This is a genomic window from Pseudoalteromonas sp. TB41 (assembly GCF_000497975.1).
GTDB classification, from domain to species: domain Bacteria; phylum Pseudomonadota; class Gammaproteobacteria; order Enterobacterales; family Alteromonadaceae; genus Pseudoalteromonas; species Pseudoalteromonas tetraodonis.
The window spans coordinates 1-57,167 of record NZ_AUTH01000105.1; the positions used below are offsets into that span (position 1 = coordinate 1).

Sequence of the window (57,167 nt, forward strand, 5' to 3'; positions counted from 1 at the left end):
GTAAGCGTGCCGTTGTTGTTAAAGCAGCTTAACTGATTAAACGCGTTGTATTCGCGGCGGGTTTTTATGCCTTTGCCGGTTTCGCGGATTTGGTTACCAAACTCATCATAATGAAAGTCGCTATCGCCAAAGTGGGTTAAACGGTCTGCGTCTGTAGAGCCTTTAATAACTCCATCGTCTTCGCTTAGCTCACTGGCTGCGGTTGCTGTACTTGAATCACTGTACTCACTATGAATTACATTACGTGTGCTTTCTGACTGGTTGCTTTCAATCTTATTGCTGGCGTCACTAGCATCGCTATTATCATTGTGCTGAGTCGTTTGCTGCTCGGCTAATTCGTTATTTTGAATTTTTGATTGGCTAACTGGGTTACCAAAACTATCCCACTGGTATTGCGTGGTTTTTGTATTCTCAGAACTTACTAGATTTTGCTGAATTAACTGGCCAAGGCTGTTGTACTCAAAATTAATGTTATGGCTACTAACCCCTTCCTCTTTACGCGCAATCAGCTGGTTTACGCTGTCGTAATTGTACGTACAGATATCAAATAGTGCTTGCGCAGGATGGGTTAACTGTTGCTGCGTTAAGCGGTTGAATACATCAAACTGTTGAGTAAGGGTTATGTCATTTCCAAACTTTTGCGTTTGGATATTACCTTGACTGTCATAGCTAAGCGCTGCAAGTTCAACAGCCGTGCTGTTGGCTTGGTGTAAATGAATCGCACTTAGCTGACCAAACTTATTGTAGCTGTAGTTAAGCGTGCTTGAGTCTGGCAGCGTCAGTGTTTGGCGTCTGCCGTAGTCGTCGTAGCTGTATTGTAAGGTATGCGCTTGTTGCTGGTTATGTACTTGCTCGGCGTGCAGTAGTCGCCCGCCTTTATCAAAGCGTTGTTTAAGTGTTGATTGTGCGTTATGTGCACGCGCTATTTTACCTTGCTTTGTGTAGCTGTAATAATTGGCGTTATTAACGATATGTGAGTCGCTTGCCAAGCTTGCATGTTGTGCAGTTACGCGGCCTAGGCTGTCGCGCTCTATTTTTACGTGGCGTTTATCGCTTTGTGTAACAGAGGTTAACCTGTTACAGGCATCGTATTTATATTGCTGTAGCGTACCGTCAAACCCAGTTACTTGCGTTGGGTTTTCGTTAGCGTCATAGCTTATGCGGTATACATGGCCGTCGCTACGTTCGATAGCGGTTAGGTTACGCTCTTTATCGTAAGTTAAATGCAGTGCACTGCCATCGGGCTGAATAACACAATGTGGCTGGCTTAGCCCTTCAAAGTGCTGCTCGGTGGTATCACCCTTACTGTTTTGCGAGCTAATTAACCGCCCTGCATCATCGTAACTAAAATGTTGATGCTGTTTGTTCTCAGGAGCTTTTTCGTCAAAAGCAATAGTTTGCGCAAGCTGGCCGTGCTCATTGTATTTATATTGAGTCAACAAACCTGCGTTATTAATGGTGGCATTTACACTGCCTAGACTGTCGTAACTGTAACGAATAAGCTCATCGTTATGGTGCTTGGCTAAAAGCTCGCCTTGCTCGTTCCATACAAATTTAGTGACTTGACCGTCTTTATTTATGTGTTGGGTTAGCTGGCCAAATTTGTCATAGCTGTAAAGTACGGTGCGACCGTCGCCAAAGGTTTCACTTTGCAGCAAACCCGCCACGCTGTATTTACGGGTAATGGTTTGGCCATCAGGCAAGGTGGTTAATACACGCTGACCCAATTGGTTGTAAGCAAATTTAGTGACACTACCATCTGGCTGGGTTATTGATTCTAACTGACCATAAGGGGTATAGCTGTATTTTATTTCACTGCTATCTGGCTTTATTTCAGTAACTTTTTGACCTTGTGCGTTATAGCCGTATTGCCACACATTACCATTTGGGTCGGTGTGCTTAACTAACTTACCTTGCGCGTTATGTACAAAGTGTTCTTTATGCCCACGCGAGTCTATACAGGTTGTTTCACCAGCGTCTAAATTATATTCAAACTGATATGTATAGGTGTTGTTATCACCCCATTGTTTTATACATTTAGCACTCGATGAGTAACTGTCCCATTCAAAATGATGGCTAAAACCACTGGCACGAGTACGCTTAGTTAATAAGTTAGCGGCGTTATAGCCATAATGCTCTGTTTCACCTTGCTGATTGGTGGCGCGAACGAGGTTTTTGTTTTCATCATAATCATATTGTGCAAGTAACGGCGTAAGTAATACAGGCTTATTGTTATCGCCAGTACGGTAAGCTGAAATATTTGCCAGCAACCCTTGCGGGTTATATTTTAAAATACAGCCACGCGCTTTATTTACCTCAACGCGATGCAAGCGCTCTTTCGCATCGTAATAAAAACCAATACTTTGGCCTTTTTCGTTAATGACCTTTTCGAGCAACCATGAGTTTTCGCCCGCTTTAAACGTAAGATGCTGATCATCTGGGGTTACCAATACTTGCTTACCATTAGTTTGGTAATGCAACGCCAAATTACTGCTTAATTGATAGCTCGATTGCCCCGGTTTTACTTTTTCAAAACGGTGTTTAGCGCCATGCTCATCTTGGTATTCTAACCAGTAGGTGCCTTTTTGTTTTGGACCTACTTTAGGTGGCGGTAAATAGTGCTCAGTTAGCTGCACCATAAAGTCATGTCGCCAACCATTACCCATTACACTACATACATCCGCATGCGATGAACGGTATAGGCGTCGCCAAATTAATTGTTTGCTGCCTGCTAAGGTGAAATCAATAAGCGGCAGTATTTCTTCACCCGAAAGCATAGAAACTGGATCAGAGCGACACTCTTGTTGGGTGATAGGTTCTTCACTGGGAGTATTATTACTTGCACCGCCACTGTTTTTAGCCGGCGCTTGAGAGGCACTTTTACCTGAGGCTGTTGAAATGCTCTTATTACTTGGCTTTTTACCTGCTGCGCCGCTATTGGTGTTATCGCTTACTTGAATAGCCGACTTAGCTTTTTGGTGATAACAACTAATTTTATCTGCAACCAAAGCTTGGGTTAATACACTCGCGGTTTCACGGGCTGACGCACCGCGCGAACAGCTTACTCCTGCAAGGTTAAGCAAGTTAATAACGTCTAAACGTTTAGCTGCGTCGCTAGTAAGCGCACTGCCGACTTGCGCAATTTGATTTTTGGCACTTTCCGGCGTGTTAGCTGCTACAGCAACAAAGCCCGACGGCGCAGAACCTTTACCTGCGACGAGGCAAATTGGGTAACTTATTCCCTGTAAAACAACGGTATTACTTTGCATTAGCTGTGTACTTCCTCACTTATCCATAAGTATGATGCTGCACCTTGATGCTTAGCTTGCTCCTGTGAAAGCATTAATGCATGACTAAAATGCTCAACAATTGCAGGGCTTGTGGTTAATTGGTACAAATTAACCAACCCTTCTAGTGCGCCTATTTTCCCTAATTTATAATTGGGTAGTTCGTAATATGTGTGCTCATCAATTAAGCTAGTAAGTAGCTGTAAATTGTTTAGCCAACTATCATCATCTACCCCATTTCCTGGTGCAAAAATTAGATCTATCTTATTCTCTGTTTTTTCAGCTAATCGCGTAAGCATACCTGCTAGCTGATTATGTTTGCTAAAATCAATAGATGCTGCAATTTCATGGCTTACCTGCGACCACCCGCAAGGCACCATTTCAACTACAGCCAACGCACCACCTACACCTTGATATAGAAACTGCTGCTGTTTATTTGCTTTAAAAGTTGCATCTAAAGCAATTACATTAAATTTTTGCCATTTTTTTTCACCGGCCAAAGCTATAGCAGAGTGTGCACCTGTTGATCCATGAAAAATTAGCTCGTTGCTATGATCGGGGTATAACTGTTGTAAGCTCTGAGTTAATAACTGTTTTAGCTCATCTTTAAATGATAACGCTGGTAGTAACCAGATCATCGGCAATGTGCTGTCTGTGACTTCTGCCATTAATTCTTTAGATTTAATTATGCAATCGTAAACACAGGCATCCCAAGACTGCCATTGCAGTTCATTAAAAACAGCACTGTTATCGTCAAATAATAATGCATCTACGCTGCTAATATTTGGGGCAGAAAAGCATACCATCTCTATTGAAAATGCACTCATGATGCCACCTCGTCCTGAGCTTTATTGGCAGCGAGGTGTTGATAATAGCGATATAAGTTAAACACCCCTTGGCTATAGCTATCCATGGCTGATAAATAAATGGCATTAGGCACTTCATCAAGGGGGTGTCCTGCAATCAATCGTAAACTCGACATGGCGGTTTCATATTTAGGCCAGTTATGTTTTAACTGCTGCTGAAAATTTATTAACGCGCTTTCATCGCCTTGCCAAGCGAGTCGCTGGATATCGTACTCCACTAGCTGATCGAGTTTATCACCTAACATGCGCCTTATTAGCGCAATAATTAACGCGGGTTGCTCTACCTGTGGTAGCAAAGAATTAGCTAAAACAATCAGTTTTACAAAACCGCTTTGTAATAAAATATGCAATGTTTGATCAACCGATAAGGTATTACTGGCATGATTGCTTAAGCTGTTTACTTGCTCAAAATTTAATGACAACAAAAATAACGACATTAAGGGTGATAGATGGGCTTGCTCACTTAATGCATCAAAAATAGCCGTTAATATCTGTGGCCCGTGGTGCTGCGCAAGGCTGGTAATTTGATTTATAGTGACCAGTGTTTGCGGCGGAATTTCATCATCAGCACTGTAAGCAAAAAACAAGGTGTTTAAATTTAATAGCCGAATTAAGTTAAAGCTATGCTGTTGAATAACCACTTTATTTATAATGATTTTAAAAAAAGCACTAAGCACTGGCTGATTAAGCAGTTCATTTATAAATATAATATTTTTATTTTGTGGCAAGTTTGCCATGACTTCAATACATGCTTGGGCAACTAATTCATCGTTTTTAGTGTTAGTTATTATTTCGACTAGTTGCTCAGTGGTGGGCAATTCAAAATTATTTTTTTGATTATTGTTTTTTGCGTTTACCCAGCAGCTTTCTAATAGGGTTTTTCTTAAATAACGAACATGACCTACACACGTAAACGGGCACAATTGAGCGTTACTAATTTGTAGTAATTGTGCTTGATGATCACTTAAATAGGTCGCTAGCAAAGTTAGCCACCAATTAAAACAGTTGGGTTGCCCACAACGATTTTTCCGCCGTGGCCACTATCATCGCCCATTCTGGCGGCAGGTTTACCATTAATTTGAACACTACCCGAGCCTGTTTTTACGCAGTCTGGTGGGCCAATACACACTATCATGTCGCCTTTGCGGGCAGCGGGCATGCCGCCTATTAATACATTGCCAGAGCCAGCAACTATAGGTCCGCCCACATGTGGAACTTTAGCGGTCACTTTAGGGCATACATGCATATGACCAATTGTAGCAGCGGGTTTACCCATTTTGACTCCTTGTCGTGTCTTTGTTGGTTTATGAAATGCTATTCATAAAGCGGGATAACTAATAGCTTGTTACTGGTTACCAGTAGCGAAATTTCATTAATTAACTCATCTTTACTGTGATCAGAAAGTGCCACAGCGCTTTGAGTTGCATATTGATATAAGTTTGAAATTACATTTTCACTATTAAGTGCATCACTTAAATGAATAAAAAACTGCTGTGCATAATAGCCATTCATGGCTTTTAAATGACTTAAAGCCGGGCTTAGTAATGGATCGTCTGGCCTGTTTATCGGTAAACACACTAAATGCGGTAAACCATAACGGCAGTAAACAACGTGCCCGTTATTTGCAATGCCGTTTCTAAATCCTGATTGAAAGTTATTAACTATTTCCATCATTAATTTAACTTAATTACACCAGCAGATAAGGTAATGGCACTGCCATCTACTTTTACATTACTGCCTTTAATATCAATGTTTGTACCTTCAATAGTAATATTGCCACTACTGCTCATTTTAATTTGCGCCGAGCCTGTTTTAATCACTATTTCGTCACCGGCTTCAATATTAAGTGTTTTACCGACTTTTAAGGTGTCATTTTCACCCATTTCAGCAACACGGTTAGCTGTGACTTTGAGATTATCGTTATTAAGAATTTCAACATTACGGTCGTTATCTATTTTTTCGTTTTGATCGTTTTTAACGTAAAGCTGTTTATCTTTTTCGGCTTGCATATACACAAGCTCGCTGCCTTTTTTATCCTCAAAGCGCAGCTCATTAAAGTTATCTGCTCCACCTTCTTTAGTTGAGCGAGTCTTAATACCACTTTGCGTTTTTTCACCAGGTAATGCGTACGGAGGCATTAGGTCTGCATTATAAACAGCACCGCTTATTATAGGTTGATCTGGGTCGCCATTAATAAAATCAACCAGAACTTCTTGACCTACGCGGGGAAAGAAAAAGGCGCCCCACTTTTTGCCAGCCCAATTTTGTGCAACTCGGATCCAACATGAACTTTTAGAGTCTTTTTTACCTTCACGATCCCAATCAAATTGCACCTTAACGCGGCCATATTGATCAATCATAATTTCATCGGCGCTATCACCCGTTACTATGGCTGTTTGTACGCCGTTGATAACCGGTTTCTTTTTGCTCACTTGCGCTCTGTATGGAATGTCTTTTGGCACACATTCAAAGTGGTTAGAATACACTTCTTCACTCGATGCTTGTGCAGCGCCTGATTGGTTTGGTACCACAATCGACGTCATCATCGAGGTGATAGCAAAGGTTTTACCTTCAAGGCGTGGGTCTTCATGTTTTTTGAAACTAAACAGTTTACCAACAGAGAATGAGCGGCAGTCACTGCGCCCGCTAGAGAGCTTCATGTCTCTTTGCAGTGACTCTAGTTGAACTGATGCCAAATTAGCCGCGCGGGGATGACACTCTGCTTCAGCTGTATATTCAAAAATTTCTGATACCGATTGGGTCGGTAATTCTGCGTTTGCTTGCTCTGCATCAGGGTAACGTGATGGCTGTTTAAAATCGTAGCCCAAACGTTTGAAACTACCTGGCGCTAAGCTTAATCCGCCCTGCCAACGCGAAACATGAGACTCACTTAAATGGCCAGTTGAATGAACAACTTTAGCCTCACCACACATTTCATATGCGGTAATATCATCTGCTAAAACTAATGTATGGTTACTTTTTGTATGCTCAAAGAAGTAAAAAATCCCCTCGCTTTGTAATAAGCGTTGGATAAAGTCAAAATCTGACTCTTGGTATTGCACACAGTATTCGTATTTGGGGTAGGTTTTACTGGTTTTATCTGAAAAAGCCACATTGTGTTGGCCAAACAAATCAGCAAATATATCTTTAATTGTTTTCTTTTGGAAAATGCGACTGTTTTTACGATTACGCATAGAAGCGGCAAAAGGCACAATGGTAGCTTGATAATCAATGTAATTTTTTTGCTCATCAACGTCCGCCGTACGGCTTCCGTTAGAAACAAGCTGACTCACGATACCGTGATAATAACGCTCTCCGCCACCCTCGGCATTTTTTACCTTGATAGAAACAGGCTTGCCAACCAGATCTTCATGTGCAATTTGTTGGCCTATGGTGTACATATTGACCGACATAACAAACAAATCTGACATGGCTTCTTGCGCAACGAAGCGTGTTAAATAAAGGGCATCTTTACCAACAGGAGTACTAATTTGAATTACGTTTTTATCTTGTGTTGCTTTTTGCATTCCTTGCTTTTCCCATCCTGAAGATCAAAAAAAGCCCTGGGCAAAGCCCAGAGCTACAATCGGGTAACAAATATTACATTTGTTGACCTTTAACACCGCTGTAACCATATACAAGTGGTGCAGTGATGTTGTTTTGGTCGTCAGTAGGTGTAACAGTCATCATCATTTCAGTGTAGCTGATAGTGATTGTTTCAATTGGACGGTCGTTTTGAACTGATACTGAGTAGCTAGAGATCATGGCATCTGTAAGTTCGATTTTCATGATTTCTTCAACTTTATCACCTTGTTTAGTGATATGGAAAACAGCAGGTAGACCTTTACCAATAGTTGCTTCTTTGAAAAGATCCGGAGATGCTTTATCTTGAAGTTTAGTAATAGTCACATCGCCTAAACGAGTAGAGCTAGATTCACGATCCATCGCCGTACCAGTCGCTGCGCTAATTTCACGGCTAACGTTCCAATCTAAAGATAAAACTGTAATTAAATCTTTGAAAGACTCAGCAGTAGTTTCGCCTTTGATTGAACCGTATTTTAAATATGTATTTGCTTGCATTTGATAATGCTCCTTTTTATTAAACAATATTATCCATTATGTGGATTCGTTTACTTTGGTTACCCAAAATTCCTTGAAATCATTATCTTTAAAACAGCAATGAAAAGGTCTTCAGAATTCCTTTCCCTAGATGAAGACAATGTCTCAAAAATTCCTTGTTTCTATATAAGACACACGAATTATAATGCCCTAAAACTAAAGAAACAACCTTAAAAACAAGTTATTTTGAATTAACTTTAGTTAATTCAACATCGAACTCATTATCTTTAATTAACAATGAGATAGATGTTACTTTTTCACCTTCAACCATGCTTGAAAGCAAGATCTCAGACAATAGAGGTAGTACTTTATTCTGTAATATCGTGTGAATATTTCGTGCACCCGATCCGGCATTTTGACAATTTGCAATAATGTGCTCAATCACATCATCGTTATACGTTAATTGCGCATCATAGTGCTTTTTAACACGCTTAATTATTTTACTAATTTGCAACGCAGCAATCTGGGTAAGAATTTCATCACTTAACGGAATATATGGAATAACGTTAATTCGTCCTAAAAATGCAGGCTTAAATGCCCCTAATAAATCATCTTGTAGTGCTTTTAATAAGCCTTTAATACTTGGCTTACTTTCTTCATCTTCAAATAAGCTCATTGTGGTATCAGTACCCACATTTGAGGTCATAATAATGATGGTATTTTTAAAGTCGATGTCTCGGCCTTCACCGTCTTTTATGGTGCCTTTATCGAATACTTGATAGAAAATATCTTGCACGCCTGGATGGGCTTTTTCCATTTCATCTAGCAGCACCACACTATATGGTTTTCTTCTTACTGCTTCGGTTAAAATACCGCCTTCGCCATAACCAACATAACCTGGAGGTGAGCCAAGTAGTAATGACACTTTATGCTCTTCTTTAAACTCAGACATATTAATAACTGTTACGTTATCTTCACTGCCATATACTTCTTGTGCTAGTGAAAGCGCGGTCTCTGTTTTACCCACTCCGCTTGGGCCTGCCAGCATAAATATACCATTAGGGCGACTTTCATCTGCAAGCTGAGCACGAGAGGTTTGTACTACTTTAGCCATGAGTTCAAGCGCATGATCTTGGCCAACTACGCGTTGTTTCATTTGCGCAGCTAAATTTAAAATGCCATGAATTTCATCTTCATGCATTTTACCAACAGGAATACCAGTCCAATCAGAAATAACCTGTGCAATCAGCTCTTCATCAACTTGCCAATGCACCATGTTATGTTCGTACGAGGCTAGCTTAAGCTTACTTTCTTTTAACTGCTCAAGTACTTCAGCAGAAGAGTCTGCATCGTTGGTGTTAATCGATTCAAGCGCTTGGTTTAATTCTGCAACGATGCCTTTTTCAACGTTGAACTGCTCATTTAATGGTTCAAGTTGCTGTTCAATCTCAACTAGTTCAGATTTAAGTGCTGATAATTGTTCGCTGTGATCTAAACCGGTTTTTTGCTCACGATTTAACATTAAAACTTGCGCTTCAATTTCACTAAGTCTATTCATTAACTGCTCAATCGCATTAGGTGTCGATGCTTGGCTCATAGCAACACGAGCACAGGCCGTATCTAACAATGCAACTGCTTTATCGGGAAGTTGCCTGGCAGTAATGTACCTGTGCGATAGATGCACCGCACTTTCAAGTGCTTGCTCTGAAATAAACACTTTATGATGCTTTTCCATAACAGGAACTAAACCACGTAGCATAGCAACCGCTTTTTCTGGCGTTGGCTCTTCAACCTTTACCACTTGGAAACGACGTGTTAGTGCAGCATCCTTTTCAAAAAACTTTTTATATTCAGCCCACGTTGTTGCTGCAATTGTACGTAATTCCCCTCTTGCTAAAGCAGGTTTTAGTAAGTTAGCCGCATCGTTTTGACCCGCTTGTCCGCCACTACCAATCATAGTGTGAGCTTCATCGATAAAAAGAATCACAGGGTCAACAGCGTTTTTAACTTCGTTAATTAACGACTTTAAGCGATTTTCAAACTCACCTTTCATGCCCGCACCTGCTTGAAGCAAAGCCAAATCTAGGCTGTGCAACTTAACGTTTTGTAATACTGCAGGTACGTCTTTTTGGGCAATTCTTAGGGCAAGTCCTTCAACCACAGCGGTTTTACCTACACCCGCTTCACCCGTTAAGATTGGATTGTTTTGACGACGTCTAGTTAAAATATCAACCATTTGACGTATTTCAAAATCACGACCTAGAATAGGGTCTATTTTCCCCGCTTTTGCTTGAGCGGTTAAATCAACTGTAAATTGATCTAAGCTTGGTGTTTTAGATGAACCATTTGCAGGTGTTGTAGCACTTGCAGTGCTGGTATTACGTTCTTGCGATTGGGCAACAATTTCAGGCCATGCGTGTAACAGTTGTCCAGGTTCTATATTATTGAAAAGCTTACTACAACGCGTTACTAAACTAGACAAGGTATCGTCTTTTGTGAGCGTGTAAATAACGTAAGCACTACGAATTTGCTCATCGGTGAACTCAATACTGGTACTTAACCATGACTGCCTTAATAATGTAGTAACATGCACTGATAGGCTAGGCGATGAATCACTGCCCGTTTTAAATGACTCTAGTGATTGGTTTAAATCTTGCTTTACCTGATCAATATCAATATCGAACGAACCGAATATGAGCCTAACATCGTCTAGTTGCTGCTCAATCATAGCTAACATCCAATGCTCTAATTCAACCGTAAAATGGCTGCGGCTATTACATATTGCAACAGCTGCCTCTAAGCTTTTTCTACAATCTGGACTTAGTTTTTCAACTAATTTATTTAATGTCATCGTTGACATACACTGTTCCTTTTAATTTTTAATTATCCTTTAAACGATAACTTAATAGGGTTAAATTTAGGGGTGTTTTTACTCGCCATTAAAAAGCTATTAGCGCCAAGTTGGCATTCACGTTTAGACAACTGCACCGCATCAAGTTGTTGAAAATCTGATTCGATGATAAGTCGAAATGAAATCGCATTGCCCGCATAATCTTTTACAATCTTTGTAGCTAACTCAAATAACTTGCCTTTCGGTAACAAGGATTTTGCTTTATCAATATCAGTAGTGCTGATATGAATCTCAATATTAGAAGAAATATCCCATATCTTTTTACCTATTACGGTATCAACGCCTAAGCGAGCATGTTGTCCCTCATATAGGCGCTCACTTGCTAAACAAGTTTGTTCTTGTGGTTTCAGATCATGCCACTTTCCTACCATTTGTTTGATGACAACATCACAACCAAGGTAAGAGCTCAATACACTTTTTAAATCAAAAGCGTTACGAATTTTTCGGCTATAAAGGCCTGAAAAGTGCAACTGATGATCATTGTAGCCGCCACTTAAAAGTCCCAATATTTGTGTATATGGGTCTTTGTTTTTATCTTTGTTCACATGATTTAAAGACGGCTTATATTTTTTCCACGCTCGATAATATAAAGACACCAAACGATGATTAAACATATCGTAAAAGTCACGCATGGTGGTATCTTTATAGCGAAGACGCTGCATCACCAGCTCGCTGTAAAATTGAGGTAAAGCGCCCGAGCAACCCGTTAATCCCATAAAAGAGATCTGCATGTTGACTTTATGCAACCCATCATCAAAGCTAGCTTGCTCTAATTTTGTGATAGCGTTACCTGGGTAACCAAATTTTTGTGTTGCGGTAAATTTAATTAACTCTTGCTTTGGGCTACTGTCATACCCTACATAGCGATATTCTAAGCCATGCTTTTTAAGCTGGTTTTCAATAATGAAAACAGCTTTATAAAAATCAACTTGTGACGCTTGAGAAATAATATGCTGGATCATATTAACGGGCTTTCCCCAACTCGAGCAGGCCATTGATAATACACTTGCTCTTGTTCTTTGAGCCTTAAACTAACACGCGTGAAACTATTGATTGCCGCAAATTGTGCAAAGAAATGATCAAGAATAGAGGCAAAGAAAAACATGCCACTTCCCGAAAAATCATCATTGGCAAAGGTAATTTCTATTTCGCTTCCCGTTGCGAAGCTTACTCGTCCTTTTTGTACGACACGCGCCGTTGCTGGTTCTACAATCACGCGGTAAATATTATCAATAAGGCCTTTTGTTTGCGGTGAAGCTCTAAAGTCATACAGCCGTAACACTTCTTTAAGCTTGTTACATGCATCTTCTCCACTAAACGCATCAAGGGTTAAATGATTAACTAATTGCCAACGAGTTGCATCGGCTAATATCGGTCTAACTGCATGAGTAAATGGGATTAAACAACGTATTTTTTTTATTACATCACCACGTTCAGGCATTAAAAGTCCGAGTTCATCATCTCCAAAGGGCATGCTTGCAGGAAGGTTTCGATTACTGCAATTAGCACGTACTGTTAATACCGTGTTCCCTTCAGCATAATCCATAGCGCTATTTTCAAATCGTGCATCTACCAATGATAGAAACGATTCCGTACCTGACTCAACATAGCCACCGGCCCATGAGGCGGTTTCTCTGCGGATGTGCCAAAATAAATCATCATGGCCTTGGTATCGTGGATGAGTCTGCCCATAAAAAGGACACACTATTTGTTTGTTCCCTTTGTGATCAAACGCAATAACTTCTGAGATACCAATCACCTCTGAGATTTCAGAGTCCATATAGCGTGGTGTTAATTGGTATTCGTATTCACTCAGCTCAGGGCGAATCGGTTCTAGTTCTTGCTCAAACATATTGATAATGGGTGTACATCCCATTAAAAACATATTTTTGTCTACTTGCTTTTCAAGCTCGGTTGACTCTGAATCAAGATAAATATACACACTGCATTTGTTAGACTTTTTAGGCAGTGATGAACGAATATTTTCAAGCTCAACAAAGCGAAACTTTTCCGGAAAGGTAAAGTTTTCCACCAGTAACCGATAACCAGCACTTGAGCGCTGCGAATAGGGCACCACCGCTTCATTTGCATCAAAGCCTACGGCTTTTAACTGGTTTTTAGAAAGGTACTTTATACCCTCTTCACCATTATCAAAAGCAATACCAATAGCGTGTTTAAATAATAGTTCATACACTTTAAGCGTATGATGCCATTGGCCATTTATAAATAATCGTAATTTTTCCAGCCCGGTTTCAGCTAATGATACACCCGGATATTCACCGGTTAGCTCAAGTTTAAAAATTGACTTAGCTTTTTCATGCCAACGAGGCTTAGGGGCAACAAACGGACTATTATCAAATTGGGCACTTGTGATCTCAACAGGCCATAAATAAGTTTCGTAACAGGTTTGAAACTTACATTGCTTCATCGACTCAACATTGGTTTCTACTTCACTGCCTCTTGGAATGACCACACCCGTGGTGGACAGATTTTCAGCTTCTAATTTTACCACCGACATAGAAGGGATAGGCGCTTGGTAGTCTGGCAGCATCTGTCCCAATAGAGCATCAGTTAGCTCAGGAAAGCTGTCATCGAGTTTTTGTCTAATATTAGCAGTTAAAAATGCGAACGATTCGATTAGCCTAGATACATGAGGGTCTTCAATATGGTCATCGCTTAACTTTAATCGCCCAGCAACTTTAGGGTACTTTTCAGAAAAGTCTTTACCCATGTGGCGAACAAACGCTAGTTCGCGGTTGTAGTACTTTAATAACTCATCGTTCATAAAGAGGCCTCAATAATCTTCATACCTAAATTAACCGGCTCAACTTCAGAATCAAAGCTGATAAATTCAGGTTCTGGATCGGCATACAACAAGGCGTTAATCCTTAGGTTTAATACTCTGTTCACGGGTACTTCATCATCGGTAAACACTTCTACCTCAATAAACCGCGGTTCAAATTTTAAAATTGTATTTCTTACGGTTTCGCATAAAAGTGCACGCCCTTCGTGTGAGCTTACAGACATACTCGAAAAGTCAGGCAAACCATATGATAAACACGAAGTCGACAACTCAGCATATTGTGATGGCCAGGTATGCCACTGAATTCGAGCATTTAGCAGCGCTTCTATGTCTCTACGCACATTTTTTCTCAGCTCACTAATGCTGATCCCCTCAGTACGAGAAGGTGCATCTTGAAAGTCAGGCTCATCGTCAATGAGCCTATCTAAAATAGATGCTTGGAGTTGCTGCTTATGTTCAATCATAATCGTTTATTGCACTTACTCTGCTGTTTCAACGGCGTTGATTTTTAGACTGGGAATAGTGATTGCTTCATCGTTGACAAATAACATTTTCATTCCTTTACCTACAATAAACTCATCTTGTAGCTCATCCCAATCAGAAACCTGACCTAACTTTTCCAGCTCAGTATTTGAGTTTGCATAAACCAGCGGTAAATGTGCCGTGCCTGACGGACCGTCTTTGATAGTGATCTCAACACGTAACCAGATGCTCTCTAATAAAGACGCTACAGGTTCTACTTTTAATGTTTCAATTTCATTAAAGTTTGCAAGGTAAAACTCGCCATTCGTGCCTAGCACTTCCAAATATGGGCTTAAGCTATCATCTAAATCTCTAATTGCTGAATGCTCATCATCAACGCTTTCAAGACGAAGCGCTTCCATTTGTTTTGCAAGCGTTGCCGCTTCAGATGTTTCGCCTTCAAGTAGGGCTACGTGCATTTTTAAGAACAAGGTGTCTAGCTCATTAGCTTCATGAAAGAGTTTAGGAATACCCTTACCTTGATAAAAATCTACACGCGATTGTTGTGCGCGAATTAAATGCCTAAGGTTAACCGCACCTACAGCAAATTCAGGGTTCTTTTGCACCATAAAATCTAGCTGTTTATCTGCTTTTTCAAGTTCACCGTTAATGCAAAGTAATTCAGAATAAAGACTTCTAATATCAAAATTTAAAGGCTCATCTTGCAACTCTGTAGCGCAACATAATAAAGCATCAGCAAGTTTTCCCTCGCGAATTAAACTGTGTATTTTCTTCATGACTATTCCTTTATTTTATGATGAGGACTGAGCTCTGTTATTAACTTAATACTCGAGACCATTTGGTCTAACTGAAAATGGGGCTGTAACTGCAAAACCGAAAAGTAATGACCCGGATTAGCCTTGTTTTCACTTACTTTTATTTTTGCATTACTGAGTGGGTATTTACTTCTAATGTGCTCAGACGCAGAGTCTGACGCGGTTGTGTAGTTATTGATCCACGCTTGTAAATCTCTTTCACACGCTTGAGCCGTGCTGTAAGAGCCTACACGGTCTCGGGCCAATAATTTTAAATAGTGCGCAAAGCGCGATACACATAAAATGTATTGCAACATAGACGATAAACGCGCATTGATATTAGCAGCGCTTGAGTCGTAATTTTTTGTCTTTTGAACCGACGCATTACTGTAAAAAACAATATGTTCGGTATTTGTGACCGAAGATGCAGGGATAAAACCGAGTTCAGAAAATTGCTTTTCAAACTTACTGGTTACTAACAAATCCAGTGGCGGCTTAGCTTCTTTTTGATAAGTATCATTAGCAAAACTATCGCGAGCTAGCCCTGTGACTAAGCCTTTTGACACTTTCCCTGGCTCTATACCACGTATATGCCCAAACCAGCCGCTATCGCAGTAAGCTCTGATTATTGTCGATACAAATTGATAGGCTGCATTTCCCCACAGCATATCTGTTTCTGGATTAATAATTTGTTCTTTGAAATAGAATTCTTGATGGCGCTTACCGTCATTAGCATAAGGCGGCCTAACTAGCACATGAGGGAGTGTAAAACCCATGAATCTAGCTTCTTCCATTTTTCTAAAGCTTTGCCATTTTATATATTCAGGCTGCTCAAAATGATTAAATAAATCAGAGTAATAACCTAAATCTGAAAAGCTATCTGCGCCAAATAAGTTAGCCGATGCCGAACATATAAAAGGAGAAAATGCGGCGGCAGCCGTTCTTGACACTTCTTTAATCGTATCTATATCGTTATAAATAGTACCCGCTGAGCAACCATTACTAATTTCATAATCACCAATCATAATACCAAAGGGCTCGCCGCCAGCACTGTCAAATTCGTTTTGATAGAGTAATTGAAAAAACGTACTTTGATCGAAATCTATCGCTTTATTTACGTCTTTTGAGAGCGTTGGCCAGTCACAATTAAGCAATTTAACTTTTACTTTTTTTTCTTTGTCTTGTTGCTCTGTTTGTAATAATAGCCACCATAGATTTCGCCAACTAGCTTCTAAATTTTGAAAGCTTTTTGCATGAATTATATGATTGAGTTGTGCAGAAATCAGTTGATCGAGTTCAATGATCACACGCTGTAAATAAGGACTCAATGACTCCTTATTCCAAGAAAGTGGAGAATCAGAAGAGCCTTCAAGCCATAATAATAACGCTTTATCTAGGTTTTTTTCGTTCAAAAACCTATCGAGTAAAGCGTCATTATCACTTATTCGAGACTGCGACTTTTGTTGAAAAGTGAAGTCTTGATTGATAAATGAAAACTCTTCGTGATTCATTCTATTGCATCATCCTTAATGCAGAGAGCGGTATTATTAACCGATCTCTGGGATTTTAGCTACAAGGCGTAAAGAAGAAGTAAGCTCTTCCATTTGTAACCAAGGTTTAAGCCAAGCAACAGCGTTATAAGCACCAGGTTGTCCTGGGATCTCTTTTACAGATACTTTCGCATCAGCAAGAGGGTAACGTGCTCGAATATCTTGACCACCGCCCTCTGTCGCATTTACATAAGACAGGATCCAACGGTTTAACCATGATTCAACGTCTTCGGCTTCCATAAAGCTACCAATTTTATCGCGCGCCATTACTTTAAGGTAATGAGCAAAACGAGAAGTCGCCATTAAGTAAGGTAAGCGTGCTGAAATGGCAGCATTAGCGGTTGCATCAGGTGTTGAGTAGATTTTTGGTTTTTGACAGCTTTGGCCACCAAAGAAAACAGCATAATCAGTGTTTTTATAGTGACATAAAGGCAAGAAACCTAACTGGCTTAGCTCGGCCTCACGACGGTCTGTAATGCCAATTTCTGTTGGACATTTAAGATCTGGATCGCCATCATCACTCGTAAATATGTGCGTTGGTAAGCCTTCTACTTTACCACCACCCTCTGCGCCACGAATAGCAGTACAGAAACCATATTGAGAGAAAGCAGCGGTCATGTTTGTTGCCATAGCGTATGCGGCATTACTCCAACAATAATCACTATTATCAGTACTAACTGAACGGCCATCTTTCGCTTCAACTTCAAACTCTTCGTAGTTAAATTCTTCAACTGGTTTTGACGCTGCACCATAAGGTAAACGCGAAAGGAAACGCGGCATAGTAAGTGATACAAAGCGTGAATCATCGCTGTCTCTAAATGAACGCCATTTAGTGTATTCTAGTGATTCAAACACTTTTTCTAAATCACGTGGCTTAGTTAATTCTTCCCAATTATCAAAACCAAATAACGACGGTGATGATGCGGCAATAAATGGACAGAAACCAGCAGCTGCAACATTAGACATTAAGCTTAATGTTTCAACATCTTCTGGGTGATTAGTAAATTCAAAGTCACCTACAATCGTGCCATACGGTTCACCACCTGGGGTACCAAATTCTGACTCATATATTTTCTTAAAGGTTTGGCTTTGATCAAACTCAACAGCTTTACTTAAGTCTTTATGCAGCTCTTTCTTTTTCATGTTTAAAACACGAATTTTTAATGTTGAGCTAGTTTCAGAATTCATCACTAAGTGATGTAATCCGCGCCATGAGCCTTCAAGTTTTTGAAACTCATCCGTGTGCATTACGACACTTAACTGCTTTGAGATTTTTTGATCGATTAATTGAATTGCTTCATTAAACGTCACAGTCATGTTTTTGTTCCATTGAACTGTGCCTTTTAATGCTTCTTCAGTTAACGTTTTCAGTAACTCTTCAGCACGGCTTGACTCTGTTTGTTTAGTCGCACCGATTGCTTGCTCTAAAAGTGAAGAACTAACTTCTGCTACTGATTCTGATTCTGTTGCTAATTGTTCAGTGCTCATTTATCAGTCTCCTCTAAGTTAAGTTCTTTCGCCATCGAGTCTAAGCTTGCTGTGTTGCTTAATACTTCTTCTAGTACGTTTTCAAGTTCTTCTGAGCGGTCAATCTTCGTCATCAAGTCACGAAGCTTGTTACGCGTTTCCATCAATTTGCGTAACGGCTCTACTTGATTTACAACGGCTGCAGGCTCGAAATCGTCAATCGATTTGAAGTTCAAGTTAACTTCAAACTGAGAACCATCATCCGTTAATGTGTTGTCTACTTTTAAACGTAGAGATGGGCTCATACGCTTTAAAACATCATTAAAGTTATCACGATCAATTTGAATAAAACGTCTATCTTTTAGTGGCTTAAGCGCTTCTGTATTATCACCAGAAAAATCGCCCATTACACCCACTACAAAGGGTAATTCTTTTTTTACTGCCGCGCCCTCAGTTTCCACATCATAAGTGATATGTACTCTAGGTTTACGAACTCGTTTTAACTTATCATGGATACTCATTGAGAACTCCTTTTACTATGTTTCAGTTTCGCTGATCTTAATGCCAGACAACTTAAAGTATCCAGTCCTAGCATCACTATCTGTAATTAACTCATTTAATAACTCAGGTAGCGATAATTCGCTCCATCGAATAACTTGTTCTATCGTGTAAGACATCGGTGAATGAGGTTCAGTCTTTCTGAAAAAAGTCGCAATTTCTTGAAGTTTTTTAATTGCGTTTTCTCTTGAATTAATCTCATCACTGCTAAGCTTTTTAGGTTGCTCTGAGTCAGCTTGAATCGCATCCTCAACGAGTTCCTCTTCAGGCTCAGCGTTAGCTTTATCTAGTGCAGTTTGCGCTGCTTCAAGCTTATCTGCTGCTACGTGTTTTACCGCCGCTAAGCTCACTTCTAATGCTTGTTTGATGTTAGACGTCGGTTGTGGCTCACCTGTCACCTCATCCATAACTTCGCTCAAGGCAGCAAACTGCTCTATCGCATCTTCAATATCGTTTTTTAAAGACACAAAAAATTCGGTACTGGTCTCAGCGGCACTTTTTTCTAATTGCTCAAAATCAACTGCGCCTTGGGCTATTTTCTTTTCACGCTTTTCATCATTTAAACGCGAAATATCATACCCTTGCTGATACTCCCAAAAAGAAAAAGGATCCATACTGACACTGTCTGTCATATAAATGCTTTTTATTGGGATGATCAACGTGCCTTCACCGGCTGTACCATTTAAGCCAACTAAGGCTGACACTTTGTCTGAAATTTCATCACCGTCATCAAGTGTTGGATAAAGGGATTCAAAATGGTGTTCAAGCAAATACTTGGCAACGCGAAAACCAAACGCTATTCCTTTAAACCCGTGAACGCGGCATAAACCTTCAATTAGCCATGCAAGGTATTCAATATCCTTGCTTTCGCTTTTAACTGCCTCACTGCATTGTTCAAGTAATGGCAGCCAATCTCGCGAAAGTGAAGCAATTCCCTCTTCATCGACTAAGGCATTTCTTTCAGCCGCACGAAGTTGGTTTCTTAAATCTTTTAAGGCATAGTAAGTAGACGTTGGAGAGACGTCTGAGCGCGGATCAATACCTGCAAACTCAGCATCTGAAATAGGGGAAATATACTCTTCAAATAAAAACATTCCATTGTCCTAAATATTATCCATGTGCTCTAAGAAGCAAAGCGGAAATTATATTACATTCTTTAAATTAAATTACAAGCCTTGACGCTATTATGCCGATAAGCTGGCTAATGTTATTTTATAAATAATTGAAATAACAGTTTTTTTGTTCCTGATTTATTTACAACTTTTTTTCTTGATTATACTAAAACAGGCTTAATCAGCTACTTAGTGAACAATGGAATCGTTGCCTCATCTTGCAAATTGCAAGATTGTATCGATTGATTGGCATCCACATCATCATATTTCACTAAAATACAGGTCACGTTATCTTTGGCTCCTCTGACTAACGAAGAATGCATTAACGCCATTCCTGAATCAATAATACTAGAGGGTTCTAATGACAAACATATTTCTTCATCTGATAACTCGCCAGTAAGACCATCTGAGCACAGTAAAAATATATCGCCTGTGTTTATATCCCCTTCAACAACATCAACTTTTACTTCATCCATTACCCCTACGGCACGGGTAATTACATTAGACAGTGGATGATTTTTAGCTTCTTCAACAGAAATCATTCCTTCATCTATTAAGTCGTTAACTTGACTATGATCTCTAGAAACTTGAGTCAACTTACTGTTGCGTAACAAATAAGCTCTGCTGTCGCCAACCCATAAAATGTAATAGCGTTCATTTTTAACAAACAAAGCTGTCACCGTGCTGCCCGCTGTTTTGTTGCTTAAGTATTGCGCGCTATATTCAGTTAATTGTTTATTTGCATCTTCAATGGCTTTAACAATGTCACTGACGTTTAAATCTTCTAGTTTAAACTTTTCAACCTGGGTTCTTATAACATCAACAACTAATTGGCTGGCAACTTCACCCGCTTCATGTCCTCCCATACCATCAGCTACTACCCATAAATTATGGCTGTTAATTTCTACATGCGCGTCTTCGTTAAGTTGCCTAACAGCACCTCGGTGGGTAATGGCATAACTTGAGCTTAAATTGTTAATCACTATTTTTTACCTGTGTAAAATTCCATTCCCAATGTTTCCATCGTCCATCTAGCATAGCGGCCACTTGATTTACAGGCGGTAGAGCCGAAGTGATCAACACCATAGGCTTAATATTGCATGAGCCATGAGTCCACCAAACACTGTAATCACCATACTTTTTATATAAAATGGCATGCATGGCATCTTGTAAAATGTGATCACTTAATTCGGTACCAGAAAACTCCAATGCTGTAGCCTGTTTATTCTTATCTAGCGAGTTCGCAAAACTAACTTGCTTTTTAGTTGAAGTAATTTCGCTCAAAGTATTAGCTAACTCTTTGCGCCAAGAAAATAAATCAACGGAGCCATCAAGTACTTTGAGTACTGCATCTTCGTACTCCAACGAAAAAACACCAGAATGAAGCACATCGACAGGAGCAATATGTGTTGTTCGCGTTACCGTGAGAGGATAATGCCTCCCCACAGCATCCATACTTGGCAATAACGTGCCCATAACGCCAGTATCACCCACAATATTTGGGCTTAAGGCAAAATGCCAAACGGGACCTGTTAAATAGTTTTCTTGCCAAACATCACCAAGCTGTTCTTTACTTACAGCAATGGCAGCCTGAAGCCATTGCTCCCAATGCTCTGAAAACTCTTTAGTAACATTATCTTGAACAAAGTCACCTAAACAAGGGACTTTGCCAAGATAACCAATATCTACAATCGGGTCGGACATGAGAACTTCTCTACACTGCTATTCCAAAAAGGATGCCTGATTGAACTCGGCAATAATTCTACTTTTGCATTGTTACCCATTAGTGAGAAATGCAGCTCTAAGTCTTCACGCGTTTTACTTCGCTTTTCACTCAGTTCATCTAACATTCTGTATAGTGACCACTCACCTTGGTAGGTGGTGTTAATTGAACGCCCACCATTTGGTGGAGTAAATACCACTCGAGTTTTGCTTTGACCACTTGCACCAGGCCAAACAAAATTGGTCACCTTAAGCGGACCATGACGATAAATCATAGATTGGCCATCAATTTCAATCATGAAGCTTGAGACCGTTTTATCTAATTTAAAGGTACGCAAGCCAAACTCAATTCTTGGAGTATTACTACCACGGTCAAAAAATGCGGTTTGAATTTTGTAAGCATGCTCGAACATTTTTAACGTGTTGTTGCTAATACCAATATCTTTTTCAAACTTCCAAGGGGTTGAACTCATGTCCACACTCGGGGCTACGTAGCTATTGAAAAAGTTGTCTATGGTGCCATTAGGACCAAAGAAGCGGGTAAAGTCTTTAATGCTGACTTCTTTTTCAGCCTGCGGAGCAAATGGGTAACGGCCCACAATCGCCGCGTTATACTCGCGTAAAACTTTACTTTTCCAAATTTCATTTAGATGCCTGTTAGCACTATTTTTGGTTATGTTGCTAGTATCTCTACTAATATCCAGTAACCAACTATTAAATGGATAAGGTAAGTCGCTGCTTTGATACTCTAATTGGCGAATAAAGCTAGGTTTGCTCTTACCGCTTATTTGATCTTTAATGGAGTACTTAAGCTGATCGCCTCTATCAAGCTTGGTTAAATAAATATTTAACTCTCTTAAATTTTTCTGAATATTATCAAGTTGCTGAACATCAATATCAATAATATCTTCAAAGGCTTCTTCTACTTGGTAACCTGGTAGATCAATTTCAAATTTTGGAGCTTCATCAGGTAAAAAGCGCTTGATTCGATTTGCTTTAGTTTGCATAGCGACTTTAGCGGCATTGGCTGCCACATCACCAGCTACTTTTTGATTTTCAGATACTGGTAGTTTAGTAAGCTGAACATTCTTTTTCACCGCATTGATGATATTTTTAATCGGTGCTTCAGAGCCTGCTAGCACATCAGTAATATTGACGCCTTCAGCGGGTGAGCTGTATTGATTAAGACTCAAGTCATCTAAAAATGACTGCCAATAATAAATGTAATCTTGGAAATAGCGCTGCTCTAGTTTCTTCTCTATCTCCGCTTTAGAAATATCGTAAGTTCCTGAGGCTTCTTGCCCGTAAACCCAGCTACTAGCCATTAAGTTGCCAAGCATTTTTCCTTTTTCAATATTAAAAATGCCATGAAAACCATTAAAAGTGTATAACCCTGGAATGCTTCGCGTTAAGTCGCCGTTATTACGAAAAGTAAACTTTTGTGCACTTTCAAAGCTAATAATATCGGTTAGTCTGAAAGGCGGAATACTACTATCAAGAAAATCAGCTTGAAGACGCTGGTATGCTCTTTCCGCAATCGGTAGTTTAGTTAACTCTGCACGTGCAACTCGCACAGCTTGGTTATCTATTTCGGTTTGCGTGATTCCCTCATTGAGTAAAGCTGAAATATGATTCATTAACTCACCACGCGTTTGCATATTCATATCACCGGGTAAGTTTCTGTCTAAATAAGCACTGAACCACACCACAATATCTTCACTTTCAAAGTATTCAGGTTTAAACAACATTAAGTAACACTTTAGCGTTTCATATAAATAGCTTAAGTGTTCTGGATGCGCTTCCATTTCCTTAATTAAAGTATTAGCAACAAATGGCTCTAAATACGTTTGTAAAGAACGCTTGTAAGCATTAGTAGAAGATTCTTTAATTTCGGTTAACTTATTAAAACCAACTGATGAAGCATCCTCAGGGTTAATGAGCTCAGAGTTAGTAGCAGGTAGATTTCTCAGTGCATTTAGTCTGTCGTTCAACACCAATAAATTATTTCTATCAAACGAAGAGGCATCGAGCTCTTGGTAAGTAGTAATTGCCTCATCGGTGGCGTCTATTAAGTTGCTATTCCATGCAAAACTAAAGTACCACGAAACTGAAAAACCTAATAAAGCAACACACGCAGCTGAAATACTTGCAACGCGAAGCCATTTATTTTGCTTATCATGATGTTTGTTAGTGCTTGCTAAGTTTTGCTCAGGAAAAATAACACTTTCTAAAACATTCTTAATAAAGAAACTTTTAGATTGATTTATGTAATCTGTTTTCCCTGCGCTCGCATCATTTAAAAAGCTTGACGGTGTCCCTTCTTGCGTCGCACTGGTTAAGTACACCCCTCTGAACATGGGTAATTCTTCATAGGCATTGGGGGTGAAAATTTCTTTTAAAAAGTCATCACCTACGCCCTGCAATACCCGTAACTGTCGAGGGAATTCAAAAATTTTGGCACGGATAGCTTCGTTACGCTCGTTAATAAGCCGACGATTTAACATCTCCGTAAGCTTAGAAATTAAAGCATGGAACTCTTTATTGAACGCATCTACCTGAGTATCTTTATCTAAATCAAGTTCAAAGGTAATTCCCCAAACCTGCTCACATTCTTCTTCAGTTAGCTCAGCAAAAAACTCTCTAAAGCCTTCAATTAAATCAACTTTAGAAAAAATAACATAAACAGGAAATGTCATCCCTAGTTGGTTTTGTAATTCTTGAAGACGCTGTTTTATAGCACGAGCATGTAGGTTTCGCTCAGTTTTGGTCTGGCTCATTAGCTCAGAAATACCCATGCTGATCATCACGCCATTAATAGGGCGTAACGGGCGATGCTTTCTTAATAACCCTAAAAAACCTTCCCATGCTCTTGAGTCATGTTTTGCGTGGCTACTTTGTGTTGTGTAACGCCCTGCGGTATCAATTAATACCGCTTTATTGGTAAACCACCAGTCACAATTACGGGTACCGCCTACACCATGAACTAAGTCAACGCCTAGCTTATCTTTTAATGGATAATCGAGGCCTGAGTTATGAATAACCGTTGTTTTACCTGCACCCGGAGGGCCAATCATAATATACCAAGGTAACTGGTATATATTTTTACCTTTAAATAGCTTTACATCTTTTAGTAGATCTATAGCTTCATTCATTCTCGTTTTAAGAGTAGTAATTTCTTCGTTTACTTCACTACTATTGGCATCATTGTTATCAATTAACTCATCTGCCATTTTTTCATCGCGCTTATTTTGCTGCATAAGACGATAAATTTTGGTCACTGAAAAAACTAATAATACCAATAAAATAGTTAATAATCGTGATGCTACACCTGCAAGCGGTACATAGTCTGCCACTGCGATTAAAGGGCCACCAAACCAAATTAATAATGATAAGGCTAAAAAGCCGATAATTAATATAGCGGTTCGTGATGTTAGTGCGTAGGTTATTTTTTTAAATTTTTGTGAGAAACTCATTGCAGCCTCATTAAAATAATAGATCGATTTCAATTCGTCGGTTTAATGACCGAGAAGCTGAATCTGAATTGCTGGCGATAGGCTCTGCAGCGCCCTTTCCTTCTGGCCATAAACGACCGCTTAAGTTGGTACTTTTAGCCATTAAATTAGCAACCTGTGTTGCTCTGGCTAAAGAAAGATGCCAATTAGAAGGATACTTATCTGTACTAATTGGTAAGTCATCTGTGTGGCCCGTTATAAGCACTCGCCCTTTAGTTCCCTCTAAGCTTAACGCTAACTTTTCTAAAATAGGCTGAAATGATGGAAGTAGTTGAGAATCCCCTTGTTTAAACAAATTTTCACTGTTTATCGTTATGCGGATCCCATCGGAATTTTTTGCAACAGCAACAATCCCCATTTTAATTTCTGTTTGCAGTAACTGTTCAAGTACACGCAGCTGCTGATCTTTTTTATCAACCGTTTGATTAACAGCTAACGGATGAATGCCCGCTAGTTTTTCATTAATCGCAAAAACATCGTTATTTAGCTTCATATTTATTGATAGATAAATCATCAATAATATCAGCCCCAGCACAGAAAATATGACCCACAGTGGCACTTGATTTCTTAGTTCAACACCTGCAGCAACTCTTTGTTGCCAGTTTGGAGATAGTTTATTATTAATCGGGCCATCAAGCTGATTGAGTAAATGGTAAAGCTGTGAACGATACTCTTCGACTTTTGTATCGCCGCCGGCATCTAATCGATATTTCCCTTTAAAGCCTAAGTTTAAACAGTGGTATTGCAACTCCAAAAACTGTTTGTTTTTTTCAGGTTGCCCTAACCCGGCATCAAGTAGAGTATAAAAATACTCACCACCAAAGGTTTCTTTGTGAAAAGTCGACAGCAGACTTTCATCAGCCCACTCCATTGAGCTCCACTTTGAATTCAATACAGACTCATCAAGAATAGCGCATAGGCAATAGCGTGAATTATTAATCACTTCTTTTGATAGGTGCTGGTTACGGACTTCCACTTCAAAACGCTTTATAGCCTCAACACAGCGGTGCTTGAGCGCTGCTAGATTGCTCATTTCAAGCGATTGATTTATGGATATCACAAGAGAAAAGCAATCTGTTGCCGCTTCTAACAAGGGATTTTTAAAAATTGATACCTTATTATTGCTCATCGGCTTTGCAGAGGGTGGCTCAACCGACATAACGGTTTTATCAGCATCATTTTGCGCTGCACCACTGCTTGGGGTATTTCGCCCTAGTCGGCCAGGGCGTGGTTTTATAATGGTTTCGTCCATTGAAACTCTTCCTTTTAAAAAGTTAAGTTCTAATAGCCCAAAGGCTTAATTGGAGTTCTGGGTAACTTCCTGAGAGGTGGATAGCAATTCCTCCGCTGGAGCGCAGTTTTTCCCAATGTTCACCATGGCGATTTAATTCAAAATAATGAAAACCAGCATGGTAAGGGATCTGTCTTGGCGCTGTTGGCAAGTTACTAATTGTAATACCTGGGATCTGGTTGTTAACAAGATCACGAATGGTTTCAACGCTGCCAATTTTAATTTGCGAAGGTAGAATTTTTCTCAACTCTTCATGCGGAACGCTTGCTTTAATTGCTAAAACAAACTGCGCTGAATTTAAAATAGATTTATCTTTTAAGGCACCAAACGAAATACCAAACTTACTTTGTTCAAGCTTAATTTCAGTCGCGGTTTGCTCAATTACATGGCTTAATAATTGGTATAAAAAGTTAACCACTTCACTAAACACTTGCCCTAAATTTGTGTGATCATAATTAGGTAATTTAGGCACTCTTTTATTAGCCGTGCTAAAGGTTGATAACTCACCTGCCAGTTCAATTAAGCGGCTATAAAACACGTTCGGATGTAAACTATTAACGCTGAGCAAATTATTAAATATCGCGTCATATTTATTTAGTGTTTGCAGCATTATAAAATCTGCAACTGACGTACTACCCGCATAACCTTGGCACAACCTAGCAGCAATGCTTTCAGCGCGTTGCTTTATCATTGAGCCAATTTCTCTCACTAGCCCCGATAAAGGTTTACACTGCCCTACTTTTAAAGAGGGAGGAATGTACTTTGCATCTAACTTTATTTGCCCTTCGCTGCTCACATCCACTATTCGTGCTAAAGGCAACACGATATACCCTGAATGATCATCAGAAGACAGCATCAACTTACTGTATACTTTTGCAACTTGAATTATTTCTTGAGACTGCGCTCCCAATAAGTCATCACTCACTGCCAAATCGTTAAGCTTATAGCGAGTAACCATATTATCGTCAGTTGACGATATATTAACGCCACTATTTTTTAGCGCAGGAATAGCCAAATAAACAATTTCATCAAACACATCTTTATTAACCACTAAAGGCTCAGGTAAAGAGGTTGACTGAGGCATATCAATTGGCAATAGATCCGGGGTGATTGCAGTTAATGAATCAACAGCGAATTGACCACTGTTAAGTAATTCATTATCAATACTAATATCAATTATTCCCCATGGATCAGCAAGGTTTCCACTGCATACTTGCTTAATCACATTTGAAATATATTTATCTGATTGCTGAAAGTGCTGAGGTCTTAAAAACATCCCCTCAGTCCAAGCAACACGAGTGTTATCACCCATTTTAAAAATCCTTTTTTATTGCTCTCTCATGTATGTAGCAATCGCTTCTACATTTACATTGATGTCGTCATAACCGGTGGGGTCAACTTCAATAACCGCTCTCCACCTTGCTTGGTCTATATTTCTGTAAGCAACAACAACCCCAACATAACGAGTATTACGATTAAGGCTCATTTTATATTGCTGTACTGAATCAGGTTGAAGCTCTAACTCATCCTTTTTTAATAAATCAGGGCCTAATATCTTTTCTGGCGTATCGTATAAGCTAAAAAAATCCTGCGTGTCAAAAATTGTTCTTGAGCTCAACTCAAAAATTTTCATCACCACCGGAGAAGGGCGTTCTGATGTATCCGGATTAACATTTTTAGATACATTGATGATCAGATCTGTAGAAGGAGGTACGATTTTATTCATCGTAGTACATCCCAGTACCAAAAATAGTAAACTAAAACTCATTAAATAGAGCTTAACTTTATGCATTATTTACTTTCCTTTCTAGAGCGTTTCTTTGATTCGATCGTTATATGCTTTTAAAAAATCATCAGACATAGCCATAGCGCCTTTCGCGTTAACTTCCTGAGAAATATCATCATATAAACTTTGATATAACTTCCAGCATTTAGACTCTATTTGGCCTGGAATAATTTTTAACACGTTAGAATTATCGTTTGCCTGTTGATTAATTTGCACGGGAGAAACTTGCGATAACATCCCTTTGAGCACGCCATCTGCACCAGCGAGCAGTGCTTGCTCGTGCTTGCGTGTATCTACAAAGCTTTCTTTAATAGATTCATTCGAAGACAGAAAGCTTGCACTATTTTTTATGAACAAGTTCTGAATAACATCATCAATATTGGCAGAAAACTTCAATGGGTTGTTCTGTTCGGTCTGAAACATTGTATGGTTCAGTCTTAATTTGTTCTTTACAATCGCGCGTTGGCGTAAAGATTCCATGAGCTCTGTCAGTAACAAACTTAAGCCCTGCCCCATCTCAAACCACAGCTTTTCATTATCTAGAGCACTTTTAAGCTCATCCTTAATCCCCAATCCGTTTAAAAAGGCATCACAAAACACTTTATCATTTTGAGCAAAGCTTTTTACAGGCGCTGTTTGTTTTACAGCTTGCTGCTCAGCATTATAACGTTTAGTCGGCGCACTTTCTTTTATTGGAGCTGGAGTGTCAACTGGCGCTGAAGAATTCACTTCGTCATTACCAAGATCAAACTCATCGGTATTCATAAGGCGAGTTAGCTCATCCCAATCTTCTGGAATATGATTATCCGCTGTTGCTTGTTGTGAAATTACAGATACCGCAGGCATAGACTCATTCATAATTGAATCATTGAATAACGGCGCAGACTCTGCAGTTTGACTACTATGTGAAGCAAATGTACTTACTTGTTGAGAACTGTTTGAAGTAATAGGATTACTAATATCTGCGTGTGGCTCATCAGCTAAACTAACATCAACCTGAAAATCACCAATAGTTAAGACATCACTATCTGACAAACGTTGTTTATTACCTTGACCTAAAGGCGCCACTGCAAAATTAATAAACAAACCATTGGTTGAATTATCGTATATATAAAAAGAATCGCCTTCTTTTTCAATTCTACCGTGCTTACTTGAGATAATTTTTTCAGGATCGGGGAGATGCCAATCGCATCCCTCAGAGCGACCAAAAGTGAGTGAATCTTTTACCGTTTTGGTAGCTTCGATTTCAGGCGAAAGTCTGTGATAACTAGTGATGTTTAGTATCAGTTCCATTTGATAAGTCAGTCCCTATAGCATTATTGTGAACAGGATAAAGTAGAAGCGAAACTATTGTCAACATTGAAATTAACACAGAGAAATGTCGCATTGTAGATTTTGTCTCTAAAACAATACGGCCTATATACTCATCGACGGCGTTTGTTACTTTTCTTTTTAATGCTTTTTAACTAGGCCAAAAATAAACACTTTAGAGACATCTTCTGGCTTTAAACCGACTTTTTCAATTCACTATAAAGCGAGTTCACCGGCAACAATATGCTATTCAGGCATTGCTATAATTGTATATTTTTGTAAAATACATGCTTATATCAGAGGGAAAATTGATAGGTAAGTAGAGATTATTTACCTTTGTAATTATTTAACTAAACACAATAAAAGGATTTTTTAATGAGCAATATTAATGATAACAACGATAAAACTCAGATTGCTTCTCTAGACTCCAGCACAAAAAAAACATCAAGCATCCATAAACAAAACCTCCTCGGCAAAAAGATATCCGATCGCTACCTAATTGAAGAGCTCATCGGGCAAGGTGGAATGTGTTACATATATCGTGCGCGAGATACCTTTTTAGAAAACAACGGTCGCTCTGAAGCATCGGTCGCTATAAAAGTGCTCCAAGAAGAGTTTTCCAACTCTGAAGAAGCTATTTCATTATTGAAAGATGAAACAGCAAAAACACAACAACTTGCTCACCCTAGTATTGTAAAAGTGTACTCAGCAGACTCTGATGGCGATTTATATTATGTCACTATGGAGCTCATTGAGGGAGAAACTCTAGAACAAATTATTAAGCGAAATAAACCCTCAGGTTTAGCGTTTAAAAAAGCGAAAATTATTTTAGAGCAATTAACTGACGCCCTTATATATGCCCACTCACGTGGCGTAATACATAATGATCTTAAGCCTTCGAATATTATTTTTGACTCTAATGGTAACCTCAAAGTGCTTGATTTTGGTATTGCTAAACACAAAAGTTTGGACGACCAATATGCTGTTAAAAACGAAAGTGAGTTTGCAACCATTGGTGGTTATACTCCAACGTATGCTAGCCCTGAGCAGCTAAAAGGCGGCGAAGCATCCATTAAAGATGATGTATTTTCATTTGCCTGTATTGCTTATGAGCTTCTAAGCAGTAAGCACCCATTTAACCGCATTGCTGCAGATAAAGTCCCTAAAAATACTACTGTAAAAAAACCAAGTAATTGCCCTCTCCTTTTATGGAAAAATTTACATAAAGCATTATCTTTAAGCGCCAGCCAAAGACTCGATTCACTAGAACAAATTTCAAAAACGCTAAAAGTAAACTTAAAACCCGCTATTTTTGCCAGTGTGGCTAGTGTGGCAATTATTGCCTTAATAACTCAAAATTATTTTTCAAGCTCAGATAATACCAAGCAATTACAGGCACAACTTGATAACGCCAAGGCAATCAACCAACAAGTGGAAGCATGGATGTCTTGGCAAGGCCCTACTATTTTAAACAAGCTAGAACAAATTCCGCCACAGTATGAGGTGCTTAAACAAGGATTACTCAGATCAAATCAGCAAAGTATATTAGATAGCTTTAATGATGAAGCAAGCCAGTTTAATAATATTGCGGGCCGTAAATTTAAAGATTTTGATAAAATAATAGCGGTCTATTCTAATGCACTGAACTACTATCCCGATTCAGAAAAACTTTCGATGCAATTAGAAAGTGTATTGAGAGAGCGCCAATCAATTATTTTTGATATTACCGCGAGAATAGATTTATTACTCGAACAATCACGCTACAACGAAGACCAGCCCAATAGTATTGCTCATCTCGTTAAAGATCTAAAAGAAGTAGATAAAACTTACCGTTATCAACCAACAGATCTGCATCTTGATAACTTTACTGTTGCGTTAAACACAGCCATAGAAAGCGATGATGTCATCTCACAAAAAGTACTTTTAAATGTGGGTAAAATTATATTTTCAAATAACAAAAAAGCAGAAGAGCTTCTTGCTAATTTAATGAAGCGTGAGTCTGCAATTAATGCACTAACCGCATACCAACAAAAGATTAATTTAGGCGAACAAGCCGAGTTTCCTCGTGCCGATGCGGTCATTTTTTATGGTCCAAAGTTTCAACGCTTTTCTGCACAATTAGAAACTATTGAAGATCATAAAGCTTTAATGGAATTTGAAGAGTTTATTAAATCCGAATCGACAGCACTACCCAACGATTTTTCTCTTTTAGTATCACTTAGAAAAGAATTATCGAGACGTTACATTAGTACAGCGAACGATTTAATGAAAAAAAGAATGTATAAAGCAGCTGAACGTTTGGTTGAAAAAAGTGAGGCCATCACGCAATCGTTAGACAATATGCTTTAAACAACTCTTATTTATTGCTCAAAAATAACACAGATATAATTGAATATAGATTAGTTAGCTATTAGACTAACCCAAAATATACATAATAAAGTCAAGGACGACGAGTGCATTTTCATCATCATACACTCCGCCAAGATTTTAAAATATTTAGACTTTTTATAATTAATGGAGTACCTATGAAAAATTTAAGCTTATTAGCTGCAGCCGTTATACTTACGGGTTGTTCGACAACTTCTAGTGTAAATAAACCAGAGGAAGTAGTTATTGAGCCAACGTCTCAAGTTAGCGAAGAGAATGCGCCGATATCACTGACTGTTATTACTAACCCTGCAGACTCTAGAGTACGCATTATGAATATAGTGCCTGTATATCAAGACGCTATAGAACTAGATGCAGGTAAATATGATATCGAAGTAAGTAAGGCAGGCTATGTGACTTATAGAAAGTGGGTAACGGTTGACAAAAAAACCATCTTAACTATTGAGCTAGATGAAAAACAGCTAAGCCAGTCTGCGCAATAAGCGAATTATCAATTTAAAATGCCTTTATTACGCTCAATAAAGGCATTTTAAATACGGTAATAGGCAAACCACGCATAACTAATTACACTAATATTAACTACAATACATACCCATAGCACTGCAATAAAAACTCGTTTTTGTGACTTATGCCGTAAACTTTGCTGCGCTATAAGTGCACCGGGCCACCCTCCAAATAAAGCCAATAGATGTAAGTGTCGTTCAGGTATACGACTGACTTTTTTGTGGTTTGATTGTACCGCTTTTCGCTTATCCCATGCGTAATATATATATGTAATACAGCTGATCAAAGAAACATATATGGGTAAGTACATTTCAACTTCATTATTTAAGTAAGCTAACCAAAATAAGGCTATAAACAAGCTGGAAAATATAATTAAGCTACTTTTTATCAAAAAATAATCGCCTATAATGAAGATAATTAAAAGAAACACCAAGGTTAAATTATGACATATTTAAAGGCTTCGATGCTGCTGTTTTCACTATGTATATTCAGTATTCAAGCAAATAATAAAACGGATTTACTAGAGCCTGAGCTTGCGGTATTCACTCCTTACTTAGGTACTTGGCAAGCTGATTTTCATATAGATAAAAACCCGCTTCCAACCCAAGATGTGACCAAATGGGAGCGCACCTTAAATGGTAAAGCCATTCGCACTACGCATTCTATAAATGAAGGTGAGTATGGGGGCGAATCAATGATTTTCTATGATCGCAAAAAACAGTCATTAGTATTTTATTATTTTACTACGGCTGGCTTTTATACCAAAGGAGTCATGAAAGTGTTGAGCCCAACACAATTTGTTGCTTATGAAGACGTCACTGGCAGCCAAGAGGGCATCACTAAAGTTAAATCAACTAGTGAATTCAAGGATGAGCAATTTGTTGTTTCCACCAGTTATTTAAAAAAAGGTGAATGGACTAAGCCGCAAATTCGCACCTACCATCGCAGCAATAAAGAAGTAAAGTTTAAATAAGTTTTACTTATTGCCTTGTAATACCTAAAAACGTATTAGTTCTTTAAAAAACAGTGTTCTAGCCATTAATAATTACGATTTTGAACTAGAACACTGATCTTAAGTTACTTTATAAATTTTTTAAACGCATTATCAACAGGCGTATCTGCAAGATGGTTGGTGTAATTACTCATCACCTTTTGCGCAAGACCCAACACAATTTCAAGAAGCTGTTGTTTTGTATACCCTGCTGCAAAAAACTTTTCCTGCTGTGACTGACTTAACACACCACGTTCTCGTGTCATTTCAAGCGTTGTCTCACGAAGTGTCTCAAGTTTAGGATCAGCAAGCGGGGTTTTATTGACTAATGCATCCACAATATTCTCATCAACCTTCATGGCAGCGGCTATACCACTGTGTGCTGGCACACAATAATGGCACTCGTGCTCAACATTAATTGATTGCCAAACAACCGTTAACTCTTGTGCATTAAACGATGTTTTTTGAAATAACTCATGCAGTACTTGATAACCCTTTAGCAATGTTGGTGCCTCAGCCATCACAGCATGAAGATTAGGCAACATTCCAAAAGCGGCGACAGAGTCTGCTAATAAAGGTTTTGCCTCTGCTGATACATTTTCTTGCGTGTATAAGGTAAATTCAGCCATAGTTTTGCTCCTATATAATAAATAGTATTAAGTCGTGTTGAGAAACATATTATTTGATTTTGAGCGGTCGCTCAAGTTAAAATTGAACAGTCGCTCAAATTAATAGAAACTATTATGGCCAATAAAATTAAATTTGAACGTGAACATGTTGTTCGCGTGGCAAGTCAGCTGTTCTGGGAGAAAGGCTTTCATGCTACTTCTACCCGCGATTTACAGGAAGCTATAAATATGCGACCAGGAAGTATTTACTCTGCATTTGGCTCTAAAGAAGGGTTATACAGTGAATCTTTAAAAGACTACACCGTACAGATGAAAAGCCAAATTGAGGGCTTTATAGCAAACTCTGATTCGATTTTAGGTGGTTTGCGGGCATTTGTTGAAAATGTAATTATTAAAACCAAGGACTGCAGTCCAAGTGCTATTTGTATGTTAGTAAAAGCAAATACCGAATTTCCTGAAAAAGACACGGCTTTAAGTGAGTTAAGCGCAGGCTTACTGACTAAATTTGAATCTTATTTAACCACATTGTTTACCCGCGCTATTGAAAATGGTGAGCTAAGCGGTGATTTAACTGCAACTGCATACGCACAATTTTTCCAAGTGCAATTTACAGGATTACGAGGTTACTTTAATCGCCCTGCAGTCGAGCATTTGGCGATGCCGATGATCAACCAAATGTTTGTACTAATCAAAAAACTGTAATCCTATTGGGTGCTTGTCTTTGCGCTTAAATAAACTCTTTTTATATTCAGTTTGATTATTCAGCGTATAAAAAAGCGGCTAATCTGTATTAAATTAGCCGCTTGTTTAACTCTAAATAAAAAAATTTACGTTTTCAACTTATTCAGCTCAGCGTCTTGCTGTGCAACCAACTTATTGAGTTCTTGGCTGCTATCGCCTGCCTGAGCAGATAAATCAGAGAGCTGAGATGCCGCATCAGAAATAATAGTTAAATTACGATTTATTTCTTCAGTGACCAAACTTTGCTCTTCAGCTGCGGTTGCAATATGGGTGATTTGGTTAGTTATTTCATCCACTTTTACAACAACACTGTGCAGTGCATCAAAGGCAGTAGAAGTTTCATCAACTGCATTTTCAGCACGTACAACGCCTTTTTCAATGACAGTTGAGGCATTTCCTACTTCTGATAACAAGCTATCAATTAGGCTGCTAATATCGTCGGTGGATGAGCGAGTTTTAGACGCTAAAGCCCTAACTTCATCCGCAACAACAGCAAAACCTCGACCATGTTCACCGGCACGTGCAGCCTCAATGGCGGCATTCAATGCCAGTAAATTTGTTTGCTCAGAAATAGTTCGGATCACATCCAAAATTTGCGTAATATCATTACTACGTGAGGCCACTTTTTCGACTGCTTGGTTGGCTTCTTTGATTTCCTCAGACATTGTTTTAACTTGGGTCATCGCAGAAGATAAACTCGACTCGCTGCTAACCACTAAGGTATTGATTTCATCAGCTTGTTGCGCAGATTGCTCAGAAGCTTTTGCCACTTCAAGTGCTGTCGCGCTCATTTCGTTCATTGCCGTCACCACACTTTCAATTTCTTTAAACTGTGCCTGAACATTATGCTTGGTTTCTACGGCAATATTTGAGGTAACTTCGCCTTGATGCTTGGTTTGATCCGAGACCGCTTTTAGCTCACTAATAAGTTCACGCAGTTTTGATAAAAACTTATTAAATCCTCCGGCCAAAGCTATAAGCTCAGCATGCGTATCCACATGTAGTGTTTGTGTTAAATCACCTTCAGAGCTGGCTAGGTTATCTACACGTTCTTGTATTTGTTTAAGTGGCGCCACAACACTGCCTACTACAAGCTTCATTACTATAAATGCCAATACCGCAATCACAGTCCCCGTGATCAAAATAATCACACCCAGCTCTTTTGCAGCCTCAGACATGCCAGCAGTTAATTGAATAGGTCCTTCAAAGGCAAGTTCAGCGGGAACTTCAATTAGCAGCATCCATTTCACATCAGCAAGCTTAATTTCAATCGGGTAAGACACCATTATTTCAGCGCCTTGTTTGTTTGTTCCTTTGGTGCCTTTTAGAGCTTTATAACTCTCATAACTTTTAGCGCTAACCGCTTCTTTTAAAGGGCGACCTAGTTTTTCTTTGTAGTGGCTCGTACCGACAATTAAACCCAAATGACTAAGTAAGGTTACTTTTGCTTTACCATCATAAAGCGCTTTTGAAAGCTCTTCTGTCAATTTTTGAAATACAGGTAGTGTAATATCCGCGCCTGTTACGCCAACAAATTTACCTGATTTAATAATAGGCACCACTAAAGAGGTCATCATCTCAGAATAACCCGGAGTTATTTCATAGAGGTAGGGTTCCATGATACAGGGTTTTAATTTGTCTTTTGCACACAAGTACCATTCAGCTTCACGTAAACCGAATTCATTAATTTTATCAACATATTTTTCTGAGGCATCTTCTACTACTTGTTGTTCAACAACGCCGTTCGAATTTCTCGTTAGATAAACCTCTAGTGTGCCAGCTCCAGCAACTGAATGATCGTACCCTTGGGTAAAATCACTATCTTTGCCATCAAAGCCATTTTTTTCAAACTGTGAGTAAATACTAGAAATAACATCATTGCTTTCTAGTATTGAGCGATTTAGTAGAGCGACAGATTCTCTGTTTATGGATGTTTTATCGGCGTCTTCTAAAATACTGCCAAGAGAGTATGGGATCCGATAAGCTTCATTGATAAATGCCGCAATTTTCTCACCGTATGCGGCTGCATTTGCGGTTAATCGACCATCTACTTCACTGACAATTAATGTTTCTGCCTCTGAAGAGGTTTGTGCATTACTGGATGATAATTTAGACCACAATATTCCTGAAAATAGTACAACCGTTAAAAGTATACTTCCAACACTTATCCACAATAACTTTTTTGCTAACGCTATTTCCCGCATTAAAATTACCTTACCTTACATATGTATTTTTTAGTTTAGACCAATTAAAAGAACATACTATAAAATATTTCAGAAATACCGTTTAGTGACTTATTTTAGTATTTAGTGTTCGGCTAACTTTGTTTAGTTAACCGTTGAGTGATTAAACAAACGAGCAAAAGTAAGCTAGCGCTTACCCACAAACAGGCCTGCAGCCCATATACTTTATACATAAAACCAGAAAGTACTGTCCCGACCAGTCTTCCTGCAGCGTTAGCCATGTAATAAAAACCTACATCCAAAGAAACACCATCACTTTTAGCAAGGCTGACAATCAAATAACTGTGTAATGATGAGTTAATAGCAAATGCAGCACCAAAAATAAATAACCCAACAATTAGCGTAGTGTTTACAGCTATATTAAACTGCATCAAACAAGCTAATAACAAGGTGACACACGCCAATACTCCCCCCCAGTAAAACGCTTTCTTTATCGCATCATTACTGACAAGTGACTTGCCTGTAATTTTTGGTGCTTGAGATTGCACTACCCCATAAGCAATCACCCATAGTGCCATAAAACCACTAACCCACCAGTGTGGCCAATTAAATTGCGAGGCTAAATAAACAGGCAATGCAACAACAAACCATACATCACGAGCAGCAAATAAACAAAACCGAGCGGCACTAAGTAAATTAATCGCCCTAGACTTAGAAAGTAACGCTTTAAATTTTGGTTTATTTTTAGCTTTGCCTATATCACCCTCTAAATACACTAAGCTAATGATCCAAGCGATAGTTAAAAGCATAATTAAAGCAACTAACGCTCCAACAAATCCTAGTAAAGTAAGTAATAGCCCCCCTAAAAAGAAGCCAACTCCTTTTAATGCATTTTTAGAGCCCGTTAATATAGCAATCCATTTGTATAATTGGCTTTGCTGATTATCACCTTCGGGAACTAAATATTTAATCGCACTTTTAGCGCTCATTTTATTGAGATCTTTGGCAACCCCACTTAAGGCTTGCGCTAACATTACATAACTTACCGATAACCAATCGCTTGGTGCACACAACATAGCTAAGGCCACAACTTGCAGCCCTAATCCTATGTTCATGGTTTTATTTAAACCTAAATGCGCACCTAACCAACCGCCAATTAAGTTAGTAATAACCCCAAATAACTCATAAAACACAAACAGCATGGCAATCGCGAGCGCGCCATACCCTAACTGATGAAAATACAGCACCACCAGCATGCGAAGTGCGCCATCTGTTAGTGTAAAAGCCCAGTAATTACCCGTAATAATGCCATACTGTTTTAAAGCCGATGGTAAATTGGCGATTTGCGAAAACATCTTCAATACCCTGAACTAGTTTACTAAATCACTTTGTCCTACTTTGAGCATCAGCTCAGCAGTCCGGTTGGCATAACCCCATTCATTATCATACCAAGCATAGAGTTTAAGTTGAGTGTGGTTTATAACCATTGTCGAAAGCGCATCTATAATTGTGCTACGAGGGTCTGTTTTGTAATCAATAGATACCAATGGCTTTTCTTCATAGCCTAAAATGCCTTTTAGCTCGTTATTAGCCGCTTGCTTAAACCATCCATTCACTTCTTGTTCGGTTACACCACGCTCTAGTTCAAACACGCAATCAGTAATTGATGCATTGGTTAGGGGGACTCGAACCGCATGGCCGTTTAATTTTCCTTTAAGTTCAGGGAATATCTGCGTAATAGCCGTTGCACTGCCGGTAGTGGTAGGAATTAAACTTGTTCCGCATGAGCGCGCGCGACGTAAATCTTTATGAGGTGCATCTATAATGGTTTGGGTGTTGGTAATGTCATGAATCGTTGTTATGGATCCATGCTTAATCCCTACTTTTTCTTGCAATACTTTTACCACAGGCGCTAAACAATTTGTTGTGCATGAAGCCGCGGTAACAATTTTATGTAACTGCGGATTATAAAGATGATCGTTCACCCCTATTACCACATTCAAAACACTCTCTTCTTTAACTGGGGCAGTAACAACCACACGCTTTACACCTTGCGCTAAATAAGCGTTGAGTAATTCTGTGGTTTTCATTTTACCGCTGGCTTCAATCACCACATCACATTGTGACCAGTCAGTCTCTGCAATCGATTTATTATTCGTTACTTTAACCGTATGCTTTGCTACAGAAAAACTATTATCATCGGCTTGCACCTCATATTTTAGGCGCCCGTGAACCGAGTCAAATTCTAATAAATGGGCATGTGTTTTCGCATCAGCAGCCACATCATTAACATGTACAAATTCAACCTCAGGCCAATCAATTGCCGCTCGTAAGGTTAAACGTCCGATTCGTCCAAAACCATTTATGCCTACTTTAATCGTCATTATAAAATTCCTTTAGTTAGTCACAGCATTTTAAAATTCGCTCAGGACGCTTGCCCATCACATTTAAACGCTGTAATTGATGCTCATAAAATGTAGGGGTGGCATGTAATGTTTTTGTAATTACATCTTTCGCCCAATCAGGTAGTGATTTATTTAAGCTATAGAACACCCATTGATTTTGCTTACGATCAGCAAGCAAACCGCATTGACGTAATACAGCTAAATGCCGTGAAATTTTAGGCTGGCTTACATCAAGTGCCGCCACTAATTCACATACACATAACTCATCTTCATGCGCAATAAGCAGTATTGTCTTTAAGCGGGTGTCGTCAGCGATACATTTAAAAAAATGCAGAGGATTTAGTTGATTCATACAGTGTAGTCTTGTTTTGCATACAACAACAATATATGAAAAGAAAGACATATGGAATAGTGAATATATGAAATTTCATATATTCAGGTAAAGTTATCTATTTTCCGCGTCAACTCAAGTTTGGCTTTTAGAGGTGTGCCCAATAAAAAACACGCAATGATCACTCATGGCGTGTTTTTATAAACAATATAAAGAGGTTAATTAAATAACCGACAGCTCTACTTCAATATTGCCACGAGTTGCATTTGAATATGGACATACTTGATGTGCTTTCTCTACCAAGGCTTGTGCCGCTGCTTTGTCCATATCACCTAGTGATACAGCCAATTTTACAGCAATACCAAAACCGGCATCAATCGCACCAATAGACACTTCAGAGTTAATGTAAGTATCACTTGGTAACGCAATTTTTTCGCTACCCGCTACAAACTTAAGTGCACCAATAAAACAGGCAGCATAACCTGCTGCAAATAATTGCTCTGGATTAGTGCCTTGTCCATCGTCACCACCTAACCCTTTAGGTGTTGATAAGTTAATATTTAAACGACCATCATCCGATTTAGCAACGCCTTCACGTCCGCCTGTTGCCGTTGCTTTTGCTGTATAAGCTACATTTTGTAATACATTCATAGTGAACTCCTAAGATTAAAATTTCTAAGTTAATTACTTTGCATGCAAAATAATAGATCAACTAAATTCCGATTGCAAATACTTTGCATGCAAACTAAAATACTCTGTATTGAAATGAAGGATAAAGCGATGTCGTTTGAACAGTTAAAATTAAAAAATCAGTTATGCCATCGTTTATATATGGCGTCCAACAGCATAGCCCGTGCCTATCGAGAACCTCTAGCTGAGCTTAACCTTACCTATCCTCAGTATGTTGTTATGATGGCGCTGTGGGAACAAGATGAAGTAACTATCGCTGAGCTAATAGATAAAACCGCAATTGATGGTGGCGCGCTTACTCAAATATTAAAAAAAATGACCGACAAGTCATTACTTAACGTTATAAAAGACGAACACGATAAGCGTAAGCGTTTGGTGCAACTGACTCACACGGGTCACTCTTTAAAACTTGAAGCTGCCGACATCCCAAAAAGGATTTTTTGCAAATTTGACAGTATCGACACAACCCAAGCACAACAATTAATGCAGTTACTCGACTTAGTGGTCAATGATCTGACCGACTAAAAACCCAGCTTTACCCAGCTATAACTTAACAAACAAGGCGTTAATTAATGACTCATTTAAAAAAACGACTTATTGCTATTACTTACAGCATTACATTACTGGTAAGTAATGGAGCACTTGCCAATAATAGTGAATTAACCACTGTTGCGACATTTGATGCACAACACCCGCCTGGCAACATAGCCATTACGCCATCTGGCCGTAAGTTTTTATCTATACATGGTTTTTATGGGCAAAATCAAAAAATCATGGAGCTATTAAGTGATGGCACCACTAAACCCTACCCTAATGAGCAATGGGCTTACGCATACAACAAGGGTAAAGGCTTTTACGGGGTACTCGGTGTTAATGTATCAAGCGACGGCATACTGTGGATGCTTGATACCTCAGGGCCTGATCATGCGGGGAGATTAGTTGGTTGGGATACCAACCAAGAGCAACTGCATAAAATTATTTACCTAGCCAAACCAACAATTACCGATACCTCGTTTTTAAACGATTTAGTTATCGATAATAAACACGGCGTTATTTACATTGCCGATACAGCACAAGGCAGTCAGGCTGCGATTATTATAGTAAACCTAAAAACCGGTGAAGCGCGAAGAGTATTACAAGATAGCCAATACACCACCGCCGAAAATATTGATATGGTTATTAATGGCCGAACAATGCGCCTAGGCGGACAACCTGCGCGTTTAGGTGTTAACCCAATTACGCTTGATCCTAACGAAGACTGGCTTTACTTTGGGTCAATGTCGGGGACTTCGGTTTATCGTATTGCCACCAGCGCAATTAACAACGAGCAGCTTTCAGCAAAAGCGCTAGAAGCTAAAGTAATGCGCTACGGCACTAAACCCATTTCCGACGGCATTACGGTGGATGGGGGCGGTAACGTCTATGTGACCGATATAACCAATGGTGCAATTGGCGTCGTAAAACCAAATGGCGACTATGAAGTGTTATTTAAAGATGATCGCCTAAGCTGGCCAGATGGCTTTAGTTATGGTGCAGATCATAAAATATATTTTACAGTAAACGATTTGCACAACTCGCCGGTGTTAAGCAATGATAAAACTCAAAACCCTAATAAGTTTAAAGTGATGTCGTTTACGCCCCTTGTAAAAGGTAAAGTAGGTCGTTAATAACCTAACGCAATTACCCTAGCCCTGTCATGTAATGCAGGGCTTTATAACATCACACCAAAAAAGTGCATATTTTATAATCACTCCCCCAATTTGGTGCCTCAACCAAACTAGGTATTAAAGAAATAATAGTAAATATCTGATTTATATTCATAAAATATTCAATAAACAATTGGCATACTTCTTCCTTATATTTAATTGTCATTAGTTACACCAAGGAAAAAAATTATGTCTAATTTATACAACACTCTTTATTTTTTATGGCGCTTAGATATCACAGTGTGGCAAGTTAATGAGCCAACAAATACGCATACCACCAGTGAGAAAGAGCGTATCTACTCGCGTTAAAAACTATTTTTGAACAGACTTTGCAAGCTAAGTCATAGCGTTGTATTGTAAAAGACTATTTAATTGGTTAGTGGAACGTGTATGCATGCTTTAGAAGTTAATTTTGACGGCTTAGTCGGCCCTACTCACAACTACGCAGGTTTGTCGTATGGCAATGTTGCCTCGTTAAATAACGCGGCGAGCTTTTCAAATCCGCAAGAAGCAGTATTGCAGGGCTTGGCTAAAATGAAAGCCATGCGCGATAAAGGCTTAACCCAAGGGGTATTTGCGCCTCATGCTCGCCCAGATTTAAATGTATTGCGGCGTTTAGGGTTTACTGGCAACGATGCACAAGTCATTAATAAAGCCTTTAAAGCCGATCCTATTTTATTGCGCGCTTGTTACTCTGCCTCAGCCATGTGGACCGCTAATGCAGCCACCGTATCGCCTTCACCTGATACTAACGACGGCAAAGTACACTTCACTGCGGCTAATCTAAATAATAAATTTCATCGCTCTTTAGAGCCAAACACCACTACACGTTTGCTCAAAGCGATGTTTAATAACGAACAATACTTTGCACACCATTCACATTTGCCTGAGCAAGGTTTTTTTGGTGATGAAGGCGCAGCAAACCATACTCGCCTGTGCGACAGCCATGGTGAAACCGGGCTAGAATTATTTGTATTTGGTGCAAGTGCCTTTAACAGTCAGCTTGTTAAACCCGTTAAGTTCCCTGCAAGGCAAACCTTGGAAGCGTCTGAAGCCATTTGTCGATTGCACAATATAAAAGATACCAGCCAAATACTATTACAACAAAACCCTGATGTGATTGACCAAGGGGTGTTCCATAATGATGTAATCGCGGTGGGTAACGCTAATGTTTTATTATGCCATCAGCAGGCGTTTTTAAATCAAACGCAAGCATTAGACGATATCCGCGAAGCCTATGTAGGTAACAAACAGCTTTATATTATTGAAGTGCCAACCAGCAAAGTGAGTATTCAAGATGCCGTTAGTAGCTATTTATTTAATAGCCAACTGGTTAGCCTTAGTGACGATAAAATGTTGCTCGTTGCCCCACAAGAATGCCAGCGTAATCCTGCTGTAAAAGCGTATATTGAAGAGCTAATTGTTGCCGATAACCCCATAAATCAAGTGCAGTTTTTTGATTTGCGCCAAAGTATGCAAAATGGTGGTGGGCCTGCTTGTTTGCGATTACGAGTTGCATTAAACAGCCACGAATTAGCAGCGGTAAATCCTGATGTGATCTTAAATGAGCAAAAGTATACTCAATTATGTGATTGGGCTACGCGCCATTACCGCGATAAGCTTGGTGCCAACGACTTTGCAGACCCTGCTTTACTTACCGAAAGCTACCAAGCCCTTGATGAGTTAACCCAGTTACTTAGCCTAGGATCGGTATACCCATTTCAACTAGAAGCTTAATTGCTTTCGGCTACTAGGGTTTGAAACATACGTTCAAACCCTTATCGCTAATCTCTCTAAATTCAATTAAGGTTAAGTTTATATAATTATACTTATAGCTTAACTATTCAAATAAATATGATTCTATCTATTAGGGTAATGAATTACTCCTGATAGCATGCTTAAACGACATTACTATCACTCAATTAACCCTAACTAACTCATTTAATTGAGTCTATACACTCAAGCTTGGCTGAATTCCAAAAAAGGAGACAAACCATGGCAACACATAAAGTAATTTTAATTACCGGCGCATCGAGCGGTATTGGCGAGGCGACCGCTAAAACATTAGTTAAAAATGGTCACAAAGTAATATTAACTGCGCGCAGTGAAGATAAACTCAATAAACTAGTTAACGAATTAGGCCATGAAAATGCATTTAGCGTTTCAGCCGATGCCACTCAGTTTAGCGAGCTTGAGAGTGTAGTAAGTAAAGGCATTGAAAAATTTGGCCGATTAGACGTTGCATTCGCTAACGCGGGCATGGGCGTATCATCACCTGGCACCGAAAATGGCGACCCCGATGAGTGGTCAGCCATGGTTGACCTTAATATTAAAGCATTGCTTTGGACTGCTAAACTCACTTTGCCTCATTTACGTGAAAACCAAGGGCATTTTATTTTAACCAGCTCTGCAGCAGGAAGAAGACCCATTGATGGCTCTATATATGGTGCCACTAAATGGTTTGCACATGGCTTTGGTCAAAACCTAGCAGAGGAAATGAAACCATGGCATGGTCGCTGTACCACTATTGCGCCAGGTATGGTAAATACACCATTTTTTGATGAAGCAAAACCCGATAAGCTCGACCCACAAGATGTGGCCGATGCGGTATTATTTGCTATTGAGGCCAACCAGCGTAATAGCGTACGCGAAATCTATTTAATGCCCACCAACTAATAAAATATAAAGGCCAATGTTTATTGGCCTTTACTATAAAAGTGCTTACCTGTGCTTTGTTCAAATCACTATCTACTCAATCAATAAAAAATCACTTATTGAAACGCCGCTTACCATGCTAAATCACAACTTTATGTCTATTATATAAAAAAGTAATTCAATAACTGGAACCCATTTAATGGCTCCCAATAAAACTAATAATATGCCAGCTCATCAATATGTTACTAATGACCCGTTGCATCAACTTTTTGATGCTGTCGATTCTATTTCAGTACAAGGTTACGATGAGCAACGACGTGTTATTTATTGGAATAAAGGCAGCGAATTACTTTATGGGTATACACACCAAGAAGCCATTGGCAAAAAACTCGAAGATTTAATTATACCCGCGCCAATGCGAGAGCCCGTTATTAAAGCGCATAGTAATTGGATTAAGTATGATATCGAAATTCCCGCATCAGAACTCATACTCAGCCATAAAAATGGCAATGATGTAGCCGTATTTTCAAGCCATGTTATGTTTACCAATCAGTACAATACCAAACAAATGTACTGTATTGATATTGATCTGTCTGAGGTTCACAAAGCACAAGCAGAAGCCGTATTTAATGCCACCATGCTCAAAACTTTATTTGAGGCAATTCCTGATTTATTTTTTGTACTAGAGCAAAATGGCACTATTACTGACTACCATGCAAATAATGAAAACGATTTATATATTTCACCTAACCAGTTTATTGGTAAAAAAATGGTGGATGTATTACCTGAAAAAGTAGCGGAAAAGTTTCAGGTTCATATAGAAAAAACGATAGCACAAGACAGTATGGTCAGTTTTGAATACGAATTAAGCATGCCTGAAGGCGTAATTTATTACGAAGCGAGGTTACGCTTACTGCCCAAAAAAAACCAAATTATGGTGATTATTCGTGATATTAGCGAACCACACCGCTCCGCTGAACTAATTCGCCATCAGGCCCACTTTGATAGTTTAACCGATTTACCTAATCGTTTTTTATCTCTAGACCGCTTATCACAAATATTACTGGAAGTACAAAAGAGCCACGAAAAAGCCGCGGTGTTCTTTTTAGATCTTGATGACTTTAAAAAAGTGAATGACTCTTTAGGCCATGAAGTCGGTGATGAACTATTAATTGCGGCAGCAGCAAGATTACAGCAAACACTTAAAAAAAGTGACACAATAGGCCGATTGGGCGGCGATGAGTTTATTGTTTTAATATCCAATTTAAATGATGAAAACGATGCTTTAGCGATTGCTGAGCGGTTACTTCAAGCATTTAGGAAACCCTTTAAACTTGTAGGTAGAGACTTAATACTAACATTAAGTATTGGGATTGCTATTTCCCCTAAGGATGGCACCTGCGCCTCTGTGTTGTTACGAAATGCCGACACCGCTATGTACCAAGCAAAAACTATGGGGCGAAACACGTCCTCTTTTTTCACCCCACAAATGAACGTCGCCATGCGCCGCCGCTTTGAAATAGAAGAGCAAATGCATGGTGCACTGGAGCGTAATGAATTTGAGCTTTATTACCAACCACAAATAGATGTAAAAACAAACACCATCGTTGGCGCTGAAGCCTTGCTTCGTTGGCATAATATAGTGTTAGGGGAAATAACCCCAGATGAGTTTATCCCAATTGCAGAGCAAACCGGCTTAATTACGCCTATTGGTGTATTTGTTCTTCAACAAGCCTTACGCTTTTTAAATGAATGGCAATCAATTAACAAGCAAAACTATACCATGGCGATTAATTTATCACCGCGCCAATTCAGAGACCCTGAACTGGTCAATATAATTAAACACACTCTGCATAAAAATAGTATTAATAATGAATGTTTAGAGCTGGAAATTACCGAAGGGGTGCTGATGAATAGCCAAGCGTCAATTCATGATGCCTTATTGCAAATTGATGAGCTGGGCATAAAACTGTCAATGGACGACTTTGGCACAGGGTATTCATCATTAAGTTACTTACGAGAATACCCTTTTGATGTGCTAAAAATTGACCGCAGCTTTATTACTGGCATAACAGATAACAAGGCAGACTGTAATTTAGTGAAAGCGGCCATAGCTATGTCACACAGCCTAGAAATAAAAGTAGTGGCTGAGGGGGTAGAAACCAAAGAGCAGCTAGATTTACTCAACGAGCTAAACTGCGATATTGCTCAAGGATTTTATTTAAGTAAGCCCTTGCCGGCCGCCAAGCTGCTCAATTTTTCATTGCGTTACTTAAAAGCACTTTAGTTAAAAAGTGCTTTTATAGTTATGTTTTAGCTCATGATTTTAAAGAGTAAATCACGCACAGTAGCGGGCTCAAACGGTTTGTCACATATTGCGTCCACACCCGCTTGAGCAATATTAGCTAAATGGGTATCGTTAGCTTCTGAGCTCACCATCAAGATTGGAATATGCGAGTACGCATTCGATTGCCTTACCGTTTCAGTTAATTCTTTACCATCCATTTCTGGCATATTGTAGTCAGTAACAATTAAATCAAATGATTGGCTGTTTAACATTTCAATTGCTTGTTTACCGTCTTCGGCCTCTACTGGTGCTGGAATTCCCATCCCCGCTAGCACTCGTATTATGTGTTTTCGTGCAAAACGGCTGTCATCAACTACAAGCACTCTAAGAAGCGTCACATCAAAGTGCTCTAGTTCCACTTCTTGCTCGCTAATAATATCCAAAGTCGCTTTAAGCGCTCGGGTTATTTCGTCGGCACTAAACGGTTTAGGTAAAATCGCTAATACCCCCGATTGCCTAAGTTGCTCTAAATGGCGCTTATTACGCTCGCTCGATACCAACATAAATGCCTGTTGCTCGGTATTACTATTACTGCGTATTGCCTGTAATAAAGAATCAGCTGTGCCATCACTTAAGTACATGCTGCTAATGACTAAATCAGGGTGATAATTTGATAAAGCAGCCAGCGCGTTTTCTTGAGTGCTGGCCGTTTCAATTTGTGTAACACCGCACTGAGCCAGTGATTTTTTTATTAGCTTTTGTTGAACTTCAGAAGGCTCAACTAATAAAATAGATAAGTTGGCTATTGCCGTTAAATCACTCATTTCAATCCTGTTAATATTAATTCTATAATTTTTATAACGCTCATTATAAAGTAATAACTTACAAGAAAAAGCTAAAACAGCAACAAAACAGCTTGTTTACCTAAACTCAACACACTCAGCTTAAAAACGGTAGTTTATGCCCGCATAATAACGTCTTCCCGAATAGCTTGAGTTTAATAACCGAGACTCTGTATCGTTACCTAGGCGCTTTACCGACTCAGATTTAGTTAAATTAATAACTGCAGCGGTCAAACTCAAATCCTCTAATAAATTAATCGAAGCATTTACATCAACTTGCTCGTATGGGTCTTGGTATACATTAAAGCCGCTATTTAAACCCAACACAGTTTCACCGCGTTTATTATAAGAAGCTCGAATATTAAAGGCATCTCCCTCATAATATATCGAGGTATTGTATTGATACTTAGCACTGCCTATTAGTGGCGATTTACCAAACTCTTTACCATCCACTTCTACATCGGCTTTATTGGTTTTGTTATAAGTGTAGTTTGCATAAAAACCAAAACCACTATCAAAGGCATGCTGTATAAATACTTCCGCCCCTTTAGATACGGCATCAGTGCCATTACCTACTGTGCTATATGGCGATACAGTAATATTTCCTGCCTCAACAATGCCCTCTTTACCAGCAAAATCTTGTTGTACATCAATGACTAAGGGTACAACAAAATTATCAACAGTTTTATGAAACAGTGCTAAACCAATGGCAGAGCCTTCGCTGTAGTAATATTCAATAGATAAATCAGCTTGCACCGACTCAAATGGCTTTAAGTTTTTATTACCGCCACTGCCACTAAAACCCGGAATTTCATTAAACTCAGCTCTATCGTCTGCCCACTCATCTGAGACAAACGTGATGCGTTGTTGTGCGCCTAAATCGGCATAATCAGGGCGAGACATCACTTTAGCAACCGCGCCTCGCACCACTACATCATCACTTATATCCCATGCAATATTAAAGCTAGGAAGAATTTGAGTATCGGTACTCTCTTGAGTAATAAGTTGATAGTCTTCAACAAATCGATCATCTCCCGTTACCGGCTCGCCGGTGTCATCATTGGTATGATCTAATAAATAAGTATATAGATCGGTTGATGATGTCATGGTTTTAGTGCGCACCACACGCACCCCTAAATTACCGCGCACGCTATTAAACTCAAAGTCACCTTGCAGATAAAACGCCGCTATTTGCTCTTCAATATCATAAATAAAGTTATCTTCTTTGCGTGTATACGGCACATAATGACTGGTCACAATATCGCGATATTTTTGCCAATCAATACCGGGCATTTGGTTTATATTAAAACCACCAGCAATGTTACCTTCGTTAATAAACACGTCTTGTGCTAATGGCATACCGTTGTTCCACTGATAACTGTCAAAACGTGTGATCCCCCCCTTACTGGCTTCTGCTGCGGCAATATCAAAATTAGGATCTAAAAAGAAGGTATTACCGGTTTCGCGATGCAACGTAGCTTCTCGGTACTTTACGCCGGTTTTAATTGTTCTTAAAATTCCCCAATCGGTATAAATATCAAAGTCAGCTTGGTAGTAATCTTCTTCGAGTTCACTGCGCACAAAGCTTGAATTTGACGAGCCTGGATCGCGCCCTCCGCCCACACCATTTAGTAAGTTAGATAGCGTATTAGGGTCTATATTTAAACTAATATCGTTTTCATTAATTTGCCAACCCGCTGTTTGCGATGCATTTTCTATACGGCTTTCATTTTCACCGGCGTTTGAACTTTTATACGCCGCTTCCCAACTCTCCTTTGGCCCGCCTTCAGAGCGCGTATTGCCCGCCACAAAACGGGCTTTAAAATAATCGCCTTCATAGGTTAAATTAAAATCGAAGGTGTCTGAGGTCGACTCTTCACGCACATAACGGCCTCGCATCCACGGCAATTGCATATCATTCTCTGCGCCACTCGCAGCTGCATCAAATTGCATCTCATTGATAATAGTGCCCGACTCATCCAAACTTACATCGGTTAAAAAGTCAGGATTTAAAGACCACTCAGGTATATCAATCACCGACTCAGTTCTATTTTTATCTAGTGAAAATCCAAAATAGTTAAAACCAATTTCAACGCGGCTGGTTGGGCGCCACTGCGTGCTAAATTGCACCCCTTCTCGCTCACGTAATTCGTTTACAATTGAGCCACGAACCACTTGAGGAAACCAAACATCGTTATAATTATTACCCTGAGCATCACTTATTGAGTCCCACTGATTATTGTTTTCAACCAGCTCGCCATTGGTATCTACCGGGTTATCACCGGCAAAGCGCCATACGTTTGCATCTGTGCCTCCTGAGAGAGTGCGGTTAGTGCGTTTTTGCGAGGTATAACCAAGCAACACCCCAAAGGTATCAGCCTCATTCTTCCAAGAATAAAGCGCAGTTAACTGCGGCTCAGACTCTTCAGTCACATCGGCATAGGTGCTTTCAATGTTAATTACCCCAGAGTTTGCCTCCATGCTCAGCGGTTTGCGGCTATGCATTAATACTGTACCGCCAACGCCCCCCTCATCTAAACGCGCTTCTGGCGATTTATACACTTCCACGCTTTCAATCATGGCTGAGGGCAGTAATGCATAATCAAATGAGCGAGACGGCTCACCTGGTGATGACGCAATAAAATTACCATTTAGCTGAGAAAAGGTGAGTTCAGATGATAACCCTCTAATACTTACCGATGAGCCCTCGCCTCCGTCACGGTCAATCACTACCCCTGGTACGCGTTGTAATGAGTCTGCGACATTTTTATCAGGGAACTTACCAATATCTTCCGCTGTAATCGCATCAACCACAGAGCTAGACAAACGTTTTATATCTAAATTAGCCGCCATACTGGAACGAATACCACGCACCTCAATGACTTCCATATCTTTGCTTTTTAATGTTTTATCTTCTGCTTCATCAGCATATGCATGATTGATAACAGATAGAATAGACACGCATAGCGTTGATTTAATAAAAAGTGGAAGAGAGTGATGTACAGCGTGGGTTATCCGATGAGCGGTCATAGTTTTAACAGTTCCATTTAAAATACAGTTAATACTTAAAGATGAGCGTACCAAGGAAAGTTGATACGAAAAAAGTAGCTGTATTTTACACAACCAAACTTAATAGTTTGTTAATACAAACTGACAAGTAACTGAATAATTTATCAATAAATAGTCAATTCGAATAAAGGTAGGAAGTTAAGCAGCAAAATTGCTATTTAGCTGCTTATTAAAAGAGCATAAAAAAGGAATGACGCGATTAAACAGCAATACACCGTTATTTTTTATCACTAATAGCCTGAATATAATAACCTAAACTCGCATGAGAAAGTTCTCCCATATGGCTGGTGACTAACTCACCTTGGCTATTATAAAACAAAGTGGTTGGTAAGCCCGCAGCACCTGATTCGCGACTCACATTACTGCTTTGGTCAAAAAACACATGATTAAGGTCGAGTTGCTGTTCATCAAGGAACGCTTTTACCGTGTGTAAGTCTTCACCTTGATTGACAAACGCCACTGTAATGTTTGGATTATTTTTTTGAGCCGCTTGCAGTACCGGCATTTCTTTTCGACACGGCGGACACCACGACGCCCAAAAGTTAATCACCACCGGCTTACCTTTGAAGTTTTGTAAGTTAACTTGCTGCCCTTGAATATTATGCACAACAGACTGCGGTAACTGCACACCCGTTTGGTAGATAGACAGCGCAAAATTAGGAATAATCATTGAACAAAAACCAACAAACCCAGCAATAGCGTAGTTTTTCATTACCGCTTTTTTACCACGTGCATAAAACGCTAAAACCACTATACCGCTGAGCCAACCATAATAACCAATAAAACCACCATCGCTAATATTAAAAAGCTGCCACCAGTTACCTTGATAGGCATCCCACATAGTAAACACAAACGCTAAACGCGAGACTAAAAAGCCCACTACAATTGCTTTAAAAACCGTATCTAAAATCGCTTTTTTTAATGGATGTTGGCGTGTTAATAAATAGGTAAGCCCCCAAAAAATGCCTAACCCTAAAAAAATGATCAACTGTGAAATAGAAATAACCAAAGGCCCAAGTGAAATGCTCAACATTGCTGTCGTCTTCTTATAATGTATTTAAGTACTTAAAATAACCAGTACGTAGTGTGAATTAAAGGCTAACAATAACATAGCCTAAGCTGTACTGATTATTAATAATGCATAATTGATGGTGTATACCAGTAACACGTAATCTATTTTACATAGTACATAAGTACTTTTAACCTTGTTGCTGTATGTACTCCAATGCAGTCATTTTTTTATAACTTACATTTGAGTGCAGTACATGAGTAGGTTCAGGGTCAACAATTTCAATAGGAATAGCGTAATTACGTGCAATCTCTAATGCCATTTGGGTAATGTTTACACTAAACGAGGTACCCATAAATACCATTTTATCGGCATCAATCATTCGCTGCTGCGCTTCAGTAATGCGGTATAGCTCAGTGTAATATTCATCAAATAACAACACAAAGGGCTTTAAAGAATGATTAAGCTTTGGCTGATGGTTTTCAATATTGAATAACGCAAGTAGAGAGCGATGTAAGTTGCTCTCATCAACATTACTCCATAGCGTAGCTTGTGGTGTAACGTTATCACCTTGATGATGAAATACAGTCATTTGATCAAGCCGACCATGAATCGCAATGTAATTTTTATTTTCCGCCTTACCATCTAGCCCATCAATATTTTGAGTTATTAAGTTTTTATCACTAAGCCAATGATGCACTTCGTTAGGACCATGATGACGATAAGTTGCAAAGCGATGATAATACCAAGCTAAAAACTCACTTGGATTATTTTCATACATTGCACGTGTCGCCATTTCCATTGGCGTATAGTTTTTACTACCAATAGTCCAAAAGCCATCTTCACCGCGAAAGGTGGGAATACCGCTAGCAGCACTTACACCTGCTCCAGTAATGTATAATGTATTCATAAAGTCATCTCTTATATTCAATAACCCTATAATACTTTATAAGATTGTATATTTGTGACCTTTACTCTTTAGCTATTAAATTATTTAAGCTTCGGCCATTTAGCTGAAAATAAAGTTGGGCACCAAGAAAGCTCTTTATATTTTTAATTTCGCTCAAGAGCACTTTAAATCCTTTTTTAATTGTATGTGGGAACTATGCCAAAAATAAACAATAACTAATTAGTTACAATGCACTTAGCTTTCTCAGAAAAACATATAATTAATCTACATATTAAGTAACTAACCCATTAACCTCACATATTTTTCTGCCAGCTCATCTATAGTTTCTCGGTGATTAGGGTCGGGCTTTATACAATCAATGGGGCATACGCTCACGCACGTTGGCTTGTCGTAATGACCCACACATTCGGTGCATTTATCTGAATCTATTTGATAAATTTTAGCGCCCATATAAATGGCTTCATTTGGGCACTCGGGGTCGCACATATCACAGTTAATGCATTTGCTATTTATGAGTAAAGCCACTTTTTAGCCTTTTCAATTAATATCATTATAAAACAAAAAGATAAGTAAAAACAAATGTGTGTAAAGGCTAACTTTTGTGCAGTTCTAGTTTAATAAAAAACCGCTATTTTTCATTAAATCGTAACACAAATTAGTAACACAAATTTTTATTTTTGGGTGTAAATTACAGCCGCGAATTATGCCTATTTTTCTATGTTGCTTTGTTGATCTTAATCAATAAAAATCGCCGCAAGGCCTTTATTTATATAGGTTTAATCAAAGTGAAAAAATCACTATCAACGCTTACCAAAGCTCAATACACGAAAGCGAAACTAGAATGGAAGCAACTGAAATCGCCATTTTCTATGCAGCACATAAATCGCTGTGTTATTTTGGCCTCTCAAATCATCTTTTTTGAGGAAAAAGAAAAATCAAAACAAGAGGTTAAGAAGCAAGATACGAAGCGATTATCGAAATATGAGGCACAACACAATCTTCGTCTTATATTTACCCTATCTGGAACAGTATCTTTTTACTCAGCTTTCCCTAAATCATCTGGCATAGCTAATACCAAGTTAGGTGAAGCATCTGAATTAACAATAGCAAAAGCGCGTAAGCTCACTGAACAAATGAAATATGGCGTTTTAAATAATCATAATATTAAAACTGTGTTTGATGCATATGAACAAAGCTTAATAGAGCGCCATAACACCGCACCTACCAAATTTGCAGCTTCATCGCTCAGAACATATCAATGCAGAATAAAAAAGCTCAGGCATCATTTCCCACTTAAGCGTGCGTTCCAATCTCTTACAGCTGGAGAGTTAGAAAAGATTGTAGATTTAATTATCAAGACAGAGTCCAATAACCAAGCAATCGAGCTTTTTGCACAAATTAGAAGAGTATGGCGATTTGCTAAAAACAAATTTAACTCAGGTAGAAACCCAGCAGCTGATATCGATGACTTTTACGTATCTGACCGTGTAGAAAGCCCTCGCCCTTGCCAAGTTTATACTGACTTAGATTCGATAGCTGAATTATGGATAAACCTCGCATCGGCCCCAAATATACATCAAAAAAATGCTGCTCGATTTATGATATTAACAGGCATACGCCCTATCAACATTCCACAAATGAAGTGGGGCTGGCTCAATAGTATCGATTTCCCAACCTTAATTACCTTTCCGGCATCTGTTGTTGGGGTTCGTGCATATTCCGGAGCATCGTGAACAGTGATTCCGGCCCATCGTGAACACCCGTTCTGGTTTTAGCGTGAACGCTCATTCCGGTTTTATCGTGAACACTTTTGACTGATTTTCCGGAATCGGTGTTCACACCAAACCAGTACAATTTCAACGCATTGATTATTAATTACTTTGTTAAGCTATTTCCTTTTTGTATTACTGAGGAAGGGATATGGCGACTAAGAGGATCACAATGCGTAAAATTCGAGAAGTGTTGAGGCTACATTTTGCTGCCCAACTCAGTGTCAGAAAAATAAGTGCCAGCACTAAGATCAGTGTCGGTGGTATTCAAAAACTACTCACTAAAGCCAGAGCTTTATCGTTAAGTTGGCCACTGCCCGACGAGCTTGATGATTCTGTGCTTGCTAGTCAGTTCTATCCTCGCGCCGACACTCGGCCATCCCAGCGATTTGAAGTGCCAGATTGGCCAGCCATTCGAAAAGAATTAACGGGCAAAGGCGTCACCAAGAACTTACTCTGGGAAGAATATACTCAGCAATATCCGAATCGTTGTTACAGCTATTCTCAGTTCTGCGATCGCTATATGACCTGGCTTAAAAAGCAAAAACGTTCGATGCGACAAGTGCATAAAGCAGGAGAAAAACTCTTTGTCGATTATGCGGGTCAAACGATGCCCATTGTTTGTAATGCGACGGGTGAAGTGAAGTTCGCCCAGATATTCGTGGCGGTGATGGGCGCATCAAATTATACATTTTGTGAAGCAACCTGGAGCCAAAGTCTACCCGACTGGATCGGCAGTCACGTGCGAGCATTTGAATTTATCGGCGGTATACCTGACATGGTTATCCCCGATAATTTACGCAGTGGTGTCAGTAAAGCGTGTCGCTACGACCCTGATGTTAACCCGAGTTATCAGCAATTGGCCGCGCATTATGGCACCGTGATTGTGCCTGCTCGTCCCAGAAAACCACAAGATAAAGCCAAGGCCGAAGTGGGCGTGCAAATCATTGAACGCTGGATACTCGCCAAGTTACGACACCAAACCTTTTTCTCATTAGCTGAGCTAAACCATTGCATCAAAGCCTTACTGCTTGAGGTCAATAATAAGCCCTTTAAGCAACTGAGTGGGACACGACAATCATGGTTCGAGTCAATCGACAAACCCGCCCTCGCGCCCATGCCCAAACTAGCTTATCAATTCACGGATATTAAACACGTCAAAGTGAATATTGATTATCACGTTCAGTATGATAACCATCTTTACTCGGTACCCCATCACTTGGTGGGTGAAAAGCTTGAACTTCATGCCAAAGACAACTTGATTGAGGCTTATTTCAAGCATAAACGCATCACCAGTCACCCGAGAAAATATCATCCGGGCATGACCACCACATCCGAGCACATGCCTGTAAAGCATGAGAAGCATCATAAATGGTCACCAGGGCGTTTAATGAATTGGGCGAAAGATATTGGAGATGACGTTTTGCTCTGGGTGAAAGCACAATTGGCACAGAAACAACATGAAGAACAAGCGTATCGTGTGTGCTTAGGCTTACTCAACCTATCAAGAAGCTATCCCGCCGATCGGCTCAATAACGCCTGTGCGATAGCCAATCAATACAGTTTATATCGGTTAAAACATATCAAAGACATACTCAGTAGCAACCAAGATAAATTGCCGCGAACGCAAGAAGAGCCGTCGACGTTATTGCCACAATCCCATGAAAATATCCGTGGTCCTAAAAGCTTCCATTAAGGTAAGGAAATTCTATGTTAGAACAAACGATAACTCAGCTTCGTCAACTCAAACTCAGTGGTATGGCCAACGCCTTAGTGAGCCAAATGGAACAACCAAGTACTTATGAAGGGTTGTCCTTCGATGAGCGACTACAACTGCTAGCAGACAGTGAAGCCCAAGACCGAGAGAGCCGAAAACAACAACGCTTACTTAAAGCGGCAAAACTTAAATTAGCCGCTAACGCCAGAGACATAGATTATCATCACCCGCGAGGTCTCAATCAATCGATGATGGCATCGCTACTGCAATGTGATTGGCTGAATAAATCACAAAACTTACTGATCACAGGCCCTTGCGGTAGCGGTAAAACCTATATCACTTGTGCGCTTGCGCATACAGGATGCATGAAAGGCTACAGCGTTAAATATTACCGACTCTCAAGGTTGATGCTTGCGCTGACACAAGCCAAAGCAGATGGCACTTACAGTCGAATGTTACAGTCACTCGCTAAGATCGACTTACTCGTTTTAGATGATTGGGGGCTTGAGCCACTTAAAGCGGCACAACGAAATGACTTAATGGAGATCATGGATGATAGGCACGGCAGTTCATCAACCGCCATCATCAGTCAATTACCCACCGAAGAATGGCATCAATCCATCGGCGATAATACCTTAGCCGATGCCATTTTAGATCGACTAATGCACAATGCTCATCGGATAAAATTAAAGGGGGAGTCTATGAGAAAAATTCAATCTAAAATTGACCATCGTGAACACTTAGGTTAAAAATGTCATGAACCCAATGCGTGGAATTTAAGTGTTCACGATAAAACCGGAATCGGTGTTCACCATCACCGGAATACGCA

General features: G+C 39.4%; 47 protein-coding genes. 12 read left to right on the plus strand and 35 right to left on the minus strand.

What is annotated here, in order from left to right:
* From L641_RS0118405 to tagH, 23 genes are all read right to left on the minus strand, one after another.
* Positions 1-3,269 (minus strand): DUF6531 domain-containing protein (locus L641_RS0118405; protein WP_024602735.1); only part of this gene is annotated, 3,269 nt, incomplete at its 3' end.
* Positions 3,269-4,114 (minus strand): hypothetical protein, encoded by an 846-nt coding sequence (locus L641_RS0118410; protein ID WP_024602736.1) that lies wholly within the window; start codon positions 4,112-4,114, stop codon positions 3,269-3,271. The genes L641_RS0118410 and L641_RS0118405, both read right to left, overlap by 1 nt.
* Positions 4,111-5,136: a hypothetical protein gene (locus L641_RS0118415; protein WP_024602737.1), complete on the minus strand. Its 1,026-nt coding sequence runs from the start codon at positions 5,134-5,136 to the stop codon at positions 4,111-4,113. The genes L641_RS0118410 and L641_RS0118415 overlap by 4 nt, the downstream gene beginning before the upstream one ends.
* A 2-nt stretch (positions 5,137-5,138) precedes the next feature.
* Positions 5,139-5,429 carry a PAAR domain-containing protein gene (locus L641_RS0118420; protein WP_024602738.1) on the minus strand — a complete coding sequence of 97 codons (291 nt, stop codon included), beginning with the start codon at positions 5,427-5,429 and terminating at the stop codon, positions 5,139-5,141.
* A 38-nt stretch (positions 5,430-5,467) separates the two neighbouring features.
* A complete protein-coding gene (locus L641_RS0118425; RefSeq protein WP_042849408.1) occupies positions 5,468-5,827 on the minus strand; it encodes a hypothetical protein in 360 nt (119 codons plus the stop codon).
* Positions 5,827-7,680: a type VI secretion system tip protein TssI/VgrG gene (gene tssI / locus L641_RS0118430; RefSeq protein WP_024602740.1), complete on the minus strand. Its 1,854-nt coding sequence runs from the start codon at positions 7,678-7,680 to the stop codon at positions 5,827-5,829. The genes L641_RS0118425 and tssI overlap by 1 nt, the downstream gene beginning before the upstream one ends.
* Before the next feature lie 73 nt (positions 7,681-7,753).
* Positions 7,754-8,233 carry a type VI secretion system tube protein Hcp gene (locus L641_RS0118435; RefSeq protein WP_013462973.1) on the minus strand — a complete coding sequence of 160 codons (480 nt, stop codon included), beginning with the start codon at positions 8,231-8,233 and terminating at the stop codon, positions 7,754-7,756.
* 220 nt (positions 8,234-8,453) lie between these two features.
* On the minus strand, positions 8,454-11,072 hold the full coding sequence (gene tssH, locus L641_RS0118440; RefSeq protein WP_024602741.1) for a type VI secretion system ATPase TssH: 2,619 nt from the start codon (positions 11,070-11,072) through the stop codon (positions 8,454-8,456).
* Positions 11,073-11,095: 23 nt separating this feature from the next.
* Positions 11,096-12,085 carry a type VI secretion system baseplate subunit TssG gene (gene tssG, locus L641_RS0118445; RefSeq protein WP_024602742.1) on the minus strand — a complete coding sequence of 330 codons (990 nt, stop codon included), beginning with the start codon at positions 12,083-12,085 and terminating at the stop codon, positions 11,096-11,098.
* Positions 12,082-13,908 (minus strand): type VI secretion system baseplate subunit TssF, encoded by a 1,827-nt coding sequence (tssF, locus tag L641_RS0118450; RefSeq protein WP_024602743.1) that lies wholly within the window; start codon positions 13,906-13,908, stop codon positions 12,082-12,084. The genes tssG and tssF overlap by 4 nt, the downstream gene beginning before the upstream one ends.
* Complete coding sequence (gene tssE / locus L641_RS0118455; protein WP_013462969.1) at positions 13,905-14,390, minus strand: type VI secretion system baseplate subunit TssE; 486 nt, start codon at positions 14,388-14,390, stop codon at positions 13,905-13,907. The genes tssF and tssE overlap by 4 nt, the downstream gene beginning before the upstream one ends.
* Before the next feature lie 15 nt (positions 14,391-14,405).
* A complete protein-coding gene (locus L641_RS0118460) occupies positions 14,406-15,185 on the minus strand; it encodes a type VI secretion system accessory protein TagJ (RefSeq protein WP_024602744.1) in 780 nt (259 codons plus the stop codon).
* Positions 15,186-15,187: 2 nt separating this feature from the next.
* Positions 15,188-16,714: a type VI secretion system contractile sheath large subunit gene (tssC, locus tag L641_RS0118465; RefSeq protein ID WP_024602745.1), complete on the minus strand. Its 1,527-nt coding sequence runs from the start codon at positions 16,712-16,714 to the stop codon at positions 15,188-15,190.
* A gap of 36 nt (positions 16,715-16,750) precedes the next feature.
* Positions 16,751-18,241: a type VI secretion system contractile sheath large subunit gene (gene tssC / locus L641_RS0118470; RefSeq protein ID WP_013462966.1), complete on the minus strand. Its 1,491-nt coding sequence runs from the start codon at positions 18,239-18,241 to the stop codon at positions 16,751-16,753.
* Positions 18,238-18,741 (minus strand): type VI secretion system contractile sheath small subunit, encoded by a 504-nt coding sequence (gene tssB / locus L641_RS0118475; RefSeq protein WP_010389380.1) that lies wholly within the window; start codon positions 18,739-18,741, stop codon positions 18,238-18,240. Before tssB ends, tssC (L641_RS0118470) begins: the two co-directional genes overlap by 4 nt.
* Before the next feature lie 15 nt (positions 18,742-18,756).
* Positions 18,757-19,872 (minus strand): type VI secretion system protein TssA, encoded by a 1,116-nt coding sequence (gene tssA / locus L641_RS0118480; RefSeq protein WP_024602746.1) that lies wholly within the window; start codon positions 19,870-19,872, stop codon positions 18,757-18,759.
* A gap of 203 nt (positions 19,873-20,075) precedes the next feature.
* Complete coding sequence (locus L641_RS0118485) at positions 20,076-20,873, minus strand: protein phosphatase 2C domain-containing protein (RefSeq protein ID WP_024602747.1); 798 nt, start codon at positions 20,871-20,873, stop codon at positions 20,076-20,078.
* A complete protein-coding gene (tagF, locus tag L641_RS0118490) occupies positions 20,866-21,594 on the minus strand; it encodes a type VI secretion system-associated protein TagF (protein ID WP_024602748.1) in 729 nt (242 codons plus the stop codon). The genes L641_RS0118485 and tagF overlap by 8 nt, the downstream gene beginning before the upstream one ends.
* Positions 21,576-25,085: a type VI secretion system membrane subunit TssM gene (tssM, locus tag L641_RS0118495; RefSeq protein ID WP_016900102.1), complete on the minus strand. Its 3,510-nt coding sequence runs from the start codon at positions 25,083-25,085 to the stop codon at positions 21,576-21,578. Before tssM ends, tagF begins: the two co-directional genes overlap by 19 nt.
* Positions 25,086-25,095: 10 nt before the next feature.
* Positions 25,096-26,376: a type VI secretion system protein TssL, long form gene (gene tssL / locus L641_RS0118500; protein ID WP_013462961.1), complete on the minus strand. Its 1,281-nt coding sequence runs from the start codon at positions 26,374-26,376 to the stop codon at positions 25,096-25,098.
* A 22-nt stretch (positions 26,377-26,398) separates the two neighbouring features.
* Positions 26,399-27,727, minus strand: a complete 1,329-nt coding sequence (gene tssK, locus L641_RS0118505; protein ID WP_024602749.1) for a type VI secretion system baseplate subunit TssK — start codon at positions 27,725-27,727, stop codon at positions 26,399-26,401.
* 15 nt (positions 27,728-27,742) lie between these two features.
* On the minus strand, positions 27,743-28,207 hold the full coding sequence (gene tssJ / locus L641_RS0118510; protein WP_013462959.1) for a type VI secretion system lipoprotein TssJ: 465 nt from the start codon (positions 28,205-28,207) through the stop codon (positions 27,743-27,745).
* Between the two features lie 15 nt (positions 28,208-28,222).
* Entirely contained in the window at positions 28,223-29,494 is a 1,272-nt protein-coding gene (tagH, locus tag L641_RS0118515; RefSeq protein ID WP_013462958.1) for a type VI secretion system-associated FHA domain protein TagH, read from the minus strand.
* Between the two features lie 393 nt (positions 29,495-29,887).
* Between tagH and L641_RS0118520 the strand changes: the two genes are divergently transcribed.
* The gene (locus L641_RS0118520; protein ID WP_024602750.1) at positions 29,888-31,861 is read left to right on the plus strand and encodes a serine/threonine-protein kinase; all 1,974 of its coding nucleotides are present in this window, start codon (positions 29,888-29,890) and stop codon (positions 31,859-31,861) included.
* 176 nt (positions 31,862-32,037) lie between these two features.
* A complete protein-coding gene (locus tag L641_RS0118525) occupies positions 32,038-32,382 on the plus strand; it encodes a PEGA domain-containing protein (RefSeq protein ID WP_013462956.1) in 345 nt (114 codons plus the stop codon).
* Positions 32,383-32,429: 47 nt separating this feature from the next.
* On the opposite strand, the gene L641_RS0118530 is transcribed toward L641_RS0118525, so the two are convergent.
* The gene (locus L641_RS0118530) at positions 32,430-32,795 is read right to left on the minus strand and encodes a DUF1294 domain-containing protein (RefSeq protein WP_013462955.1); all 366 of its coding nucleotides are present in this window, start codon (positions 32,793-32,795) and stop codon (positions 32,430-32,432) included.
* A 51-nt stretch (positions 32,796-32,846) separates the two neighbouring features.
* Between L641_RS0118530 and L641_RS0118535 the strand changes: the two genes are divergently transcribed.
* Positions 32,847-33,377: a hypothetical protein gene (locus tag L641_RS0118535; protein WP_013462954.1), complete on the plus strand. Its 531-nt coding sequence runs from the start codon at positions 32,847-32,849 to the stop codon at positions 33,375-33,377.
* 104 nt (positions 33,378-33,481) lie between these two features.
* On the opposite strand, the gene L641_RS0118540 is transcribed toward L641_RS0118535, so the two are convergent.
* The gene (locus tag L641_RS0118540) at positions 33,482-34,024 is read right to left on the minus strand and encodes a carboxymuconolactone decarboxylase family protein (RefSeq protein WP_013462953.1); all 543 of its coding nucleotides are present in this window, start codon (positions 34,022-34,024) and stop codon (positions 33,482-33,484) included.
* Positions 34,025-34,138: 114 nt separating this feature from the next.
* Between L641_RS0118540 and L641_RS0118545 the strand changes: the two genes are divergently transcribed.
* Positions 34,139-34,726, plus strand: coding sequence for a TetR/AcrR family transcriptional regulator (locus L641_RS0118545; RefSeq protein WP_024602751.1), 588 nt, complete (start codon positions 34,139-34,141; stop codon positions 34,724-34,726).
* 125 nt (positions 34,727-34,851) lie between these two features.
* Here the strand turns inward: L641_RS0118545 and L641_RS0118550 are convergent, their stop codons facing one another.
* From L641_RS0118550 to L641_RS0118570, 5 genes are all read right to left on the minus strand, one after another.
* Positions 34,852-36,969 carry a methyl-accepting chemotaxis protein gene (locus tag L641_RS0118550; protein ID WP_013462951.1) on the minus strand — a complete coding sequence of 706 codons (2,118 nt, stop codon included), beginning with the start codon at positions 36,967-36,969 and terminating at the stop codon, positions 34,852-34,854.
* A 113-nt stretch (positions 36,970-37,082) separates the two neighbouring features.
* Positions 37,083-38,303 (minus strand): organoarsenical effux MFS transporter ArsJ, encoded by a 1,221-nt coding sequence (gene arsJ / locus L641_RS0118555; protein ID WP_013462950.1) that lies wholly within the window; start codon positions 38,301-38,303, stop codon positions 37,083-37,085.
* Positions 38,304-38,318: 15 nt separating this feature from the next.
* The gene (locus tag L641_RS0118560) at positions 38,319-39,332 is read right to left on the minus strand and encodes an ArsJ-associated glyceraldehyde-3-phosphate dehydrogenase (RefSeq protein ID WP_013462949.1); all 1,014 of its coding nucleotides are present in this window, start codon (positions 39,330-39,332) and stop codon (positions 38,319-38,321) included.
* Positions 39,333-39,348: 16 nt separating this feature from the next.
* Entirely contained in the window at positions 39,349-39,705 is a 357-nt protein-coding gene (locus L641_RS0118565) for a metalloregulator ArsR/SmtB family transcription factor (RefSeq protein ID WP_013462948.1), read from the minus strand.
* Between the two features lie 201 nt (positions 39,706-39,906).
* Positions 39,907-40,335 carry an organic hydroperoxide resistance protein gene (locus tag L641_RS0118570; protein ID WP_024602752.1) on the minus strand — a complete coding sequence of 143 codons (429 nt, stop codon included), beginning with the start codon at positions 40,333-40,335 and terminating at the stop codon, positions 39,907-39,909.
* 129 nt (positions 40,336-40,464) lie between these two features.
* Between L641_RS0118570 and L641_RS0118575 the strand changes: the two genes are divergently transcribed.
* The 5 genes from L641_RS0118575 (at position 40,465) to L641_RS0118600 (ending at position 47,022) form a co-directional block, all read left to right on the plus strand.
* Complete coding sequence (locus L641_RS0118575; protein ID WP_024602753.1) at positions 40,465-40,899, plus strand: MarR family transcriptional regulator; 435 nt, start codon at positions 40,465-40,467, stop codon at positions 40,897-40,899.
* Positions 40,900-40,946: 47 nt separating this feature from the next.
* Complete coding sequence (locus L641_RS0118580) at positions 40,947-42,041, plus strand: L-dopachrome tautomerase-related protein (protein ID WP_013462945.1); 1,095 nt, start codon at positions 40,947-40,949, stop codon at positions 42,039-42,041.
* Between the two features lie 429 nt (positions 42,042-42,470).
* Positions 42,471-43,817, plus strand: a complete 1,347-nt coding sequence (astB, locus tag L641_RS0118590; RefSeq protein WP_024602754.1) for an N-succinylarginine dihydrolase — start codon at positions 42,471-42,473, stop codon at positions 43,815-43,817.
* Between the two features lie 258 nt (positions 43,818-44,075).
* Positions 44,076-44,756, plus strand: coding sequence for an SDR family oxidoreductase (locus L641_RS0118595; protein ID WP_024602755.1), 681 nt, complete (start codon positions 44,076-44,078; stop codon positions 44,754-44,756).
* Between the two features lie 178 nt (positions 44,757-44,934).
* Positions 44,935-47,022 carry a bifunctional diguanylate cyclase/phosphodiesterase gene (locus L641_RS0118600; protein WP_024602756.1) on the plus strand — a complete coding sequence of 696 codons (2,088 nt, stop codon included), beginning with the start codon at positions 44,935-44,937 and terminating at the stop codon, positions 47,020-47,022.
* A 26-nt stretch (positions 47,023-47,048) separates the two neighbouring features.
* Here L641_RS0118600 and L641_RS0118605 read toward each other — a convergent pair whose 3' ends face one another.
* The 5 genes from L641_RS0118605 to L641_RS0118630 form a co-directional block, all read right to left on the minus strand.
* Positions 47,049-47,846, minus strand: a complete 798-nt coding sequence (locus L641_RS0118605; RefSeq protein WP_024602757.1) for a response regulator — start codon at positions 47,844-47,846, stop codon at positions 47,049-47,051.
* 120 nt (positions 47,847-47,966) lie between these two features.
* Entirely contained in the window at positions 47,967-50,894 is a 2,928-nt protein-coding gene (locus L641_RS0118610; protein ID WP_024602758.1) for a TonB-dependent receptor, read from the minus strand.
* Positions 50,895-51,150: 256 nt separating this feature from the next.
* Positions 51,151-51,966 (minus strand): TlpA disulfide reductase family protein, encoded by an 816-nt coding sequence (locus tag L641_RS0118615; protein ID WP_024602759.1) that lies wholly within the window; start codon positions 51,964-51,966, stop codon positions 51,151-51,153.
* A gap of 166 nt (positions 51,967-52,132) precedes the next feature.
* A complete protein-coding gene (locus L641_RS0118620; protein ID WP_024602760.1) occupies positions 52,133-52,852 on the minus strand; it encodes a Sir2 family NAD-dependent protein deacetylase in 720 nt (239 codons plus the stop codon).
* 279 nt (positions 52,853-53,131) lie between these two features.
* Complete coding sequence (locus L641_RS0118630) at positions 53,132-53,377, minus strand: YfhL family 4Fe-4S dicluster ferredoxin (RefSeq protein WP_016900100.1); 246 nt, start codon at positions 53,375-53,377, stop codon at positions 53,132-53,134.
* 260 nt (positions 53,378-53,637) lie between these two features.
* Between L641_RS0118630 and L641_RS0118635 the strand changes: the two genes are divergently transcribed.
* The 3 genes from L641_RS0118635 to istB all read left to right on the plus strand — a co-directional run bounded on the left by L641_RS0118635 (position 53,638) and on the right by istB (position 57,087).
* On the plus strand, positions 53,638-54,585 hold the full coding sequence (locus tag L641_RS0118635; RefSeq protein ID WP_024602761.1) for a hypothetical protein: 948 nt from the start codon (positions 53,638-53,640) through the stop codon (positions 54,583-54,585).
* Between the two features lie 187 nt (positions 54,586-54,772).
* A complete protein-coding gene (gene istA / locus L641_RS0118640; protein WP_024600838.1) occupies positions 54,773-56,317 on the plus strand; it encodes an IS21 family transposase in 1,545 nt (514 codons plus the stop codon).
* Positions 56,318-56,331: 14 nt separating this feature from the next.
* Positions 56,332-57,087, plus strand: coding sequence for an IS21-like element helper ATPase IstB (gene istB / locus L641_RS0118645; protein ID WP_008108839.1), 756 nt, complete (start codon positions 56,332-56,334; stop codon positions 57,085-57,087).
* Positions 57,088-57,167: the final 80 nt, after the last annotated feature.

Coding starts and splice junctions, on each gene's coding strand:
- L641_RS0118410 (WP_024602736.1), bottom strand. CDS start 4,114: ATGAGTGCATTTTCAATAGAGATGGTATGCTTTTCTGCCCCAAATATT.
- L641_RS0118420 (WP_024602738.1), bottom strand. CDS start 5,429: ATGGGTAAACCCGCTGCTACAATTGGTCATATGCATGTATGCCCTAAA.
- L641_RS0118425 (WP_042849408.1), bottom strand. CDS start 5,827: ATGATGGAAATAGTTAATAACTTTCAATCAGGATTTAGAAACGGCATT.
- tssI (WP_024602740.1), bottom strand. CDS start 7,680: ATGCAAAAAGCAACACAAGATAAAAACGTAATTCAAATTAGTACTCCT.
- L641_RS0118435 (WP_013462973.1), bottom strand. CDS start 8,233: ATGCAAGCAAATACATATTTAAAATACGGTTCAATCAAAGGCGAAACT.
- tssH (WP_024602741.1), bottom strand. CDS start 11,072: ATGTCAACGATGACATTAAATAAATTAGTTGAAAAACTAAGTCCAGAT.
- tssG (WP_024602742.1), bottom strand. CDS start 12,085: ATGATCCAGCATATTATTTCTCAAGCGTCACAAGTTGATTTTTATAAA.
- tssF (WP_024602743.1), bottom strand. CDS start 13,908: ATGAACGATGAGTTATTAAAGTACTACAACCGCGAACTAGCGTTTGTT.
- tssE (WP_013462969.1), bottom strand. CDS start 14,390: ATGATTGAACATAAGCAGCAACTCCAAGCATCTATTTTAGATAGGCTC.
- L641_RS0118460 (WP_024602744.1), bottom strand. CDS start 15,185: ATGAAGAAAATACACAGTTTAATTCGCGAGGGAAAACTTGCTGATGCT.
- tssC (WP_024602745.1), bottom strand. CDS start 16,714: ATGAATCACGAAGAGTTTTCATTTATCAATCAAGACTTCACTTTTCAA.
- tssC (WP_013462966.1), bottom strand. CDS start 18,241: ATGAGCACTGAACAATTAGCAACAGAATCAGAATCAGTAGCAGAAGTT.
- tssB (WP_010389380.1), bottom strand. CDS start 18,741: ATGAGTATCCATGATAAGTTAAAACGAGTTCGTAAACCTAGAGTACAT.
- tssA (WP_024602746.1), bottom strand. CDS start 19,872: ATGTTTTTATTTGAAGAGTATATTTCCCCTATTTCAGATGCTGAGTTT.
- tagF (WP_024602748.1), bottom strand. CDS start 21,594: ATGTCCGACCCGATTGTAGATATTGGTTATCTTGGCAAAGTCCCTTGT.
- tssM (WP_016900102.1), bottom strand. CDS start 25,085: ATGAGTTTCTCACAAAAATTTAAAAAAATAACCTACGCACTAACATCA.
- tssL (WP_013462961.1), bottom strand. CDS start 26,376: ATGGACGAAACCATTATAAAACCACGCCCTGGCCGACTAGGGCGAAAT.
- tssK (WP_024602749.1), bottom strand. CDS start 27,727: ATGGGTGATAACACTCGTGTTGCTTGGACTGAGGGGATGTTTTTAAGA.
- tssJ (WP_013462959.1), bottom strand. CDS start 28,207: ATGCATAAAGTTAAGCTCTATTTAATGAGTTTTAGTTTACTATTTTTG.
- tagH (WP_013462958.1), bottom strand. CDS start 29,494: ATGGAACTGATACTAAACATCACTAGTTATCACAGACTTTCGCCTGAA.
- L641_RS0118520 (WP_024602750.1), top strand. CDS start 29,888: ATGAGCAATATTAATGATAACAACGATAAAACTCAGATTGCTTCTCTA.
- L641_RS0118525 (WP_013462956.1), top strand. CDS start 32,038: ATGAAAAATTTAAGCTTATTAGCTGCAGCCGTTATACTTACGGGTTGT.
- L641_RS0118535 (WP_013462954.1), top strand. CDS start 32,847: ATGACATATTTAAAGGCTTCGATGCTGCTGTTTTCACTATGTATATTC.
- L641_RS0118540 (WP_013462953.1), bottom strand. CDS start 34,024: ATGGCTGAATTTACCTTATACACGCAAGAAAATGTATCAGCAGAGGCA.
- L641_RS0118545 (WP_024602751.1), top strand. CDS start 34,139: ATGGCCAATAAAATTAAATTTGAACGTGAACATGTTGTTCGCGTGGCA.
- L641_RS0118550 (WP_013462951.1), bottom strand. CDS start 36,969: ATGCGGGAAATAGCGTTAGCAAAAAAGTTATTGTGGATAAGTGTTGGA.
- arsJ (WP_013462950.1), bottom strand. CDS start 38,303: ATGTTTTCGCAAATCGCCAATTTACCATCGGCTTTAAAACAGTATGGC.
- L641_RS0118560 (WP_013462949.1), bottom strand. CDS start 39,332: ATGACGATTAAAGTAGGCATAAATGGTTTTGGACGAATCGGACGTTTA.
- L641_RS0118565 (WP_013462948.1), bottom strand. CDS start 39,705: ATGAATCAACTAAATCCTCTGCATTTTTTTAAATGTATCGCTGACGAC.
- L641_RS0118570 (WP_024602752.1), bottom strand. CDS start 40,335: ATGAATGTATTACAAAATGTAGCTTATACAGCAAAAGCAACGGCAACA.
- L641_RS0118575 (WP_024602753.1), top strand. CDS start 40,465: ATGTCGTTTGAACAGTTAAAATTAAAAAATCAGTTATGCCATCGTTTA.
- L641_RS0118580 (WP_013462945.1), top strand. CDS start 40,947: ATGACTCATTTAAAAAAACGACTTATTGCTATTACTTACAGCATTACA.
- astB (WP_024602754.1), top strand. CDS start 42,471: ATGCATGCTTTAGAAGTTAATTTTGACGGCTTAGTCGGCCCTACTCAC.
- L641_RS0118595 (WP_024602755.1), top strand. CDS start 44,076: ATGGCAACACATAAAGTAATTTTAATTACCGGCGCATCGAGCGGTATT.
- L641_RS0118600 (WP_024602756.1), top strand. CDS start 44,935: ATGGCTCCCAATAAAACTAATAATATGCCAGCTCATCAATATGTTACT.
- L641_RS0118605 (WP_024602757.1), bottom strand. CDS start 47,846: ATGAGTGATTTAACGGCAATAGCCAACTTATCTATTTTATTAGTTGAG.
- L641_RS0118610 (WP_024602758.1), bottom strand. CDS start 50,894: ATGACCGCTCATCGGATAACCCACGCTGTACATCACTCTCTTCCACTT.
- L641_RS0118615 (WP_024602759.1), bottom strand. CDS start 51,966: ATGTTGAGCATTTCACTTGGGCCTTTGGTTATTTCTATTTCACAGTTG.
- L641_RS0118620 (WP_024602760.1), bottom strand. CDS start 52,852: ATGAATACATTATACATTACTGGAGCAGGTGTAAGTGCTGCTAGCGGT.
- istA (WP_024600838.1), top strand. CDS start 54,773: ATGGCGACTAAGAGGATCACAATGCGTAAAATTCGAGAAGTGTTGAGG.
- istB (WP_008108839.1), top strand. CDS start 56,332: ATGTTAGAACAAACGATAACTCAGCTTCGTCAACTCAAACTCAGTGGT.